The organism is Sphingobium xanthum (genome assembly GCF_019737615.1).
In the GTDB taxonomy this organism is placed as follows: domain Bacteria; phylum Pseudomonadota; class Alphaproteobacteria; order Sphingomonadales; family Sphingomonadaceae; genus Sphingobium; species Sphingobium xanthum.
Genome location: NZ_JAHKKS010000002.1, coordinates 111,804 through 167,620, shown reverse-complemented (window position 1 = coordinate 167,620; position 55,817 = coordinate 111,804). Strand labels below are relative to the sequence as shown.

General features: G+C 65.3%; 56 protein-coding genes, 1 tRNA gene and 1 other RNA gene (1 of these 58 only partly in view). 32 read left to right on the top strand and 26 right to left on the bottom strand.

Annotation, left to right across the window (positions count from 1 at the left end; genetic code table 11):
- Positions 1 to 12 precede the first annotated feature (12 nt).
- Together KM135_RS03940 and KM135_RS03935 are read left to right on the top strand one after the other, a co-directional pair.
- A complete protein-coding gene (locus KM135_RS03940) occupies positions 13 to 441 on the top strand; it encodes a MerR family transcriptional regulator (protein ID WP_221712677.1) in 429 nt (142 codons plus the stop codon).
- 78 nt (positions 442 to 519) lie between these two features.
- Positions 520 to 2,325 carry an acyl-CoA dehydrogenase C-terminal domain-containing protein gene (locus tag KM135_RS03935; RefSeq protein WP_221712676.1) on the top strand — a complete coding sequence of 602 codons (1,806 nt, stop codon included), beginning with the start codon at positions 520 to 522 and terminating at the stop codon, positions 2,323 to 2,325.
- A gap of 9 nt (positions 2,326 to 2,334) precedes the next feature.
- On the opposite strand, the gene KM135_RS03930 is transcribed toward KM135_RS03935, so the two are convergent.
- From KM135_RS03930 to KM135_RS03920, 3 genes are all read right to left on the bottom strand, one after another.
- Positions 2,335 to 3,741 (bottom strand): cell wall hydrolase, encoded by a 1,407-nt coding sequence (locus tag KM135_RS03930; RefSeq protein WP_221712675.1) that lies wholly within the window; start codon positions 3,739 to 3,741, stop codon positions 2,335 to 2,337.
- 174 nt (positions 3,742 to 3,915) lie between these two features.
- Positions 3,916 to 4,836 carry a cysteine synthase A gene (gene cysK / locus KM135_RS03925; RefSeq protein ID WP_221712674.1) on the bottom strand — a complete coding sequence of 307 codons (921 nt, stop codon included), beginning with the start codon at positions 4,834 to 4,836 and terminating at the stop codon, positions 3,916 to 3,918.
- Positions 4,837 to 4,905: 69 nt separating this feature from the next.
- Entirely contained in the window at positions 4,906 to 6,261 is a 1,356-nt protein-coding gene (locus KM135_RS03920; RefSeq protein ID WP_221712673.1) for an MFS transporter, read from the bottom strand.
- A 167-nt stretch (positions 6,262 to 6,428) separates the two neighbouring features.
- Between KM135_RS03920 and KM135_RS03915 the strand changes: the two genes are divergently transcribed.
- Entirely contained in the window at positions 6,429 to 8,177 is a 1,749-nt protein-coding gene (locus KM135_RS03915; protein WP_246605733.1) for a DUF885 domain-containing protein, read from the top strand.
- A gap of 215 nt (positions 8,178 to 8,392) precedes the next feature.
- Here KM135_RS03915 and KM135_RS03910 read toward each other — a convergent pair whose 3' ends face one another.
- On the bottom strand, positions 8,393 to 9,517 hold the full coding sequence (locus tag KM135_RS03910) for an aspartyl/asparaginyl beta-hydroxylase domain-containing protein (protein ID WP_221712672.1): 1,125 nt from the start codon (positions 9,515 to 9,517) through the stop codon (positions 8,393 to 8,395).
- A gap of 433 nt (positions 9,518 to 9,950) precedes the next feature.
- A complete protein-coding gene (locus KM135_RS03905; protein ID WP_221712671.1) occupies positions 9,951 to 10,304 on the bottom strand; it encodes a GNAT family N-acetyltransferase in 354 nt (117 codons plus the stop codon).
- 116 nt (positions 10,305 to 10,420) lie between these two features.
- On the opposite strand from KM135_RS03905, the gene KM135_RS03900 reads away from it, so the two are divergent.
- Positions 10,421 to 10,990 (top strand): P-loop NTPase family protein, encoded by a 570-nt coding sequence (locus KM135_RS03900; RefSeq protein WP_221712670.1) that lies wholly within the window; start codon positions 10,421 to 10,423, stop codon positions 10,988 to 10,990.
- Positions 10,991 to 11,061: 71 nt separating this feature from the next.
- On the opposite strand, the gene KM135_RS03895 is transcribed toward KM135_RS03900, so the two are convergent.
- Together KM135_RS03895 and KM135_RS03890 are read right to left on the bottom strand one after the other, a co-directional pair.
- Positions 11,062 to 11,895, bottom strand: a complete 834-nt coding sequence (locus tag KM135_RS03895) for a 23S rRNA (adenine(2030)-N(6))-methyltransferase RlmJ (protein ID WP_221712669.1) — start codon at positions 11,893 to 11,895, stop codon at positions 11,062 to 11,064.
- A gap of 141 nt (positions 11,896 to 12,036) precedes the next feature.
- Positions 12,037 to 14,316, bottom strand: a complete 2,280-nt coding sequence (locus KM135_RS03890; protein ID WP_221712668.1) for an ATP-dependent helicase — start codon at positions 14,314 to 14,316, stop codon at positions 12,037 to 12,039.
- A 162-nt stretch (positions 14,317 to 14,478) separates the two neighbouring features.
- Between KM135_RS03890 and KM135_RS03885 the strand changes: the two genes are divergently transcribed.
- Entirely contained in the window at positions 14,479 to 14,883 is a 405-nt protein-coding gene (locus KM135_RS03885; protein ID WP_221712667.1) for a hypothetical protein, read from the top strand.
- A gap of 138 nt (positions 14,884 to 15,021) precedes the next feature.
- On the opposite strand, the gene rsmD is transcribed toward KM135_RS03885, so the two are convergent.
- Both rsmD and KM135_RS03875 read right to left on the bottom strand, forming a co-directional pair.
- Positions 15,022 to 15,564, bottom strand: a complete 543-nt coding sequence (gene rsmD / locus KM135_RS03880) for a 16S rRNA (guanine(966)-N(2))-methyltransferase RsmD (RefSeq protein WP_221712666.1) — start codon at positions 15,562 to 15,564, stop codon at positions 15,022 to 15,024.
- On the bottom strand, positions 15,561 to 16,475 hold the full coding sequence (locus KM135_RS03875; protein ID WP_221712665.1) for a pseudouridine synthase: 915 nt from the start codon (positions 16,473 to 16,475) through the stop codon (positions 15,561 to 15,563). Before KM135_RS03875 ends, rsmD begins: the two co-directional genes overlap by 4 nt.
- 95 nt (positions 16,476 to 16,570) lie before the next feature.
- On the opposite strand from KM135_RS03875, the gene KM135_RS03870 reads away from it, so the two are divergent.
- From KM135_RS03870 to KM135_RS03855, 4 genes are all read left to right on the top strand, one after another.
- Positions 16,571 to 17,008 (top strand): response regulator, encoded by a 438-nt coding sequence (locus KM135_RS03870; protein WP_221712664.1) that lies wholly within the window; start codon positions 16,571 to 16,573, stop codon positions 17,006 to 17,008.
- Between the two features lie 39 nt (positions 17,009 to 17,047).
- Entirely contained in the window at positions 17,048 to 17,503 is a 456-nt protein-coding gene (locus KM135_RS03865; protein WP_221712663.1) for a hypothetical protein, read from the top strand.
- A gap of 76 nt (positions 17,504 to 17,579) precedes the next feature.
- Entirely contained in the window at positions 17,580 to 18,938 is a 1,359-nt protein-coding gene (locus tag KM135_RS03860; protein ID WP_221712662.1) for an AmpG family muropeptide MFS transporter, read from the top strand.
- A gap of 46 nt (positions 18,939 to 18,984) precedes the next feature.
- Positions 18,985 to 19,377 (top strand): endonuclease domain-containing protein, encoded by a 393-nt coding sequence (locus KM135_RS03855; protein ID WP_246605732.1) that lies wholly within the window; start codon positions 18,985 to 18,987, stop codon positions 19,375 to 19,377.
- Here the strand turns inward: KM135_RS03855 and KM135_RS03850 are convergent.
- From KM135_RS03850 to KM135_RS03805, 10 genes are all read right to left on the bottom strand, one after another.
- Positions 19,374 to 20,720 carry a bifunctional folylpolyglutamate synthase/dihydrofolate synthase gene (locus tag KM135_RS03850; RefSeq protein WP_221712660.1) on the bottom strand — a complete coding sequence of 449 codons (1,347 nt, stop codon included), beginning with the start codon at positions 20,718 to 20,720 and terminating at the stop codon, positions 19,374 to 19,376. The two genes, KM135_RS03855 and KM135_RS03850, sit on opposite strands and share 4 nt — an antisense overlap.
- A gap of 18 nt (positions 20,721 to 20,738) precedes the next feature.
- Positions 20,739 to 21,593 carry an acetyl-CoA carboxylase, carboxyltransferase subunit beta gene (gene accD / locus KM135_RS03845; RefSeq protein ID WP_221712659.1) on the bottom strand — a complete coding sequence of 285 codons (855 nt, stop codon included), beginning with the start codon at positions 21,591 to 21,593 and terminating at the stop codon, positions 20,739 to 20,741.
- Complete coding sequence (gene trpA / locus KM135_RS03840) at positions 21,590 to 22,405, bottom strand: tryptophan synthase subunit alpha (RefSeq protein ID WP_221712658.1); 816 nt, start codon at positions 22,403 to 22,405, stop codon at positions 21,590 to 21,592. Before trpA ends, accD begins: the two co-directional genes overlap by 4 nt.
- Positions 22,395 to 22,598 carry a hypothetical protein gene (locus KM135_RS03835; RefSeq protein ID WP_221712657.1) on the bottom strand — a complete coding sequence of 68 codons (204 nt, stop codon included), beginning with the start codon at positions 22,596 to 22,598 and terminating at the stop codon, positions 22,395 to 22,397. Before KM135_RS03835 ends, trpA begins: the two co-directional genes overlap by 11 nt.
- On the bottom strand, positions 22,595 to 23,839 hold the full coding sequence (gene trpB, locus KM135_RS03830; protein ID WP_221712656.1) for a tryptophan synthase subunit beta: 1,245 nt from the start codon (positions 23,837 to 23,839) through the stop codon (positions 22,595 to 22,597). Before trpB ends, KM135_RS03835 begins: the two co-directional genes overlap by 4 nt.
- A 102-nt stretch (positions 23,840 to 23,941) precedes the next feature.
- Positions 23,942 to 24,586, bottom strand: coding sequence for a phosphoribosylanthranilate isomerase (locus tag KM135_RS03825; RefSeq protein WP_221712655.1), 645 nt, complete (start codon positions 24,584 to 24,586; stop codon positions 23,942 to 23,944).
- 112 nt (positions 24,587 to 24,698) lie between these two features.
- Entirely contained in the window at positions 24,699 to 25,205 is a 507-nt protein-coding gene (locus KM135_RS03820; protein WP_221713041.1) for an NUDIX hydrolase, read from the bottom strand.
- A 44-nt stretch (positions 25,206 to 25,249) separates the two neighbouring features.
- Positions 25,250 to 25,933 (bottom strand): TPM domain-containing protein, encoded by a 684-nt coding sequence (locus KM135_RS03815; protein WP_221712654.1) that lies wholly within the window; start codon positions 25,931 to 25,933, stop codon positions 25,250 to 25,252.
- Positions 25,934 to 26,770, bottom strand: a complete 837-nt coding sequence (locus KM135_RS03810) for a TPM domain-containing protein (protein ID WP_221712653.1) — start codon at positions 26,768 to 26,770, stop codon at positions 25,934 to 25,936.
- Positions 26,771 to 26,794: 24 nt separating this feature from the next.
- A complete protein-coding gene (locus tag KM135_RS03805) occupies positions 26,795 to 27,481 on the bottom strand; it encodes a LemA family protein (RefSeq protein WP_221712652.1) in 687 nt (228 codons plus the stop codon).
- 143 nt (positions 27,482 to 27,624) lie between these two features.
- Here KM135_RS03805 and mscL point away from each other — a divergent pair, with 143 nt between their 5' ends.
- From mscL to KM135_RS03770, 7 genes are all read left to right on the top strand, one after another.
- Positions 27,625 to 28,041: a large conductance mechanosensitive channel protein MscL gene (gene mscL, locus KM135_RS03800; protein WP_221712651.1), complete on the top strand. Its 417-nt coding sequence runs from the start codon at positions 27,625 to 27,627 to the stop codon at positions 28,039 to 28,041.
- Positions 28,042 to 28,172: 131 nt separating this feature from the next.
- Entirely contained in the window at positions 28,173 to 28,430 is a 258-nt protein-coding gene (locus KM135_RS03795; protein WP_221712650.1) for a hypothetical protein, read from the top strand.
- 78 nt (positions 28,431 to 28,508) lie between these two features.
- Positions 28,509 to 28,859, top strand: a transfer-messenger RNA (tmRNA) gene (gene ssrA / locus KM135_RS03790).
- A gap of 298 nt (positions 28,860 to 29,157) precedes the next feature.
- Positions 29,158 to 29,514, top strand: a complete 357-nt coding sequence (locus KM135_RS03785) for a tetratricopeptide repeat protein (RefSeq protein WP_221712649.1) — start codon at positions 29,158 to 29,160, stop codon at positions 29,512 to 29,514.
- Positions 29,515 to 29,928: 414 nt separating this feature from the next.
- Positions 29,929 to 31,572 (top strand): hypothetical protein, encoded by a 1,644-nt coding sequence (locus KM135_RS03780; protein ID WP_221712648.1) that lies wholly within the window; start codon positions 29,929 to 29,931, stop codon positions 31,570 to 31,572.
- An 88-nt stretch (positions 31,573 to 31,660) separates the two neighbouring features.
- Positions 31,661 to 34,378: a TonB-dependent receptor domain-containing protein gene (locus KM135_RS03775; protein ID WP_221712647.1), complete on the top strand. Its 2,718-nt coding sequence runs from the start codon at positions 31,661 to 31,663 to the stop codon at positions 34,376 to 34,378.
- A gap of 188 nt (positions 34,379 to 34,566) precedes the next feature.
- On the top strand, positions 34,567 to 35,937 hold the full coding sequence (locus KM135_RS03770) for an MFS transporter (RefSeq protein ID WP_221712646.1): 1,371 nt from the start codon (positions 34,567 to 34,569) through the stop codon (positions 35,935 to 35,937).
- A 6-nt stretch (positions 35,938 to 35,943) separates the two neighbouring features.
- Here KM135_RS03770 and KM135_RS03765 read toward each other — a convergent pair whose 3' ends face one another.
- Entirely contained in the window at positions 35,944 to 36,570 is a 627-nt protein-coding gene (locus KM135_RS03765; RefSeq protein ID WP_221712645.1) for a prolyl hydroxylase family protein, read from the bottom strand.
- Positions 36,571 to 36,772: 202 nt separating this feature from the next.
- On the opposite strand from KM135_RS03765, the gene KM135_RS03760 reads away from it, so the two are divergent.
- From KM135_RS03760 to KM135_RS03685, 16 genes are all read left to right on the top strand, one after another.
- Positions 36,773 to 37,648 carry a type II secretion system protein N gene (locus tag KM135_RS03760; RefSeq protein ID WP_221712644.1) on the top strand — a complete coding sequence of 292 codons (876 nt, stop codon included), beginning with the start codon at positions 36,773 to 36,775 and terminating at the stop codon, positions 37,646 to 37,648.
- Positions 37,645 to 39,834 carry a type II secretion system secretin GspD gene (gene gspD / locus KM135_RS03755; protein ID WP_221712643.1) on the top strand — a complete coding sequence of 730 codons (2,190 nt, stop codon included), beginning with the start codon at positions 37,645 to 37,647 and terminating at the stop codon, positions 39,832 to 39,834. Before KM135_RS03760 ends, gspD begins: the two co-directional genes overlap by 4 nt.
- Positions 39,835 to 39,866: 32 nt before the next feature.
- Positions 39,867 to 41,399 (top strand): type II secretion system ATPase GspE, encoded by a 1,533-nt coding sequence (gspE, locus tag KM135_RS03750; RefSeq protein ID WP_221712642.1) that lies wholly within the window; start codon positions 39,867 to 39,869, stop codon positions 41,397 to 41,399.
- Positions 41,392 to 42,654: a type II secretion system inner membrane protein GspF gene (gene gspF, locus KM135_RS03745; RefSeq protein ID WP_221712641.1), complete on the top strand. Its 1,263-nt coding sequence runs from the start codon at positions 41,392 to 41,394 to the stop codon at positions 42,652 to 42,654. Before gspE ends, gspF begins: the two co-directional genes overlap by 8 nt.
- Before the next feature lie 2 nt (positions 42,655 to 42,656).
- On the top strand, positions 42,657 to 43,115 hold the full coding sequence (gene gspG, locus KM135_RS03740; RefSeq protein WP_221712640.1) for a type II secretion system major pseudopilin GspG: 459 nt from the start codon (positions 42,657 to 42,659) through the stop codon (positions 43,113 to 43,115).
- Positions 43,116 to 43,154: 39 nt separating this feature from the next.
- Positions 43,155 to 43,538, top strand: a complete 384-nt coding sequence (gspI, locus tag KM135_RS03735) for a type II secretion system minor pseudopilin GspI (RefSeq protein WP_221712639.1) — start codon at positions 43,155 to 43,157, stop codon at positions 43,536 to 43,538.
- Complete coding sequence (locus tag KM135_RS03730; RefSeq protein WP_221713040.1) at positions 43,535 to 44,005, top strand: GspH/FimT family pseudopilin; 471 nt, start codon at positions 43,535 to 43,537, stop codon at positions 44,003 to 44,005. The genes gspI and KM135_RS03730 overlap by 4 nt, the downstream gene beginning before the upstream one ends.
- A gap of 70 nt (positions 44,006 to 44,075) precedes the next feature.
- The gene (gspJ, locus tag KM135_RS03725) at positions 44,076 to 44,723 is read left to right on the top strand and encodes a type II secretion system minor pseudopilin GspJ (protein WP_221712638.1); all 648 of its coding nucleotides are present in this window, start codon (positions 44,076 to 44,078) and stop codon (positions 44,721 to 44,723) included.
- Positions 44,713 to 45,729, top strand: coding sequence for a type II secretion system minor pseudopilin GspK (gene gspK, locus KM135_RS03720; RefSeq protein WP_221712637.1), 1,017 nt, complete (start codon positions 44,713 to 44,715; stop codon positions 45,727 to 45,729). The genes gspJ and gspK overlap by 11 nt, the downstream gene beginning before the upstream one ends.
- A complete protein-coding gene (gspL, locus tag KM135_RS03715) occupies positions 45,726 to 46,841 on the top strand; it encodes a type II secretion system protein GspL (protein WP_221712636.1) in 1,116 nt (371 codons plus the stop codon). The genes gspK and gspL overlap by 4 nt, the downstream gene beginning before the upstream one ends.
- Entirely contained in the window at positions 46,841 to 47,323 is a 483-nt protein-coding gene (gspM, locus tag KM135_RS03710; protein ID WP_221712635.1) for a type II secretion system protein GspM, read from the top strand. Before gspL ends, gspM begins: the two co-directional genes overlap by 1 nt.
- On the top strand, positions 47,320 to 48,042 hold the full coding sequence (gene gspN / locus KM135_RS03705) for a type II secretion system protein N (RefSeq protein WP_221712634.1): 723 nt from the start codon (positions 47,320 to 47,322) through the stop codon (positions 48,040 to 48,042). Before gspM ends, gspN begins: the two co-directional genes overlap by 4 nt.
- Before the next feature lie 21 nt (positions 48,043 to 48,063).
- The gene (locus KM135_RS03700; RefSeq protein ID WP_221712633.1) at positions 48,064 to 48,816 is read left to right on the top strand and encodes a prepilin peptidase; all 753 of its coding nucleotides are present in this window, start codon (positions 48,064 to 48,066) and stop codon (positions 48,814 to 48,816) included.
- Between the two features lie 137 nt (positions 48,817 to 48,953).
- Positions 48,954 to 49,505, top strand: a complete 552-nt coding sequence (locus tag KM135_RS03695; RefSeq protein WP_221712632.1) for a PEPxxWA-CTERM sorting domain-containing protein — start codon at positions 48,954 to 48,956, stop codon at positions 49,503 to 49,505.
- Positions 49,506 to 49,636: 131 nt separating this feature from the next.
- Positions 49,637 to 49,711 (top strand) — tRNA-Thr (locus KM135_RS03690).
- A gap of 202 nt (positions 49,712 to 49,913) precedes the next feature.
- Positions 49,914 to 51,068, top strand: a complete 1,155-nt coding sequence (locus KM135_RS03685) for an aminotransferase (RefSeq protein WP_221712631.1) — start codon at positions 49,914 to 49,916, stop codon at positions 51,066 to 51,068.
- A 436-nt stretch (positions 51,069 to 51,504) separates the two neighbouring features.
- On the opposite strand, the gene KM135_RS03680 is transcribed toward KM135_RS03685, so the two are convergent.
- The 6 genes from KM135_RS03680 to KM135_RS03655 all read right to left on the bottom strand — a co-directional run.
- Positions 51,505 to 52,203 carry a glutamine amidotransferase gene (locus KM135_RS03680; RefSeq protein WP_221713039.1) on the bottom strand — a complete coding sequence of 233 codons (699 nt, stop codon included), beginning with the start codon at positions 52,201 to 52,203 and terminating at the stop codon, positions 51,505 to 51,507.
- A gap of 456 nt (positions 52,204 to 52,659) precedes the next feature.
- Positions 52,660 to 52,971, bottom strand: a complete 312-nt coding sequence (locus KM135_RS03675; RefSeq protein ID WP_221712630.1) for a GIY-YIG nuclease family protein — start codon at positions 52,969 to 52,971, stop codon at positions 52,660 to 52,662.
- A gap of 63 nt (positions 52,972 to 53,034) precedes the next feature.
- Positions 53,035 to 53,901, bottom strand: coding sequence for a hypothetical protein (locus KM135_RS03670; RefSeq protein ID WP_221712629.1), 867 nt, complete (start codon positions 53,899 to 53,901; stop codon positions 53,035 to 53,037).
- A gap of 11 nt (positions 53,902 to 53,912) precedes the next feature.
- Complete coding sequence (locus KM135_RS03665) at positions 53,913 to 54,263, bottom strand: hypothetical protein (protein ID WP_221712628.1); 351 nt, start codon at positions 54,261 to 54,263, stop codon at positions 53,913 to 53,915.
- Positions 54,260 to 55,693 carry a serine hydrolase domain-containing protein gene (locus KM135_RS03660; RefSeq protein ID WP_221713038.1) on the bottom strand — a complete coding sequence of 478 codons (1,434 nt, stop codon included), beginning with the start codon at positions 55,691 to 55,693 and terminating at the stop codon, positions 54,260 to 54,262. The genes KM135_RS03665 and KM135_RS03660 overlap by 4 nt, the downstream gene beginning before the upstream one ends.
- Positions 55,694 to 55,742: 49 nt before the next feature.
- On the bottom strand, positions 55,743 to 55,817 hold the final stretch of the coding sequence (locus KM135_RS03655; RefSeq protein WP_221712627.1) for a replication-associated recombination protein A. It continues 1,245 nt past the right edge of the window; the window shows 75 of its 1,320 coding nt (coding positions 1,246-1,320); the start codon falls outside the window, past its right edge; it ends in the stop codon at positions 55,743 to 55,745.

Here is a 55,817-nt window from a genome sequence, read left to right as displayed (position 1 = left end):
TAGGTGCGCTTCATGTCTAAGCCCCAGATGATCGCTGGCATTCCCCAGCCCGAGCGCGATGGCCGGGAAGAGTTCAGCATTTCCGACCTGTGCGAGGAATTCGGCGTTACGCCGCGCGCGCTGCGCTTCTACGAAGACGAGCAGCTCATCGCGCCGCGCCGCCAGGGCCTTGCCCGCATCTACAGTCACCGCGACCGTGCCCGGCTCGCCTGGATCCTGCGCGGCAAGCGCGTGGGATTCAGCCTTGCAGACATTCGCGACATGATCGACCTCTACGATGCCGGCGATGGACGGCGCACCCAGCGCGAGTTCACGATTGCCAAATGCAACGAGCGGATCGCACTTTTGAAGAGTCAGCGGCAGGATATCGACGAGGCGATCGATGAGCTCAACAGCTTCATCACGCTCGTCGAAGAGAATCAGCGCGAAAAGGTCAGCTGATTCCGGCGCCGTTCGGCGTCCATGATCGATCAGGCCAGGCGCTGGTGATCCCGGCGCCGGGCACCAAAGGAGAGGCCAATGCCCAGCTATACCGCCCCCGTCGCAGACACGTTGTTCGTCCTCAACGAGATTGTCGGTCTCGATCGCCTGGCGAACATACCGGGCTTCACATCGGCTTCGGGCGATATCGTGGCGGCAGTGCTGGAAGAAGGGGGCAAGTTCGCGCGCGAAGTGCTGCACCCGCTGAACGCCGTGGGCGACCAGATCGGCTGCAAGCGCAATGACGATGGCACCGTGACCGTGCCGCCGGGCTTCAAGGAAGCCTTCGATCAATATGTGGCGGGCGGCTGGACCACGCTGCATGCGCCGGAGGAATTTGGCGGGCAGGGCCTGCCAATGGTGCTGGCGCTGTCGGTCGAGGAATATTTCACCTCGGCCAATCACGCCTTCAACATGTATCACGGGCTGACTGGCGCGGCCGTCTCTGCGATCCTCGCCAAGGGCGACGATGCGCTGAAGCAGAAATATGTGCCCAAGATGGTCTCGGGCGAGTGGACCGGCACGATGAACCTGACCGAGCCGCACAGCGGCACGGACCTCGGCCTCATCAAGAGCAAGGCCGAGCCGCAGGCGGACGGCAGCTACAAGATCAGCGGCACGAAGATCTTCATCTCGGCCGGCGAGCATTCGATGTCCGAGAACATCATCCACCTCGTGCTGGCCAAGACGCCGGGCGCTCCGGCGGGCTCGCGCGGCATCTCGCTGTTCCTCGTGCCCAAATATTTCGTCGGCGACGACGGGTCGATCGGCGCACACAACGCGGTTTCCTGCGGCTCGATCGAGCACAAGATGGGCATTCACGGCAACGCGACCTGCGTCATGAACTATGACGGCGCGACCGGCTGGATGGTCGGCGAGGAGCATAAGGGCCTCGCCGCGATGTTCATCATGATGAACCATGCGCGCCTAGGCGTCGGCCTGCAGGGCCTTGCGCAGGCGGAGCTCGCCTATCAGCAGGCAGTGCATTACGCGATGGAGCGCCGCCAGGGCCGCGCGCTGACCGGCCCGGCCGAGCCGGATGCGGCGGCCGACACGCTGTTCGTCCACCCGGACATTCGCCGCATGCTGATGGAAGGCAAGGCGATCACCGAAGGGCTGCGCGCGCTCTGCATCTGGGGCGCCTTGCAGGTCGATCTGGTGACCCTGGCGCCGACCGAGGAAGAGCGGCAGGCGGCGGACGATCTCATCTCGCTGCTCACGCCCGTCATAAAGGGCTATGGCACGGATCGCGGCTTCGACGTGACCGTGATGGCGCAGCAAGTGTTCGGCGGCCATGGCTATATCTGGGAGACCGGCGTGGAGCAGGCGGTGCGCGATGCGCGCATTGCGATGATCTATGAAGGCGCGAACGGCGTGCAGGCGATGGACCTGGTCGGCCGCAAGTTGCCGGCCAATGGCGGCCGCGCGATCCAGGCCTTCTTCAAGCTGATCGCCGAGGAAGTGGCGCTGGGCAAGGCCGAGCCGGCCACCGCGAGCGTGGCCGAAGCGCTGGAGAAGGCCAATCAGCAGCTCCAGGCCGCGACGATGTGGCTGATGCAGAACGCGATGACCAATCCGAACAACGCCGGTGCGGCGTCCTATGCCTATATGCACATCATGGGCATCGTCGCGGTCGGCATGATGTGGCTGCGCATGGCGCGTGCGGCGCAGGTCCAGCTCAATGCGGGCGTGGGCAACAAGGCCTATCTGGAAGCCAAGCTGGTGACCGCGCGCTTCTTCGCAGAGCGGATGATGCCGGATGCGGGCGCGCTGCGCCGCAAGATCGAGGGCGGCGCCGAAGTGCTGATGGCGCTGCCGCCCGAGGCGTTTCTGACGGCGGCTTGATCCGGCGGATCAGGGTGCCCCGGGCGCTGCCGTTCCGGTGGCCGGCGCTGCAGGCTTCTGAAGTCTGATCACTTCGATCTGACGCGGCGCCGGAAGTTGCAGGCCGGGACGCGAGTCCGCGGCCGGCTTGTTGCCTTCGGGCAGGCGCGCGGCTGCCCTCTCGTCAGCAGCGAGGCGCGGGGCGGCTTCGACCGGAATGCGCCGCGCCATGCACTGAACACGCGGCGCGGTCGGGAATTCCTCGCAATTGTAGAGCATGCGCTCGAAGCCGCTCTCCTTCACCCGCATATAGGAGAAGGACATGGACGAGAGGCTGGCATCCGCGACCGGGAAGGCCCTCGGCGCCGCGCCGGGGTTCGTCCAGGCGAGCAGGCGGCATTGCGTGCGACCGGCGCAGATGCGCGCGGCCGCCTCGGCATAGCGTGCCGGATCGCCGCCCTTGTCGAGCTTCATGATGAACCCGTTGCCGCCCGGCTCGATCGCCGCCAGCGTGCCGGGGCCGATGCGCTTGCCGATGAGATCGGGACCGATGGTGAGCATTGGCATCTTGCTGTCGTCCAGCAGACCGGGAAGACCGCCGAGGCCGGCGAGCAGGGCATCGGTCTCGAGATTCTTGTGCGCCGGAGAGATGAGCGCGAGCTTGGCGATGGCCGGCTCCTCCGTGATGGCGAAGCCGCGCGAGAAGGCGGGCGGGGTGCCCCACCAGCCCTGCCAGCGGAAGAACAGATGGGTGTCGACGGCCGCGACCTTGTCGAGCGACTTGCTCCAGTAAGGCATGACCCAGTCGGTGTGATAATGGGTGCTGTAGCCGACCGGCGCATAGACATCGCCCACGAGCATGCGACTGGCGAGGAAGCGCGCACGCTCCCAGGCGGCGGCGGAAGGCTGGCGCGCCATCGCGCCATCGCAGGTGAAGGTGAACTGGCAGCCGGTCGAGCGCTCCTGGCCCTGGAAGACGACGCCGCAGACGGTCTTGGGGAAAGCCGGGTGACGCAGGCGATTGAGCACGACCTGGCCGACGGCGCGCTCACCGGTCGGATCGTCGCCCGCCTCGTAGATCATGGCCGCGGCGAGACAATCGGTCGCGCGGTCACGGGCGACGGCATCGCCACTGAACACGAAGGGACGCGCGGCCGGGTTCGGTGCGGTCGAGAACGGAATATCGGCATTGAGCTTGCGCGCCTCGTCGGGCTTGGACGCATCGAGCACGAGCGGTTCGACGACGGGAACCGGGGTTTCCGGCCTGACACCGCCGTTCGCGGCAATCTCCGCCTGGAGGCGAGCGTTTTCCTCCGACTTGCGGATAAAGCCGATCGACGAAAAGCTCAGCGCCGCGACGGCACCCAGCACGACGACGGCCGCAATCCACAGCCTGGCCCGTGTCGGCCGTTCCGCAATCATGCCTTGGCTCGCCATGCTCTTTCCCGGTCAGAGGGGCGCTATGTGTGCGCAAGGGCCATAACACAAGATGAACGCGGCGAATTGGGCCTATTGCGCGCGGGAAAGTCTCGTTTCGAGAAACATCGGACGGTTTTGTGGCGGGCGGGCATGCGCGCCGCGGTTCATGCCCGCCCCGTGATGCGCGATCCGCTAGGCTTCGGGCAGGAAGTCCGGCACCGAGAGATAGCGCTCGCCGGTGTCGTAGTTGAAGCCGAGCACGCGGCTGCCGGCGGGAAGCTCGGCCAGCTTCTGGGCGATGGCGGCAAGCGTGGCGCCCGAGGAAATGCCGATCAGCAGGCCCTCTTCGCGCGCGGCGCGGCGGGCATATTCCTTGGCGTCGTTGGGATCGACCTGGATCACGCCATCAAGCAGCGCGGTGTGCAGGTTGGCCGGAATGAAGCCGGCGCCGATGCCCTGGATCGGGTGCGGGCCGGGGGCGCCGCCGCTGATGACCGGCGAAAGCGTCGGCTCGACGGCGAAGACCTTGAGGCCCGGCCACTTGGCCTTGAGCACCTGCGCGCAGCCGGTGATGTGACCGCCCGTGCCGACGCCGGTGATGAGCGCATCGAGCGGCGCGTCGGCGAAATCGGCGGCGATTTCCTCGGCCGTGGTCCTGACGTGAACGTCGATATTGGCCGGGTTCTCGAACTGCTGCGGCATCCAGGCGCCGGGCGTGGAGGCGACGATCTCGAGACCGCGCTCGATGGCGCCCTTCATGCCCTTCTCGCGCGGGGTGAGGTCGAAGGTGGCGCCATAGGCCAGCATCAGGCGGCGACGCTCCAGACTCATGCTCTCCGGCATGACCAGCACCAGCTTGTAGCCCTTCACCGCGGCGACCATGGCGAGGCCGATACCGGTGTTGCCCGACGTCGGCTCGACGATCGTGCCGCCGGGCTTGAGGCTGCCGTCCTTCTCCGCCGCCTCGATCATGGCGAGGGCGATGCGGTCCTTGATCGAGCCGCCGGGATTGGCGCGTTCGGACTTCACCCAGACCTCGGCATCGCCGAACAGGCGCCCGAGGCGGATGTGCGGCGTGCCGCCGATTGTGTCGAGAATGGAAGAGACTTTCATGACAGGCCTCCGTCTTTTGATCCGGGTTCAATGAAAATTGAATCGATAGAGATTGCAAGCGCGCCCGCGTCAGCTTGGTTCCGCTTTTGGCCGTTCTCCGCCCTGAAGGGAAGGGACGATCGCGAGATTCGGCGGATCGAAGGTGCGGGCATTGCGCAGTTCCGGGAACAGGCGCGACCACCAGAGCGTGATGACGATCGCGCCGACCCCGCCGAAGATGACGGCGGCAACAGGGCCGATCAGCGCGGCGAGGAAACCCGATTCCGCTTCGCCCAGTTCGTTGGAGGCGGAGACTGTCATCATCGCGACGCTGGAAACGCGGCCGCGCATCTCGTCCGGCGTGTGAATCTGGATCAGCGACTGGCGGACGAACACGGAGAACATGTCGGCGCTGCCCCAGACTGCCATGGAGAAGAGCGCGACGAGGATTGCCGTTTGCTGCGGCATGAAGGCGGTGAGGCCGAACAGGATCGTCGCGCCGCCGAAGATGCCGACCGAGACCAGCATCTTGACGCCGACATTGTGTCGCAGCGGCTTGAACGAGAACCAGAGCGCGGTTAGCCCCGCGCCGACGCCGGGGGCGGCGGCGAGATGGCCGAGGCCCGCCGATCCGACATGCAGCACGTCGCGGGCGTAGACAGGTAGGAGCGCGGTGGTACCGGCAAGCAACACGGCGAACAGATCGAGCGTGATCGTACTCAGCACCAGACGATTGGTCCGCACATAGCTGAAGCCATCGATCACCTGACGGATCGGGTGGCGGTCTCGTTGCGGGGGCGACTGCGGCACCTTGCCGATGAGGATCATACCGATGACCGCAGCCAGAAAGAGAACTGCGCTGACGGCATAGGCGTAATGCGACTGGACCGCATAGGCATAGCCCGCGATCGCCGGACCAACGATGCCCCCGGTCTGCCAGAACATGCTGCTGAGCGCGATGGCGCGGGGCAGGAGATGCCTGGGCACGATATTGGGCGCGAGCGAGCTCAGAGCGGCGCCCTGAAAGGCGCGGCACAGGCCGAGGACAGCCGCGATGCAGAAGATCAGCGGGATATTGATCCAGCCCTCATAGCTCGACACGGCCAGCACTAGCGCGCAGCCGAGCAAGAGGATGAGCGTCACGGTCGCGATGCGGGTTCGTTGGAAATTGTCGGCGGCAAGGCCCGAGAAAGGCGTCATGACGAACAGGACGACGAACTGGATAAGGCCGATCAGGCCGAGTTGCGCCGCCGATTGCGCAGGCCCCATGGTGAGGCGCGCGATATTGTAGGTCTGCCAGGCGATGATCAACGTCATGCCGGTGGAGCCGACGATCGTGAACAGCCGAACCAGGAGATAGGCCCGGAAGGCGCCGACCTGCAGCGGATGCGTGAGGGCCTGTTCCGCGGCTGCGCTCTCGGACTCGCGGGGCGGATGGCTGGCCATGGCACGCTCCCTAGGCCCAGCGAACATACCCGCGCAACGGCGCAAAGCTTGATGGGACTAAAGTTTTTCCGATCCGACTATACCATTCCGGTTGGCTGAGATGGCGGCTGGACAAGCCCAGCCCGTCCGGTCAGTCTGCCCGCCATTCGCAAGATCAGGAGTCCCTCATGACCCGCAATCGACTGTTCGCCACGGCGCTCTCCCCGCTGCTGGCGCTCGCCATGCTGGGCGGCTGCGCGCAGACCGCCATCGAGCGGGAGGCCGCTGCGGCTGACGCGGCCGAACCGAAGCGCTCCGACTGGGCCGCGTTTCGCGACAGCTTTCTGGAAGCCTATTTCCAGCATGATCCCGCCTTCGCGATCTATCAGGGGCGGCATGATTTCGACGGGCAGATGCCGGACTGGAGCGAGGCCGGGCTGAAGGCGTTTGCGACATTCCTGTCGGAATCGGTCGCCAAGGCGCAGGGCATGAGCGGGCTCAGCAAGCAGGAGGCGTTCGAGCGCGACTATCTGCTCGCGGTCGCGCGGGGCAAGCTGTTCTGGCTGACCGACGCGGATCAGCCGCATCGCAACCCGGCTTATTATGTCGGCGGCGGGCTCGATCCCAATGTCTATGTCGCGCGCAACTATGCCGATGCGCCGACGCGGATGAAGGCACTGATCGCCTTCCTCAAGAAGGTGCCCGGTCGGGCCGCGCAGATCCGCGCCAATCTGCGCATGCCGATGCCGCTCAGCTTCATCAATTACGGCAAGGCTGGGTTCCAGGGCTTTGCGGACTATTATGTCGGCGATGCCAAGGCAGCGTTTGCGTCGGTCAACGACCCTGTGCTCCAGGCCGAGTTCGACACGGCGGCCGGTGCTGCCTTGCGATCGATGAAGGAACTGGCCGACTGGCTGGAGGCCAATCGCGCGACGGCGACGCAGGATTATGCGCTGGGCGCCGAGCGCTTTTCGCGCATGCTGGCGGCGACCGAGATGGTCGACACGCCGCTCGCGCAGTTGGAAGCGATCGGCGAGGCGGACCTCAAGCGCAATCAGGAGGCTCTGAAGGCCGCCTGCGCGACCTTCGCGCCCGGCAAAAGCATCCCCGACTGCATGGCCAAGATGGAAAGCGACAAGTCGCCGGACGGGCCGGTCGCCGAAGCGCGGCGGCAAATCCCGGTGCTGCGGGCCTTCGTCGTGCAGCAGGATCTCGTGACCATACCGGGGACGGAGGAAGCGCTGGTCGAGGAAAGTCCGCCCTATAACCGGCAGAACAGCGCCTATATCGACCCGCCGGGGCCGTATGAGAAGGGCATCCCCTCGGTCTATTACATTTCGCCGCCCGATCCGTCCTGGTCCAAGGAGGTGCAGGACGGGTTCGTGCCGGCGAAGAAGGATCTGCTCTTCACCTCGGTGCATGAGGTGATGCCGGGGCATTTCCTCCAGTTCCTGCATGCCAACCGGTCGCCGTCGATCTTCGGGCGGGTCTATGTCGGCTATGCCTTCGCGGAGGGCTGGGCGCATTATACCGAGGAGATGATGTGGGAAGCGGGCCTGAACGCGGGCGACGCCGAGACGCATATCGGGCAGATCTCCAACGCGCTGCTGCGCGATTGCCGCTTCCTCTCGGCGATCCGCCTGCACAGCGGGCGGATGACGCAGGCGCAGTCCGAAGAGCTGTTCCGCACGCAATGCTATCAGGGCGAGGGTACGGCCAGGCAGCAGGCGGCGCGCGGCACCTATGACCCGGCCTATCTCAACTACACGCTCGGCAAGCTGATGATCCGCAAGCTGCGCGCGGACTGGACGGCGAGCCGGGGCGGGCGAACCGCGTGGAAGCCGTTCCACGATCAGTTCCTGAGCTTCGGCGGGCCGCCGATCCCGCTGGTGCGTCAGCAGATGATGGGAAGCGCGAAGGCGGAGTCCGCTTTCTGAAGACAAAAAATGGCCCGGCAGGAACCCACGCTCCGCCGGGCCAAGTTATGATGAGCACTGGTAAGGCCAGCGCCCTTCGGGTCGCACGGCCTGACTAGTGCGGGAAGGTTAACAAAGGCTGAAAGTTCCCGCGCTTTTGCGACTTAGTATACAATACTCATGATAATTTGTTCGGCGCGGCGTTTCCCGCGCTCGCTGAGCGGAGTCCAATGTTTTCAGGCTGCTGAGAGGTCGAGGTCTTCTATGGAGGACAGGATGGCCGCGATCGCTTCGCGCTCCTCGACGGCCAGTTCGGGGCGCCAGATCTCGAACAGCAGGACCACGCGGAGCGCCTCGCCGCGGTTCCAGGCTTCATGCTCCACGCTGTCGTCGAAGATGATGAGCTTGCCGGGCTCCCAGTCGCGTTGCGCAGAGCCGCAGCGGAAGCCGCAGCCCGGCGGGACCAGCAGCGGCAGGTGGCAGATCAGCCGGGTGTTGAGCATGCCGTTGTGCGGCTGAATGTGCGTGCCGGGGCGCAGGATCGACCAGATCGCGGTCGGCCCGCGGCCGGGGATACGGCACAGATCGGGCAGGGTCAGCGCCTGCATCGTTGCCGGACAGCGCGCGGCATGATCGGCGACCGGCTCCCCGGACTGGAGGAAATAATAGGAGCTCCAGCTTGGGTCGTCGCGCAGTGGATTGTTAGGCGGCGGGCGATCGGCGCGGGTCGTCACATAAGGCGCGAACTCGACATGATCGGCGAGCGCCGCGTCCAGTTCTTCCTGAAGGGCGGGTGTTGTGGCCTCCAGCGCGGGCACCCAGTCGAATTCTTCGCGCTCGTAGAAGTAGCGCTGGGGCAGGCCGGGGAAATAGAACATGCTCGGCTGCTGGAGATAGAGGCTGGTACGGCCGAACAGCAGATCGAGCGCGAGCGCGACGCGGGGCGAGGAGCGGGCGATATCGGCGGGGATGCGCTGCGCGAGCTGGGCCGTGAAGGCGTCGCTATTGTCCGCGATATGCTTCTGCGCGCGTTCCAGCACGGGGCGCAGATTGTCCGGCGCACCGGTGACGCCGGCTTGCGCGATCGCGGCCCGGAAATAGCTGGTGGCGGCGCGCCGATCGCCCAGCTTCTGCTGCGCCTCGCCCATGGCGAGCAGGGCCTGGAGATGGCGCGGCTCGCGCGCGAGCAGGGTGGCCAAGGCTGCGATCTCGCCATCCGTATCACCGCTGCGGGCGCAGGCATGGGCCAGGAGTAGCGGCGGCGGATCGGGCATGGCGGCCAGCATTGCCCGCGCATCGGCGAGTCTGCCGGCACGCAGCGCTTCCACGATCGTGCGCTCATCGGGTTGGATCGAAGCCATTGCCCGATGCTTATGCTGCACTGCGCGGCGGGATCAAGCCGTGTGGAGTCGGTTGCGCGGTTTTGAGGGGTTTGGAGTGGTCGGGTGGCGGTTCGGTGCCCAATTCACCTCTTATGGCCATTTCGGTGCCGTTTTGTCAGCACCGGGTGCATCGCGTTATGGCAGTTTTCCGGGCTTTCCGTCCGCAAACTTCTCCATCTTCCCGCATATCGCGCATGGTGAAACGCGAAAGTCCTGCTCCGGGTCAGCAGAACTGGCGGATTTTCGTGGTTTTTCACGGGGTCAAAGAGAGGCGTGCTAGGTAAGCGCCTCATAAGTTATCTTCGCATGGGGGAGTGGCTGTAGGACAGGGGCAAGTTGCAGAGCTACAGAAGCGGAATGTCCGAACACGAGGACATTGAAGACATCGGTTGAGGTGTAGGTCCGGCCGAAGTCACGGCTGCCATTCATAGTGATTATCGAATTCTTCTTCGCCAACCAGCGCGAAGTCGCAGCGGCGATAGAACTGGTTCGCCGGGCTTCCTTTGAGTGCCGTTAGCCGAACGGGGAGTGGAAGGCGGCGCGCATCCTGCTGAACAGCCGAGATGATGCCCCTACCGAAGCCGCGCCCTTGATAAGAGTCGGCAACGTAGAGGTGATCTAGGAAGAGCGCTTCAGCCTCGCAACGAACTACGTAGAAGCCCACCAGATCGCTCCCAAAATGGAGAACGATCGTGTTCTTCGGCACGAAGCCTACGAGAAAGCGCGCTCTGGCGCGGCGAGGATCAAACCTTCCGATAGCTTCCAAGCTTGGACGCATCGTTGCGACGCGGAGATCCGCAAGTCTGTCGGCGTCCTCGATTGTGGCCAATGAAATGATTAATCCATGCATGGTGTTTCAGTGCTTTCCCAACATCATCTTTCATGGCCATTTCCCGCAAAATCCACGATACGGCCGAGCAAACTTGGGAGGAGGCCATGGAACGGATCGTCATATTTGGAAATACGTCGGGCGGTAAGTCAACCTTGGCACGACGGCTGGCCAAGACCAGAAATCTGCCGCATATCGAGATTGACCGGCTCTACTGGCAGCCGGGTTGGACGATCACTCCCAAAGAAATCTATGAGCGCAAACATGCCGAGATCATCGCAGGATCGCATTGGGTTATCGATGGCGGCGGCGACTTAACCACGACGCGCGCACGCGCCGAGCGGGCAACTCAAATCGTTCTAATCGACATGCCCGTCTGGGTTCATTTCTGGTTGGCGGCGGAACGCCAGATAGCCTGGGCTCAGGGCACGTTGGAGCATCCACCTGCGGGCATCGGTGACGTGCCGCCGACCAAGCGGCTATTCGAGATTATCTGGGAAGTAAGCGAAAACTGGATGCCGGTCCTTCGCTCCATATGTGACGAGTGCGATGCTCAAGGAAAGGCCGTCATCCGCCTCCACTCGCTGGAGGCAATCGATGCATTTGCCGGTCACACGTCGTGACCGCACCCCACCCCATCGTTGCCATTCTGGTCCGTCCGCCCCCCAAAAAAAATTGCCGCCATTCGATTTCATCAGCGCTCGCCCAGCCAATCGGTTGTGATCTCGCCCTTATGCCCCTCCGGCGCCAGCGCGGCGCGCAGGGCTTCCAGCAGAGGCGGTAGCGCCTGCGTGAAGGCGTAGGGCGGGTTGACGATATAGAGGCCCGCGCCGTTGTAGATGCCGGGCTGATCGCGATCGTACAGCCAATGCTCGACCGTCAGAAATTTCGGGATGCCGAGCTTGCGCAACTGCGCCTTCCACCGCGAATGCGTGGCGCGCTCCTTCAGCGGATACCAGATCACCGTCACGCCATGCGCCCATTTGCGGTGCGCAGCGGCGAGGGTGGCGGTGATGCGCGCGCGTTCGTCCGGCTGCTCGTAGGGCGGATCGACCACCACCACGCCGCGCGCGGTGCGGGTCGCCAGCATTGCCAGCCAAAACTCATAGGCGTCGCGCTCATGCACGGCGGCGGATGTGCCGCGCATGGCGCCGCGCAGGGCATGGGCGTCTTCGGGATGCTTTTCGTTCAGGATCAGCAAATCCTGCGGACGCAGAAGCTGCGCCAGAATCTGCGGCGAGCCGGGGTAGAGGCGAGGCTCCTCCCCGACGTTCACTGCTTGCACGGCGGCGCGGTAGTCGTCCAGCAAGGGGGCCGGGTCGGCAAAGACCCGCAGCACGCCTTGCGCGGCCTCGCCGGTGCGTTGGGCCTCCTCGCCGCCAAGGTCGTACAGCCCGCAGCCAGCATGGGTGTCGATCAGGGTCAGCGCGCCCTCTTTGTGCTGCAAGGCCCGCACGAGGGCGATCAGCAGGCTGTGCTTCACGACATCGGCGCTATTGCCGGCATGGAAGGAATGGCGATAATTCATTGTTATTTAAAATCCTGACGATCTGTCTTCACACGAACTGCTCGACGCGGAAGCCGAGCACGAGGCGATAGAAGCAACCAATCCGGTGCTCGTATAGAGTGGCGCGGAAACCTTCAAAGCACTTCGGCGCGCGGCCTCAAGCTAAGGCGCAATCGTCACGAAGCTGTCGAGTACACGCTTGGTACCGGCTTGCTCGAAATCGATCTCCAGCTTGTTGCCTTCGATTTCGGTGACGAGGCCGTAGCCGAACTTCTGGTGGAAGACGCGCATGCCGATGGCGAGGTCGTCGCGGCCCTTGTTGCCGAGGCTGACGGCGCTTTGGCGGGCTTCGACGATGCGGGTCGGCTCGCGCACGAACCCGCCGCTGCTCTGGGCGCGCTGCCAGCCGGGGCCGCGGCCGGAACCGCGCGCGACATTGGCGAAGGGGTCGTCCCGTTCCGACCAGTTGGCGCGCCAGAGGCTGGCGCCGCCGGTCATGGTGGTTTCTTCCTCGATCGTTTCCTTGGGGATTTCGCCGACGAAGCGCGAGGGGATGGAACTGGTCCACTGGCCGTAGACGCGGCGATTGGCGGCGTGGAAGATGTAGCAGCGGCGGCGCGCGCGGGTGATCGCGACATAAGCGAGGCGGCGCTCTTCCTCCAATGACGCCAGCCCGCCTTCGTCCAGTGCGCGCTGCGAGGGGAAGAGGCCATCTTCCCAGCCGGCGAGGAACACGGTGTCGAACTCCAGTCCTTTTGCAGCGTGGATGGTCATGATCGTGACCTTGGCCTCGTCGGCCTGCGCGTCATTGTCCATGACGAGGCTGACATGCTCCAGGAAGGCGCCGAGCGTCTCATACTCCTCCATGGCGCGAGTGAGCTCCTGGAGGTTTTCGAGGCGCCCGGAGGCTTCGGCCGTCCGCTCGGCCTGAAGCGCGGTGGTGTAGCCGCTTTCGTCGAGGATCTGCCGGGCCAGCTCGGCATGCGACATGGTCGTGGCGAGATCGCGCCAGCGCTTGAGATCGCTCACGAAGCGGCCGAGCGCCTTGCGCGCGGCGCCGGTCAGCTCGTCGGTCTCGATCAGCCCGGCGGCGGCGAGCATCAGCGGCACGCCTTCCGCGCGGGCGAGGCGGTGGATCTTCTCGACCGCCTTGTCGCCAAGGCCGCGCTTGGGGACATTGACGATGCGCTCGAAGGCGAGATCGTCCGAGGGCTGGTTGACGAGGCGCAGATAGGCCAGCGCATCGCGGATTTCGGCGCGCTCATAGAAGCGGAAGCCGCCGACGATGCGATAGGGCATGCCGATCTGGATGAAGCGGTCTTCGAACTCGCGGGTCTGGAAGGAGGCGCGCACGAGGATGGCCACCTGATCGGCGCGGATGCCTTGGCGCTCCAGTCCCTCGATTTCCTCGCCGACGCGGCGGGCTTCCTCCGGCCCGTCCCAGACGCCGATGATGCGGACCTTCTCGCCCTCGGCTTCCTCGGTCCACAGCGTCTTGCCGAGGCGGCCTCCATTTTGCGCGATCACGCCGGAGGCAGCGGCGAGAATCTGCGGGGTCGAGCGGTAATTCTGCTCCAGCCGGATGATCGTCGCGCCAGGGAAATCCCGCTCGAAGCGCAGGATGTTCGCCACTTCAGCGCCGCGCCAGCTGTAGATGCTCTGATCGTCGTCGCCCACACAGCAGATGTTCTTGCGCGCCTGCGCGAGCAGCCGCAGCCAGAGATATTGGCTGGTGTTGGTGTCCTGATACTCGTCCACCATGATGTAGCGGAAGCGCTGCTGATATTGCTCCAGCACCTCACGCTCGGTCTTGAGCAAAGTGAGGTTGTGCATGAGCAGGTCGCCGAAATCGCAGGCGTTGAGATCGCGCAGGCGCTGCTGATATTGCGCGTAGATCTCGGCGCCCTTGCCATGGGCGAAGGCTTCGCTCTCGCCGGCGTCGATCTCGGCGGGCGTCAGGCCCTTGTTCTTCCACTTGTCGATGAGGGCGGCGAGGGTGCGGCTGGTCCAGCGCTTCTCGTCGATGCCGGCGGCCTGGATGATCTGCTTCATCAGGCGGAGCTGATCGTCGGTATCGAGGATCGTGAAATTGCTCTGCAGGCCGACGAGTTCGGCATGGCGGCGGAGCATGCGCGCGCCGATGCTGTGGAAGGTGCCGAGCCAGGGCATGCCCTCGACCGCGTCGCCGATCATCCGCCCGACGCGCTCGCGCATTTCGCGCGCCGCCTTGTTGGTGAAGGTGACCGAGAGGATCTCGGACGGATAGGCGCGGCGGGTCGCCACGAGATGGGCGAGGCGCGCGGTGAGGGCGGCGGTCTTGCCCGTGCCGGCGCCCGCCAGCACCAGCACGGGGCCTTCCGTGGTCAGCACGGCCTCGCGCTGCGGAGGATTGAGGCCCTTCAGATAGGGTGGATCGTTCGGTGAAGGCGCGGGGAGTGTCATCTTACGTGAACAGCTAGGGAACAGAATGAGTCGGGGCAAGAGGCGCGCCATATGCCGTTACGCAGGCAGGGCGCCGCGCGGGCGAGCCGGATCGTGGAACTGTGATCATGAGTGGACGTTTCCATGGCCGGGGGTTGAGACCGAATAGGAAGGATGACCGACATGCGTATCCCCATTTTGCTGAGCTGCCTTGGCGCATCGGCGCTGGCTCTGGCCGCGCATGCGCAGGAAACGCAGGCCCCACCGCCCGCGGATCAGCCGATGACCCAGACGCCGCCAGCGCCGAGCGACATGCCAGCGCCGGTCGATAACGGCACGGCCGTTCCACCCGCGACCAGCCCGGCGCCCGACGCCAGCACGCCGCCGCCCCCGCCTCCGCCGCCCTCGGCCTATAATGCCGCGCCGACCGCGGCGCCGCCGGCTGCCGGGCCGCCGCAGGTCGTGATGGGGCCGCCGCAGCCAATGGTACAGGCGACGCCCGCGCCGCCGGCGGAATATCCCGTCTGCTCGCGCGAGGTGAAGGATGCGTGCCGCAATCCGGGCGAGGGCGGCAAGTCGCCGAGCTGATTTAGCTTGAGAGAGGAGAGGGCGACCGGTCGTCCTCTCCGTCTTCGCGTCACCCCAGCGAACGCTGGGGTCTCAAGCGAGCGCAGCCACATCTCCAATTCAGGAGATCCCAACTTCCGCTGGGATGACGAAAATGGGTTAGCCAGCTGGCCGCAGCAGCCACAGCTTGGCCTTGCCCACAACACGCTCGGCGTCGAGCTCGAAGCCCTTGATGTCGAGCGTTTCGGCGCGGCCGGTCTCGACGCTGATCCAGCCTCCGGGGGCGACCCAGCCGAGGCGCCCGAGCTTGTCGAGTGCGACGGCTCCGGCGCCCGTGCCATAGGGCGGGTCCATGAACAGCACGTCGAGCGGGGCGGGCGCAGGGCCGAGTGCGAGGACATCGGTCTGGCGAATGTCGGGCCGTTCGATGCCGAGCTTTGCCGCATTGGCACGGATTGCGTCCAGCGCCTTGCGATCGCGCTCGACGAACAGGCAGGATTCCGCCCCGCGCGAGAGCGCTTCCAGCCCGAGCGCGCCGGAGCCGGCGAAGAAATCGCCGACACGCAAACCCTCGAACGAGCCGAGGCGGCTGGTGAGCATCGAGAACAGCGTTTCGCGCGTGCGGTCTCCGGTGGGCCGTGTCGCGTCGCCTGCGGGGGCCGTTAATGGCCGGCCGCGCCATGTGCCGGCGATGATCCTCATTTCAGCGTCTTGCGGAACTTGATGAGATCGACCTGACGAACTTCCGCTACTTCGCCCGGCTGGGAATCGCCGAGCTTGAAGGGGCCGTAGCGCGTGCGGATGAGGCGGCTGACCTTGAGGCCGAGAAATTCGAGGACGCGGCGAACCTCGCGATTCTTGCCCTCGGTGATGGTCATCTCGACCCACTGGTTGCGGCCGGTGCGGCGCTCCAGATTGGCATCGATGCGGCCGTAGCGCATGCCGTCGATCTCGACGCCTTCGATCAGTTCCTCGAGCTGCGCCTGACTGACCTCGCCGAACGCACGGGCGCGATAGGTGCGCTCGACGCCGGTGGAGGGCAGCTCCAGCTGGCGCTTGAGCTCGCCGTCCGTGGTGAGGAGCAGCAAGCCCTCGGTATTCAGATCGAGCCGGCCGACGGGCATGACGCGCGGCAGATCCGTGGGCAGCTTGTCATAGATGGTCGGGCGGCCGGCTGGGTCTTTCGTCGTCGTCAGCAGGCCGGACGGCTTGTGATAGAGGAAGAGGCGGGCTGCGGCCGGTTCCTTGACCGGATTGCCATCGACCGTGATGCCGCGCAGCGACTTCAGCAAAGTGGCGGGCGTCGTGACGGGCTCGCCGTTCAGCGCGATGCGGCCGTCGGCGATCATCCGCTCGATATCGCGGCGGCTGGCGACGCCGGCGCGGGCGAGCAGCTTGGCGATGCGATCGCCTTCGCGCGGCGTGTCGTCGGCGGCGCGAGGGCCGGTCGGGAAGCGCGGCTTGTCCGGCTTGCCGATGCGCGGCCGGGGCCGGGCGCGTCGTCCGGCGGGCGCTGGGGCTTCGCCTGATCGGGTCGGCCGGCGGGGGCCTCTGGGTCCATTGGCGCTGGGCAAGTCGTTCCGTCCGTTTTTTGCTCTGGTTGTGTCGCGCATGCACTGGCGAATCGCCGATTGGGTCCGTAGCCGGAACAGTGCGTCATCGATCCTGTGCGATCGCCGGCTAGTGGCGCAAGTGGGGTTTGGCGGCAATGTTTTTCTCGAAGAGGACGCAACTGATCCGGCGCATCCTGATCGTCGAGGATGAGCCATTGCTGGCGTTCGACAACGAGCATGCGCTCAAGCAGGCGGGCTATGACGTGGTCGCGACGGTGGATCGCTTCCGCGATGCCGGCGCGATCATCCTGGGGCAGGGCAGTGTGGACCTGGTCATCACCGACATTCGCCTAACAGGCGTGCGCTCCGGCGTGGAGCTGGCCCGGCATGCCCGCGAGCTGGGCATTGCCGTGCTGTTCGCGACCGCCGATTGCCCCGCCGAGGCGCGCGAGAAGGGGATCGCCATCGGCTGCCTCGCCAAGCCCTATCAGCCGCGCGATCTGGTGCGCGCGCTTGCCGTGTGCGAGCGGCTGATTGGCGGGCAGCCGGCGCGGCGCCTGCCGCCGGGGTTGACGCTTTTTCCGCGCGACTGAGGCTTGTTCGCGCCCGGCGGTTCGGGCAGTCATCGCGGGATGCGGGACGAGCGTATCTATGTGATCGAGACGATCAGGGCCTTTCTGAACGGGACCGGTGGCCCGTGGGACTGGCGCGCATTCATCACATCGTCCCTGCGCGATGCCGAACTGGACCGGATCCGGCGCTGTGCCGGGGCCGTCAGGCTGCCTCTGGACGGCGAGGGTGTGACCATCCTCCAGGACCTGATCGTGCAGGCGGAACTGCTGGGTGGTGATGGCTCTTCGCGGGTGAAGCCGTGGCGCATCGAGGCAGGCGCGCTCGCGGGGCTGCTGGTCGGCGGGTTCTTCTACTGGTGGAGCTATCTTCCGGGCGCGGGGTTCTTCCATAACGTGCATCTGCTCGTCGTGCCGCCGGCGCTGGGCGCGTGGGCGGTTACGCTCCGCAACAGCCGGATGAAAGTCGGCGCTTATGATCCGCGGATCGTGGCGCAGAACCGGAAGGGGCGCGTCTAGGGCGCAACAAAAGCGGTTCCATTCTCCGTATGCGCCTCTAGTCTCGCGCGACGAGGGATAAGTCGGGGAGCCGGTATTGGAGCAGACACTTATTTTCGCCCTGATCGTGGGCGTGGTCATCGGCATCGGCTTCATCGTGCCGAGCTTCCGGCCGTATCTGAAGCCCATGCCGTTCGTGGCCTTCCTCCTCGGCATTTCGAGCGGCTTTCCGCTGACTCTACTGCTTGCGACGATGACTTTCTGGCTCTCGAAGGTCGGCATCGAGAAGTCGACCATCGGCTTCGCGATCGGCCTTACGACGCCTTACACGCTCAAATTCCTGTGGGCGCCGCTGGTGGATAAGCTGCCGCTGCCGATCCTGACGAAGCTGTTCGGTCAGCGCCGGGCATGGCTGTTCCTCATTCAGGCGTTTCTGTTCGTAGCGATCTGGCAGCTCGGGTCGAGCGATCCCGCCAGCGATCTTGGCCGGTTCGCGCTCTGGGCGATCGTCGTTGCCTTCCTCTCGGCCACGCAGGATATCGTGATCGACGCCTATCGCATCGAAATACTGAGCGAAGCGGAGCTGCCGCACGGCACGGCGATGAACCAGTTCGGCTATCGCACCGGCAATCTGCTGGCGGGCGCGGGCACGATCTTCCTCGCCTCGACCGAAGGCGCAGGGCTGGGCTGGGCAACGGCCTATGGCATCACGGCCTTCTGTGTGCTGCCCGGCGCGATCGGCGCGTTGTTTGCGGGGCAGGGCCGCTATGTGCCGCACAAGGCGCTGCAACAGGGCGCCTCGATCGGTGCGTGGCTTGGCGATACGATTGTCAATCCGTTCCGCGAGTTCCTGACGCGGCACGGTGCCTTCCTGATCCTCGGCTTCGTGCTGATCTACAAGATCGGCGATGCGATGGGTCAGACGATGCTGGCGCCGATGATCGTGGAGCTGGGTTTTTCCGACACCGAATATGTCGCGGTGAACAAGTTTGTGGGCTTTGCCGCGCTGATCGCCGGGTCGGCGCTCGGCGCGCCGTTCATTGCCTGGCTCGGCATGGGGCGGGCGTTGTTCGTCTCGGGCCTGATGATGATGCTCTCGAACTTCCTGTTCTCGATGCTGGCGCTGGCGGGCCATTCGACGCCGATGCTGGCGCTGGCGGTCGGCACGGAGAATTTCACCAGCGGCATCGGTCTGACCGTGTTCGTGACCTATCTCTCCGGGCTGTCGAGCCTCGCCTATACGGCGACGCAGTTTGCGCTGCTTTCGTCCTTCGCGGCGGTCGGGCGGACATGGCTCTCGGCGCCGTCCGGCTATCTGGCCGAGGGGCTGGGCTGGGTGGCCTTCTGGGCGTTCACGGTGGTGGTCGCGATTCCCGGCATGGTGCTGCTCTGGATCATGTGGCGGAAGGGGTTTGTCGTGGAGACGGTGCGACAGCCGAGCACGACGGATGACTGATAGCCCTCTCCCCTCGGGGAGAGGGTTGGGAGAGGGGGGATCAAGCTTGCGTCTCGACGCAGTGTTGAAGGAGCGCGCTCGTGCGATGCGGGCAAATCCGACGCCGGCTGAGCAGTGCATGTGGCTTGCGCTTCGTGCCAACCGGTTCGCAGGGATGCAGTTTACGCGGCAGAGCGTCATTGCGCCTTACATCGTCGACTTTGTGTCAAAGTCGCTGAAGCTCGTCATCGAGATCGATGGCGACACGCATGGCGATCGGGAGGTCTATGATGCCGCTCGGACGGATTTTCTGGGATCGCTTGGCTATCGCTTGCTTCGGTTTTCGAACGCAGAGGTGATGGGGAATATTGAGGGGGTCTTGTTGGTGATTGGGGAGGCGTTGGCGCTTCCCCCTCTCCCCAACCCTCCCCCCGAGGGGGGAGGGAGTAGGGTGGTCTAGACTGGAGGCTGGTCGTTTGCGGTGAGGACCTGTCCTGCCAAGTAGAGCGTGCCGGCGATCAGGACCGTGCGATCCGGTACTTCCGTCTCTGCCGCGAGGTCGGCAAGGGCATCGCGGATCGTGTCGAAGGCTTTGTGCGGCAGGCCCCATTCCTCGGCGAGGGTCGCGAAGACCTCGGGGCCGTGATGCTCGTGGCCGGGGACGGGGAGCGAGCGGATTGAGCGGATCAGGGGGCGGAGCGGCTCCAGGAAGCCGCGCACATCCTTGTTGGCGAGCATGCCGGTGACGAGATCGATGCCGTCTTCCGCGAGGCCGCCATCGGCCAGGGCCTTGGCGAGCGCTTGCCCGGCGTCGGGATTATGGCCGCCGTCGAGCATCAGCACGCGCTGGGGAAGCATGTCGTTGAGCGGGCCGCCCTCGAGGCGCTGCATGCGGGCGGGCCATTGTGCCCAGAGCGGCGCAGCGCGCAGGGCGGCATCGCTGACGGGAAGTACTTCCTGTGACCGCAGCATGGCGATGGCCAAGCCGAGATTGCCGATCTGATGCGCACCGGCGAGGCGGGGCAAAGGCAGCTCCAGCTTGCCATGGGCATCGCGATAATGGAGCGTGCCCTGATATTCGACGATGTCCCAGCTCTCGCCGCGCGGCTGGAACGGCGCTTTCGCCTTGCCCGCGACGCGCGCGATCGTGGCCATCATCGGACCGGGATAGCGCTGGGTGACGAGGGCGGCGCCCGGCTTGGCGATGCCGGCCTTCTCGAAGGCGATGCGGTTCAGCGGCTCGGTCGGGACATTGTCCTCGGGCGCGAGCAGGAAGCCTTCATGATCGATGGCGAGCGAGGCGATGCCGCAGGCGGCCGGGCTGGTCAGCACATTGGTCGCGTCGAGCCGCCCGCCGAGCCCTACCTCGATCACGCAGGCATCGGCCGGGACGGTCGAGAACAGCATGAAGGCGGCGGCGGTCGTGATCTCGAAGAAGCTGGCGTTGAGATCGCCGCCGATATCCAGCACTTCTTCCAGCGCGCGGGCCAGCATGTCGTCGCTGATCAGGGTTCCCGCGATGCGGATCCGCTCGTTGAAGCGCACCAGATGCGGCGAAGTGAAGACATGGACGGTGCGGCCATCCGCTTCCAGCGCCGCGCGCAGATAGGCGCAGGTCGATCCCTTGCCGTTGGTGCCGGCGACGTGGAAGACCGGCGGCAGGGAGAGATGCGGATTGCCGAGGCGCACCATCAGCTCGGAAATGCGCTCCAGCCCGAGCACGTCGCGGCCGGGCGAGAGCGCCATCAGCCGGTCGAGCTGGGCCTGCACGGCGGGATGATCGGAAACGGCGTGGTCGGCCATGTCAGGGCGCGCGGTGGATCAGGCGGCCTTGGCGCCGGAGAGATAACCGATGGTCTTGGCGAGCATCGGCTTCAGCTCCTTGCGATGCACGACCATGTCGATCATGCCATGCTCCAGCAGATATTCGGCGCGCTGGAAGCCTTCGGGCAGCTTCTCGCGGATCGTGTTCTCGATGACGCGGGCGCCGGCGAAGGCGATCAGCGCATTGGGCTCGGCGATCTGGATGTCGCCCAGCATCGCATAGCTCGCCGTGACGCCGCCGGTCGTGGGATCGGTCAGAACGACGATATAGGGCTGGCCGGCCGCGCGCAGCTGCTGGATGGCAACGGTCGCGCGGGGCATCTGCATGAGCGAGAGGATACCCTCCTGCATGCGCGCGCCGCCCGCGGCGGTGAACACGATATAGGGGCAGCGCCGCTTGATCGCTTCCTTGACGCCCGCGACGAAGGCCGCGCCGACCGCCGTGCCCATCGAGCCGCCCATGAAGGCGAAATCCTGTACGCCGACGACGGCCTGCTGGCCCTCGATCTTGCCGATGCCATTGAGCAGCGCATCCTGCTCGGTGGTGGCGGCGCGGGCCGCTTTCAGGCGATCCGTATAGCGCTTGGAGTCCCGGAATTTCAGCGGATCTTCCTTGACGACGGGCGTCGGTAGGAGCTTCAGCGTGCCTTCGTCGAAGATGTGCGAGAAGCGCGCCTTCGGGCCGATGCGGCCATGATGCTCGCAGCGCGGGCAGACGCTCAGATTCTCGTCCCATTCCTTCTGGAAGATCATCTGCCCGCAGCTCGGGCATTTCTGCCAGAGATTGTCGGGCGTGTCGGCCTTCTTGGCGATGAAGGGGATCGCGTTGCGGACGCGGTTCAGCCAGCTCATGCGGCTTTCTCCTTTGCGTTCAGGGCGGCGCGCAGGGACGCGACATAGTCGCGCACCGGGCCTGCGGCCTGCGTGCCGTGCTTGCCGACCAGCTCGACGATGGCCGAGCCGACGACGACGCCATGCGCGACGCTGCCGATGGCGGCGGCCTGCTCGGGCGTGCGCACGCCGAAGCCGACGACGACCGGCAGATCGGTCGCGGCCTTCAGCTTGGCGACGGCGGCGTCGATGCTGTCCTGCGCCGCCTGCTGCAGACCCGTGATGCCGGCGACGGACACATAATAGAGGAAGCCGGAAGCGCCTTCGAGCACGGCGGGTAGCCGGGCAGCGTCCGTGGTCGGCGTGGCGAGGCGGATGAGGCTCACCTCGGCCTTGCGCAGCGCCGGGCCGAGCTGGTCATCCTCCTCGGGCGGGATATCGACGCAGATGACGCCATCGACTCCGGCGCTCTTGCACTCTTCCGCAAACCAGTCCGCACCGCGGATGGTCATGGGATTGGCATAGCCCATGAGGACCAGCGGCACGTGCGGATGGCGCTTACGGAAGGCAGAAGCGATGCCGAAAATGCCGGCCGTGCTGATCCCCGCGTCGAGCGCGCGCAGGTTCGCGGCCTGGATGGCGGGGCCATCGGCTATCGGATCGGTGAACGGCATGCCAAGCTCGATCACGTCGGCGCCGCCCTCGACGAGGGCGTCTAGGACCGCATCGGTGTCCGCGGGCGAGGGGTCACCGCCGGTGACGAAGGTGACGAGCGCGGCGCGGCCTTCCTCGGCGGCGCGGGCGAAAGCGGAGGGGAGGCGGTTAAGAGTCACCAAAGTCGCCTCCCACTTTGTCCGTCAAGGCGCGAACCAATCCAAAGACGAAGAAAACGAAAATGGAGCCAAGCAGAACGGTGCTCCAATTGGTCTCTTCGTGGCGTATGAGGTTGTTGATTGGCACCACCGCCGCAAAGCATACGGCGCTACCAGCGCCGAATTTCGCGCCGCGAATGGGATTAAGCGTCATATCGTCGCTCCCATCGCCGAAGCCACGGTGTAGATGTCCTTGTCGCCGCGGCCGGAGACATTGACGACGATGATCTGATCCTCGCGCAGTTGCTGTGCCTTGGTCTCCAGAGCGGCGAGCGCGTGCGCGCTTTCCAGCGCGGGGATGATACCTTCCTGGAGCGAGCAGAGCTGGAAGGCATCGAGCGCTTCGCGGTCCGTCACCGGCAGATACTCGACGCGGCCGCTCTCGTGCAGCCAGCTATGCTCCGGGCCGATGCCGGGATAATCGAGGCCCGCCGAGATCGAGTGCGCCTCGGTGATCTGGCCGTCCTCGTCCTGCAGCAAATAGGTCTTGTTGCCGTGGAGGATGCCGGGCTTGCCGCCGGTGAGGCTGGCGGCGTGCTTGTCCGTATCGATGCCGTGGCCGGCCGCCTCGGTGCCGATCATGGCGACATCGGTATCGTCGAGGAAGGGATGGAACAGGCCGATGGCGTTGGAGCCGCCGCCGACCGCCGCGATCAGCAGATCGGGCAGGCGGCCTTCCGCTTTCAGGATCTGCTCGCGGGTTTCCGTGCCGATGACGCTCTGGAAATCGCGGACCAGCTCCGGATAGGGATGCGGGCCGGCAGCGGTGCCGATGATGTAGAAGGTGTCGTGAACGGTCGCGACCCAGTCGCGCAGGGCCTCGTTCATTGCGTCCTTGAGGCTTTGCGAGCCGCTGGTGACGGGGCGGACTTCCGCGCCGAGCAGTTTCATGCGGAACACGTTCGGCTGCTGCCGCTCGATATCCTTGGCGCCCATGAAGATGGTGCAGGGCAGACCGAAGCGCGCGCAGACCGTCGCGGTGGCGACGCCATGCTGGCCGGCGCCGGTCTCGGCGATGATCCGCGTCTTGCCCATGCGGATGGCGAGCAGGATCTGGCCGATGCAATTGTTGATCTTGTGCGCGCCGGTGTGATTGAGCTCTTCGCGCTTGAAGTAGATCTTCGCGCCCATGCCGGCGGGGGCTTTTGCGCGATAATAGGCCGTCAGCCGCTCGGCATAATAAAGCGGGGAGGGGCGGCCGACATAATGGGTCATGAGCCCGTCGAACTCGGCCTTGAATGCCGGGTCCTGCTTCGCCGCGCGATATTCCCGCTCGAGATCGAGGATCAGCGGCATGAGCGTCTCGGCGACGTAGCGTCCGCCGAACTGGCCGAAATGGCCGCGCTCGTCGGGCAGGGAACGCAAGCTGTTGGGTAAAATGGTCGCAGCAGTCATGATCGTGTCTTTCCGGGATGTATGGGTCCGTTCGCCTGGAGCCAAGCTCCTGAAGCGATCAGCGCCATCGTCCTTCGATGCGCTCGACATGGCCGTTCATGGTCAACATTGCGAAACCGCTTTGCAGAAGGCCGCGATCTTGTCCACATCCTTGACGCCCGGCGCGCTTTCGACACCGGAGGAAACGTCGACCAGCGGGGCGCCGGTGATGCGGATCGCCTCGGCGACATTTTCAGGATCGAGACCGCCGGACAGGCCCCATGGCCCGGAAGCGCGATGGCCGGCGAGCAGGCTCCAGTCGAACCGCATGCCCATGCCGCCCGGCAGCGCGGCGCCGTCCGGTGTCTTGGCATCGTAGAGCAGCAGGTCGGCCGCGCCGGCATAAGCGCCGCCGGCCGCTAGATCGGCGGCGGTCTTGACCGAAATCGCTTTCCAGACTTCCAGACCTGTGCGTTGGCGGATCGCCGCGACCCGGCCCGGCGCTTCCTGGCCGTGGAGCTGGACGACCTGCAGGCCACCGGCCACGATGAGCGCGTCGAGGAGGTTGTCGTCGGGATCGACCAGAACGCCGACCCGCTTCACATGCGCCGGTATGCGCGGCGCGATGATCCCGACCCGATCGGGGCTGAGATAACGAGGGCTCTTCGGGAAATAGTTGAGGCCCACATGGCTCGCGCCCGCGCGCACGGCCGCGTCGATCGTCTCGATCGTGGTCAGTCCGCAAATCTTGATGGCGACTCGGGTCATGCTCTGCCTGTGATCGTTGACTTTGCCGGCCTTCGGCTTCGGGGATCCGTTAGGAGAGGACGGCAAGGAGCGCAACGGATCTGACGGCGCAGGTCCGGCGAGGGACAGACTGTCAGGCGATGAGCGCCGGTCCCAGCAAGGTCAGCAGCTTGACGTCCACGGCATAGCCCTCATCCCGCCGCGCCGCGATCCAGTCGGCGAGGCCATCGAGCGGCACGCGGTGGACGCGGATGTCCTCGCCAGGCACGCCGCCGCCGTCCGCGACTTTCACGAGGTTGAGGGCGCGAAACAGGGTGAAGCTTTCCGAGACCATGCCCGGCGAGCTCCAATAGTGGCCGAGATTGACCATCTGCCCGGCATGATAGCCGGTCTCTTCCTCCAGTTCGCGCGCGGCGGCGAGGGCGGGGTCTTCGCCGGCCGTGTCGTCGCCCACAAGACCGGCCGGCAGCTCGATGCAGCGGCGCTCCAGCGGCACGCGGTACTGATCGACCAGAATGACATGGCGCCCGTCCGGCGCTTCCTCGATGGCGAGGATGACTGCCGCGCTGATGCCGCGTGCACGGCCCACATATTCCCAGCGGCCGCGCCGTTTGGCGGTGATGAAGCGGCCTTCCCACATCACTTCCTCGGGGAAGCGGAGTTCGTCTTCCGGGCTTGCGTCGCTCACAATTCGATCAATCGGTCGGGCAGCTCATTCGGATTGGTGCTGCTGCGCGGGCAATGCTCGGCAAGGACGATGCCGGCCTTTTCGATGGCCAGCGCCATGCCTTGCGCGATGCGGCCTTCGCGCACTTCGCCGATCAGGGCGGCCATCGCTTCGCCCCAGACTTCCGGCGGCACTTTCGAGGCGATCGCTTCGTCCGCGACGATCTCGGCGCGATGCTCGTCGAGCGAGAGATAGAGCAGCATGCCGGTGAGACGGGCTGTGCGGGACTCGGCGGCGGTGCGGAAGAGCTGAAGTGCCTTGCGGCGCACGCGGCGCGACTTGGTCGATCCCGGTGTGAACCACATCCGCAACGCCGTTATGGCCAGCAGATACCGCACCGCCAGAAACTTGAGCAACATGTTGCCCAGCAGGAAGAGGAGCAGGGTCTGCACCGGCAACTCGTGGCTCCACCCGCCCGTCAGCCAGATGATCGCTTCCTGATAATAGTCGGGGAAGGCGGCCGCGATGCCGAGGACGAGGAAAGCGCTCAGGATCGCCCAGTGCAGGCCGACGTCATGATAGGCATCGGATCGGCGCGCGACGATCGTGACGATTTCGGCATCGGTATGCTCCTCCGCCCTCGCCACGGCCTGCGTAACGATCAGGTGATCTTCCTCGGACATCGAGAAACGCTGCGCCATCTACCAGCCTCCGCTCGCGCCGCCACCACCAGAGCCGCCGCCGCCGAAACCGCCAAAGCCGCCGCCTCCACCGCCGCCGCCCCAGTCGCCTCCGCCCCAGCCGCCGCCACCGCGACGACCGTCGCGCAGCGCTTCGCTCAGTATCTCGCTGGCGGCCCAGATGACGATCGGGCCGACGCCGCCGTCACCATCCCGGAAGCGGCGACCGCCGCGCATCGCCGCGCGGCCGGCCGAAAGGAAGATGAACAGGAGGATCGCAACGACAATGACGATCCCTTTGATGGCATCGCCTGGTTTCGTGGCATTGCCCTGTCGGCTCGCCGCATCGGCCGCCTCGGCCACTGCCTTGGCGTCCTGCGGCGTGCGGCTCAGTTGATCGAGCAGGGCATTGGCGCCCGCCTCGATGCCGCCGGCCATGTCGCCGGCCTTGAAGCGTGGCGTGATCTCGTTGCGGATGATCCGGCCGGAGAGGCCGTCCGTCACATAGCCGTGCAGGCCATAGCCGACCTCGATCCGGACCTTTCGTTCATTTGGCGCGACGAGAAGGAGCAGGCCCTGATCGCTCTCCTTGCCGCCGATGCCCCAGGCCTCGAACAGCTTGACCGCGTAGATCTCGATCGTCTCGTCCTGCAGCGTCGGCACGGTGACGACGACGAAGGATTTGCCGGTCTGGGTGGTGAGGGTGCGCAGCCGGGCGTCGAGCGCGGCCTCGCGATCAGGCGGCAACAGATCCGCCTGATCGAGGATCGGCCCATTGGGAGGCGGTGGATACTCGACAGCCAGAGCCGGTGCGCCGACGAACACCAGCAATGCCAGCAACCAGGAAAGAAGGCGCACGGGTCGAGCTCCAACCGTCTCCGGTCAGTTCGTTCCGGTCGCCGGCGTCGGTGCCGCTGCCGGCGCATTGTCATTGGCGCTCGGCTGGGCGGCAGGCGCGGCCGGCGCGCCGAAATCGACCTTGGGCGCCGTTGCGGCGCCAGATTCGGCCTTGAAAGGCACCATCGGCTTGGCGCCGTGGACGAGCTTGGCGCCGATCATGTCCGGGAAGGTGCGGATCGTCGTGTTATAGGCCTGCACCGCCTCATTGTAGCGCATGCGTGCCACGTTGATCTGGTTTTCGGTGCCTTCGAGCTGGTCCATCAGCGTCGTGAAATTGGCCTGGCTCTTGAGGTCGGGATAATTCTCGACGACCGTGCGGAGCTGGCCCAGCGCCTGGGTCAGCTGGTTCTGCGCGGCCTGGTATTTCTCGAACGTTGCGGGGTCCGACAGGTCGTCGGTCGTGATGTTGATCGAGGTTGCGGCGGCGCGCGCATTGGTGACGGCGGTCAGGATCTGGCTCTCGGACGCGGCGGCGGCCTTCACCGTCGCGACCAGATTGGGCACGAGATCGGCGCGGCGCTGATAATTGCTCTCGACATCCGCCCACTTCGCCTTGGCATTCTCCTCGGCGGTCGGGACGCTGTTGATGCCGCATGCGGCGAGGGCGAGCGGCAGGATCAGGACGAAGAAGGCGCGGAACAGATTGGTGGGCGAGTGGCGGCGGGCCATTGCGGTTCATCCTCTGGTGATGCGGCGGTGTATCGCCGAAGTAACACGCTAAATAGGCGGTTGCCTGTGCCCCTGCAAGGGGATTAGCTCCGCGCACGATGCGAGCGGCATGGGGACCGGCTCGCCATGAGGGAGATCGGGCCATGTTTTCGGAGTTCAAGGCTTTCATCGCACGAGGGAATGTTCTGGACCTCGCGGTCGGTGTCATCATCGGTGCTGCGTTCGGTGCTATCGTGAAGTCGCTGACGGACGACGTGATCATGCCGTTCATCGGCGCGATCTTCGGCGGGCTGGACTTCTCCAACCATTTCCTGCCGCTGGGCGCGGTTCCCGAGGGCACGGCGCCGACGCTGGCGGCGATGAAGGCGGCGAACGTGCCGGTCTTCGCTTATGGCAGCTTCCTCACCGCGGTGATCAATTTCATCATCCTTGCCTTCATCATCTTCCTGATCGTGCGCGAGGCCAATCGTTTCCTCGCCAAAAAGCCCCAAGAAGCGACGCCGGAAGGCCCGACCGAGGTCGAACTCCTGACCGAAATTCGCGACGCGCTGAAGAAATAGGTCGGTCCGTCCGACCTGTGCGACAACTCGGCTCGTCGTGAATTCGGGAACCTTCGGAACCGCGCTGCTTTTGTTTTCAGTCTCGTGACACGGTTCGGGACATAACAGGAGACAAAAGCGTGAAAACCACAATGATCGCCGCCGCGCTGGCCTCGGCCCTGGCGCTCGCCGCCTGCGATTCCCAGCAAGCTCAGAATGTCGAGAATGCCGCTGACAATCAGGCCGATGCTATCGACAATCAGGCTGATGCCCTTGAGCAGGCCGCCGACAACATGACCGGGGCGGCCGCCGCAAACGCCGAGAACCAGGTCGATGTTCTGGAAGATCGCGCCGATGCGGTGCGCAATGCGGGCGACGAGAAGGCCGACGCGATCGACGCGAACAAGTAAGCGCGTCGTTACAGTTCATCTGGCTCCCAGCCGGTGAGACAGGGGCGTTCCGTCATGGGGCGCCCTTGTTCATTTGCGGGCCTTTTATTCGGTGACGGAATGCCTATATCGGTCTCGCCGGTTTCACCGGCTATGGCGATAAACTGCGGCGTATAATAGGCGCAGCGGACCCGGGGGCGGTACCCGGCGGCTCCACCAGAAACGGCTTCCAACCCATAGCGGGGGCCGATCCTGACGGGGCCGAACTAGGATCGACGTGTGCTGAAAAGCGTTGTTTTCGCCCGGGCTGAGTAACCCGTTCAAGGCTCAAAACCCATAAGTGCCAACGATAACGAAGCACTTGCTCTTGCAGCGTAATTGAGGGCCTCACGGCCTGACATTACCCTAACAGAACGCGGCTGGGCCAGCCGGGCAACAGAATGGATTCCAGCGGTACGGGGAGCACCGGGCAACAGAAGCTCCCCACTTCCATCACCATTGTCCAGCAAGGCTGCCAGAAGGGCGGGGCGCTGTACGCTGCTGCGTCTTCAACGAATCGGGAATTTCCGACGAATCAGTTTTGTTACATGAATATGACAAAAGCTATGCAGGCTCATGATTATGAGCATTAAAATGAATAATAACAATAAGATAAGTCTGAATGAAAATTTTTTTCAGATGATTGTCACTTCGTCATAAAACTGAAATACTCCTCTTCACGATGTTCGCAGTTTGGAGAGGGTTTTCGATGGTTATCAAAGTCTTAATCGCAGGAGGCGCCGCACTTGCGGTACTCGGATCGGCGGGCGCGCTGGCCCAGACCGGTGGCGCCACCGGCAGCTATGCGGCGAGCGCGATCAACAGTGGTCAGTTCACCCAGGCCGAGCGCATCCTGAAGCCCGAGAGCCAGGAAGACGCCAACGATCCGGCCCGCCTCATCAACATCGCCACCGTCTATTCGCGCACGCAGCGTTATGCCGAAGCGCGCGCCGCGCTCCGGCGCGTGCAGGCGCTGCCCGCCGAGCATCTCGAACTGGCCGATGGCGCGAGCTATTCGAGCCACGTTCTCGCCAAGGCCATGTTGGGCCGGCTCGACGGCCGCTGAGCAATAGCCGCGTGGGCGCGCGCAAGCTGGGGGACAGGCCCTCGGCTTGCAGGGGGCGGCCCGGCGATTGAACACCATCAGACTCCCGGCCAAGTGTCGAGAGAGTCATTCGGCAAGGCGAGGAGCGCTTCGGGTCGCACGCTCCTCGCCTCGTCATTTTCAGCGATCGAGAATTTATACGCGGCGCCAACCGGCCCCGCATGCCGCGCGGTTGCGCGCCGATCCGATCCCAATCTGGCACTGCAACAAATCTGACATCGATTCGTAACCGATCGGACACGAGAATCGCATCTCGCTGTCATACTCATCCCCTAGCTGCCCCGCCGAGGGCGCAAGGGGGCGACAAGAGAGTCGCTGATCCAGCAAGCCGTCCTGCACTCGAAAATCCGGATCAACCCGGCAGCGGAGACGACGATGAAAGCTACTTCTCGGACCACGAACATCTTGATGGCGGGCGTCGTTCTGCCGCTTCTCGCAGGCTGCGGCGCAAGCGAGATCGCCTCGCCGGGCACCGGCGGCAACGTGAACATCAATTTCCCGGCGCCGACGCCCACCCCGACACCCACGGCGACGCCGACGCCATCGGTCGTGGCCGCAACCGGCTGCCCGACGATTGCCGACGCGCAGGGCCTCAAGGACGACGGCACGATCAGCGGCCCGACCGGTTCGTGGCGCGTCTGCACGCTGCCCGCGATCATCGCCAAGAGCATCACGCTGCCGAAGATTGCCGGCCTCGTCTATCAGATCAACGGCCGCGTCGACGTCGGCTGCGACGGCGGTCGCGTCGCCCCGACGTCGGGCGCACCCTTCACCAGCACGACGGTTGGTTGCACGACGGCCAAGGGCTTCACGCTCAATGGTTCCGGCCAGCTTACGGCCGACACGAACGTCGTCCTGACGATCGAACCGGGCGTGATCCTGTTCGGCGCGTCCGGCCCGTCGTGGCTGGCCGTCAATCGCGGCAATCGTATCAACGCGACCGGCACGGCGACGAAGCCGATCATCTTCACCAGCCGCGACAATATTCTCGGTCTGAACAGCGACAGTTCCATCGGTCAGTGGGGCGGTGTCGTGCTGCTCGGCCGCGGCATCACCACGGACTGCACCTTCGGTTCGACAGGCGCGGGCACCTGCGAGCGCCAGACCGAAGGTTCGGTCGATCCGGCTGTCTTCGGAGGGCAGGACAATGCCTATAATGCCGGCACCATGCAGTATGTGCAGATCCGCTATTCGGGCTACGTGCTGAGCTCGACTTTCGAGCTGCAGGCGCTCACGACCGAGGCAATCGGCACGGGCACAACGCTCCGCTACATCCAGAGCCACAACAGCTCGGACGACGGCGCCGAATTCTTCGGCGGCGCGGTCAATTTCAAGAACTACGTCGTGACTGGCGCGGACGACGACAGCCTCGATCTCGACACCGGCGCGAAGGGGCGTTTCCAGCATGTGCTGCTGGTCCAGCGTGACGGACAGGGCGACGCGCTGATGGAAATCGACAGCAATGGCAACGAGACGGACACGCCGCGCAGCGACCTGATGGTTGCCAATTTCACGGCGATCCAGACCCAGGCGAGCTCGAATAACACGGCGAATGACCAGGCTTCGATGCTCTTCCGCGGCAACCTCGATGTCAGGCTGATCAACGGCATCGTCGTCTCACCGAACAATGAATGCCTCCGCCTGAACGGATCGGGCGCGGCGCCCGTGTCGTTCCAGGCCAGTTCGGTGGTGATGCAGTGCAACGCCACCAAGTATCTCGGAACCGGCTCGATCACCGCCGCACAGGTGGCGACGGCGTTCGGCTCGGGCGCGAACGGCAATAACGACGCCTATACGCCGACGCTCGCGACGGTGTTCGTCAACGGCGCGACGGAGACGCTGGTTGCCGCGACCGATCCGAAGACGTTCGACGCCTTCTTCGACACCACCACCTACATCGGTGCGGTCAAGGACGCGAACGAGACCTGGTACAAGGGCTGGACCTGCAACGCGGGCTATATCGGCTTCGACGACACGACGAACGCCAACCGCAACTGCACATCGCTGCCGATCACCTGACGGCCGCACCTGACCGACATGGGGCGGGATGCGGCAGGTCGCGCTGCTCCCGCCCCTTTCAATGCTTGTAAGCCCAAGGGGATTTTCGATGGCAACGCCGCTCAGGTTCGCGAGCCTGCTGCTCCTTTCGACCGCGCTGACGGCTCCCGCCGCTTTCGCGCAGACCAACGGCGCCGAGAGCGAAGCTCCCGATGCCGCAGCCCCCGGTGATGCCACGGCCGGCGACGCGCCGACCGACGAAGAGCAGGCGCCGGAAATCTCCGTTCCCGGCGGCGACATCGTGGTTGTCGGCCGGCGCGGCGCGAACGTTCAGCGTGCCTCCGCCGCCGTCGTCTCGGTCCTGTCCACTGCGGACATCGCGCGCACGGGCGAAGGCAATATCGCCGGCGCGCTGGGCCGTGTCACGGGTCTCAGCGTGGTGGGCAACGGCTTCGTCTATGTGCGCGGCCTGGGCGATCGCTACTCGCTGGCGCTGCTCAACGGATCGCCGCTGCCGAGCCCCGAGCCGCTCAAGCGCGTCGTTCCGCTCGATCTGTTTCCGACCAACATCGTGTCCTCCTCGCTTGTCCAGAAGAGCTATTCACCGAACTTCCCCGGCGAATTCGGCGGCGGCGTCATCAACCTGACGACCAGTGCCGTGCCGAAGGACGACTTCCTCACGATCAGCACCGGCGGCGGCTATCACAGCGAGACGACCGGCATTCAGGGCTACAGCTATTTCGGCAGCTCGACGGACTGGACGGGCTTCGACAACGGATCGCGCAATACGCCTTCGCCACTGGCATCCTTCCTGTCGAGCGGCAAGCGCGTGCTGGAACTGACCAACGCGGAAAATCGGGCACTTGCCGGCAGTCTCGTCACCTCGCGCAACGGCCTCGTGCAGCGCCTGAGCATGGTGCAGCCGAACTTCTCCGCCTCGGTCTCGGGCGGCGCGTCGATCGACGTGGGCGACGCCGTGCTCGGCCTCATCGCGACGGCCGGCTACACCAACCGGTGGACCAATCGCGATGCCATCCAGCAGCGCTCGGTCAACTCGGACCTGTCGCAGCTCGACTCCGATTTCGAGCGCGTGACGACCGACAACCGCATCGTCGTGAACGGTCTCGTTGGCGTCGGTCTCGAATGGGGCGACAACAAGATCCGCTGGACCAGCCTCTACATTCGCGACACGCTCAAGAACACGCGCCTCGGCATCGGCCAGAAGCGCGAGGAACAATCCGACTACAACCAGCAGGATACGGCCTGGTACGAGCGCCAGCTCATCGATACGCAACTGGTCGGCGAATATAAGCTGACCCCGGACCTCAGCCTCGACCTGCGCGCATCCTACGCCAATTCACAGCGCGAGGCGCCGGCGGAGTTCAGCGCCGAATATATTCGCAGCAACGAGACCACAGGCTACGGCCCCCATTTCATCAACCGGCTGGACGGCGGCACGACCAGCGATGCGCGCATCCGCTATTCCGATCTGGAAGAGACTTTGTGGTCGGGCGGTGCGGACGTCACATACAAGCTGATGCCCGATCTCGGGGTCTCCGTCGGCTATGCCTATACCCGCACGACGCGCCTCAGCTCGCGCCGCGAGTTCCGCTTCCGTTTCCAGGTCAATCCGGCGACGCCGGGTCTCGGCCAGGCATCACCGTCGCAATATGAAGGGATCGGCCTGCTGCGGCCGGACCTGCTGCTGGCGCCGAACATCGTCGAGGATTTCATCATCCTCGAGGATCTCGACCCGAACCCGACCTTCCGCGCCAAGCTGCGCACGCATGCCGGCTACGGCAAGTTCAACTGGCAGGTGACGCCGGAAGTGATGATCGACGCCGGTGTCCGCTACGAGAAGGCCACACAGTCGGTCGTGCCGGTGCAGGTCTTCAATACAGGCAACACGTCGACCGCGATCACGAGCCTCAAGAATTCCTACTGGCTCCCGGCTGCGACGATCACCTGGCAGGTGCAACCGGAGATGCAATTGCGCGTCAACGCATCGAAGACGATCGCACGACCGCAGTTCCGCGAACTGATCTTCCAGCAATATTTCGACCCGGACACCAACCGCCTGTATCGCGGCAACTCGCTGCTGACCGACAGCGAGCTGATCAACGGCGAAATCCGCTACGAATGGTATTTCGCCCGCGATCAGCGCCTCTCGGTGGCAGGCTTCTACAAGAAGATCGACCGGCCGATCGAATCCTACATCACGGTGTTCGGCAGCGACATCGTGACCAGCTTCGCCAATGCGCCCTCGGCCGATCTCTATGGCGCCGAGTTCGAGGTGCAGAAATATTTCGACATGGCCAACTGGTCGGACGCGGCCCTGTTCTCGACCAGGCGTCTGGTGACGATCGCCAACTACACCTACACCAAATCCAAGCTGAAGGTGGGCGCGAGCGACACGACGGGCGTGTTCGGGGCCTCCGGCGCGGCGCTGGCGAGCGATTATTTCAAGGACGGCGCCTCGCTTACCGGCCAGTCGGACCATCTCATCAACTTCCAGCTCGGCATGGAGGACACGGACAAGCTCTCCCAGCAGACCCTGATCCTCTCTTATGCCAGCAAGCGCGTGACCAGCCGTGGCCTCAACAATTCGGGCCAGCCGGACATCTTCGAATATCCAGGCTTCAACCTGGACTTCGTCTGGCGGCAGGGCGTGACGGTGGCGGGCCGCGATCTCGATCTCAAATTCGAGGCGCGCAACATCACCTACAACAAGTACAAGGAAACCCAGTCGAACGGCACGAACACGATCATCTACAACCAGTATGATCGCGGCACGACGTTCAACATCTCGGTATCGACGACCTTCTGAGGGTGGGCCAGGCGTTCGCCGCTCCCATGGTGCTGAAAGGAAGAGCGGTCCGCCTGGGCCGCTCTTTCCCTTTGCGTGCGGCCTGTTCCGCATCGGGCCGGTATTTTTGCCGTAGCGCCGATAGGCAACATGATAAGCATGTCGTCCGCCGGGCGTTTGGGCGCGTTCGGGTTGGGAGGAAGGCAGGAATGGCGGCAATCGACGTGGAGCAGGCGAGCGAACCGGCGGCGACAGCGTTGCCCGACCGGAACAGCCCGCGCGGCTGGTATACGGTCAGCGTCCTCTCGGTCGTGGCGATGCTGTCCTATATCGATCGCGGCGTGCTGGCGCTGTTCGTCCAGCCGCTCAAGCGCGATTTCGGGCTGTCGGACACGGAAGTCAGCTTGTTGCTGGGTCTGGCGTTCACCTTGCCCGCAGTGGTGGTCGGCATTCCGGCATCGCGACTTATCGACAGCGGTGTACGCAGGACCTTGATCGCGGGCTGTCTCGCGCTCTGGAGCGTGGCGACGGCGATCTGTGGGCTTGCGCAGAATTTCTGGACCCTGTTCGTCTGCCGCGCCGTGATCGGCGGTAGCGAGTCCGTAAACACCTCGGCGTCGCTGTCCGTCATCACCGATAGCGTGCGGCGCGAGCGGCTGCCGCGCGCCTTCGCGATCCAGTCGGCCGGCGTGATGATTGGCAGCGCGCTCTCGCTGCTGCTCGGCGGGCTGCTCTACGGCCTGCTGGATCATCTCGAGCCGATCGTGCTGCCGGGCTTCGGCACGATCCATAACTGGCAACTGGTCTTCATGATCCTCGGCCTGCCGGGCATCTTCGTCGCCGTCTTGATGATGGTCTCGGTGCCTGAGCCGCCGCGTAAAGGCGGGACACGGCCCGAAGGCTATCCGATCCGCGAAGTGATCGGCTATCTGATCGACCAGCGCGGCATGCATCTGCGGCTGTTCTTCGCGATGGTACTGTTCGCGATCATCAATGTCGGGCTGAGCGCCTGGCTGCCGGCATTCTACCAGCGCACCTATGGCTGGGGACCGGAGAAGGCCGGCCCGATCATGGGCGCGGTGTCGCTCGTCTGCTCGCTTCTGGGGCTGTTCGCCGGCGCGCATCTCGCCGAGCGGTTCGGCAAGCGCAATGACGACGCGAACCTGCGTGTCATCCTGATCGCCCAGGGCCTGTCGCTGCCCCTGCACCTGATCGCCCCGCTGATGCCGAACCCGTGGCTGGCGCTGGGGTTCAATGCGGTTGCGGGAGTTGTCGCGGTGATGGGCGGCCCGGCTTATTATGCCGCGATCCAGCTCACGACACCGAACGAGATGCGCGGGCAGATCGCGATGCTCTATGCGGCCGGAATGACGACGATCGGCGGGACGGTCGGGCCGATGCTGGTCGCCGTGCTGACCGACAATGTTGCGCGCTCGGAAGCGGACCTCCGCTACGTGCTGGTGGGCGTGAACCTGCTCGTGGTGCCGCCGGCGCTCTATCTCATCTGGCGAGCGCTGGGGCCGTATGCGCGGCTCTATCGCGAGCGTGTCGATGCGATGGCAGCCAGCTCGCCGCCGTGATCGCGTTCAACCTGCCCAGACCTGCTCGCGATACCATTTGGTGATGATATACTTCGTCCCCGCTCGCACCTTCATGCCATGGTGGATCGTGGCGGGATTGAGTGCGCCGTCGGGCAGGCGATTATTCCAGGCAAGCAGCTTGCCGGTTTCCGGCTGGATCATCTTGTCCACCTTGGTGAACCGCGTTGCCCCTCCGGCGCGTGGCTCGTTGAGATAGACCATGAGCGTCCAGGTGCGATTGCCCGAGCGGCCGCAATAGCGCTCGAAATCCAGGCCCTTGGGCTCGAAATAGTCGGTGTGCGCCTTGAATTCCTGGCCGACATCGTAGCGCTGGCCCTGAAGGGGTTCGCCGTGCGCGAAATCGAGGCCGCTGAACGCGGCGAGCTTTTCATCGATCGCGGCGACGAAGGGATCGCCATCGTGCAGATCGCAGGTCTCGCTGGTCCGGAAGGCCTCGTATCCCTGATCGTCCGCGATGGTGGACGGCCGTCGACCGGCGTCGATGCGTTCAATCAGGCCCGCGCATTCCCCGGCATCGAGAAAGCGCTTCTTCATGAACAGGACGAGTTCGGGGCGCGGAAAGCGCTGGATGCCGGGCTGGCTGGCGAGGAGGGGAGCGTCTAGCATCGACATGGGCCACGCGAAGGTCTAGCAACTCTCCTGCGCAGCAATCAACCGGCCTCTTGTTAATAAAGGTTAACGGTCGGCAAGGTCTGGGCGCAGGGAACAAAGTCGAGATGATTTGGCTGTCATTTTTTAGTAACCATATTGTAGCGGTTCGGTCATAGAGCGCGCATAGGCAACGCGAGCTTTGCTGGAGGTCGTCAACTCTCAGATGCGGTGGACCGACTTCATTCGGCGCGCGCCACAGGCTCGTACGCCTCGTTCTTCGGACATCGGGCAGTGGATCGAGGCTGCGCTCCTCGTTTTGCTGATGATCCAGATCGCGCGCCTGCTCTGGGCGCTGGTGACGCCGGTCGGGCTGTTCGGCGACTGGCGCGCCCGCGAGCCGGTCGTGGTGAGCGCGGATGCACGCAGCGCGCTGTTCGCGGGGTTCGATCCCTTCTACCGCACCGGCGTGGCCGTCACCCCCGGCGAGACGCCGGCGCAGCAGGTCACCTCGCTGCCGCTCAAGCTCTTCGGCACTCGGGTGAACGAAGCGTCTGGCTCGGGATCGGCAATCATCGCCAATGAAGGCGGCGAGCAGCAGAGCTATGCCGTGGGCGGCGAGATTGCGCCGGGCGTGAAGCTCAAGGCCGTGCAGTTCGATCATGTGGTGATCGAGCGGGGCGGCGTGACCGAACAACTTTACATCGATCAATCGGGTGGTGGCGCCGCGGGCGGACCAACCGGGCCAGGCGCGCCGGAAGCTGGCGGGGGCGCGCCGTCGCCGGGCATTGGAGCGCCTCCCGCGCCGCCGGGGCGTTTGACCCCGGAAAGCCTCATGAGTTCGATCAGTTTCGCCCCGCGCACCGAGCGCAGCGGTGTTACCGGCATCGTCGTCAATTCGCAGGGCGGCGGCGAAGTGTTTTCGCAAGCCGGGTTCCGGCCCGGCGACATCATCGTGCAGGTGAACGGCCAGCCCGTGCGATCCCCGGCCGACGTCACGTCGCTGCAAGGATCGATCAGGCCCGGCGCCCGCATATCCCTCATGGTGGAGCGCGGCGCCGCGACCGTTCCCATCGCTCTCATAATTCCGGACATTCGATGACTTTCCTGCCTAGAATCCGCAAGTTTGCCGGTAGCGCCGCGCTTGCACTGTTGCTCGCCGTGCCCGCCATCGGTCAGCTCACGCTGAATGTCCGCGATGCCGATATTCGTGCCTTCATCCAGGATGCCGCGCGCGTGACCGGGCGGACCTTCATCATCGACAATCGCGTGCAGGGCAAAGTCTCGGTCGTGACCGACCGGCCGCTGACGCGCTCGGAATATTTCGAGATATTCCTCTCGACCTTGCGCGCCAATGGCCTCGTCGCCGTGCCGGCAGCGGGCGGCGCGTTCCGTATCCAGCCGGTCGAGGGCGCGGCGGGGCAGCCAGGCCAGGTCGGCGGGGCGGCCAATCGCAACCAGTTCGTGACCGAGGTCATCCGCCTGCGCTCGATCGATGCGCAGTCCGCGCTCGATACGCTGCGGCCGCTGGTCAGCAAGGACGGCTCGATCACCGCGAACCGATCGGGACGCTCGATCGTAGTGGCGGACTATGCCGACAATATCTTCCGCATTCGCCGCGTGCTGGCACAGGTCGATACGGACGGCTCTTCGACGGCGCTCGTTCCGCTCAAGAATGCCGGCGCGCGCGAGATCGCGCAGTCGCTTCAGGCGCTAGTCGCCGGCGGGGGCGAGGGCCAGCCGGCCACGGCGACCGTGGTCGCGATCGACAGTTCCAACAGCGTCGCGCTGCGCGGCGATGCGGCGACGGTCCAGCGCCTCTCGGCCATGGCCCGCGAACTCGATACGCGCGCGGCGTCCGGCACGGAAATCCGGGTCTACTGGCTGCAGCATGCCGATGCCGACAAGCTCCTGCCTGTCCTCGAGAAATTGCTGGGGCAGGGCGGCGGCTCGGCCATTTCCTCGGCCAATGCGACAGTGACTACAGGCGGTCCGAGCGCGGTGCCCGCAGCTGCACCTGCTCCCGCGCAGGCAGCGGCTTCTTCAGCGGGCGACACCAGCGGCATCGGCGGGCGCGGGCCGGCGGTCGTGACGCGCTACGAAGGCGCCAATGCCGTCATCGTCGCTGCCAATGGCGACACGCAGCGCATGCTCGGCGAAGTCATCCGGCAGCTCGACACGCGGCGCGAACAGGTTCTGGTCGAGGCGATCATCGTCGAGATTGGCGACAATGCGGCGCGCCAGCTCGGCGTGCAGTTCCTGATCGGTTCGACCAAGACCGGCTTTGCTGCTACCAACTATTCCAACGCGCAGCCCAACATCCTGACGCTTGCGGGTGCGATCGCCGCCAATCAGCTCGGCACGACGGAAACCGTCGTCGTTGCGCCGGACGGCACGCGCACGACTACCACCACGACCGAGAATGGATCGCTGGCGACCGAACTCCAGGGCGCCGCCGTCGATGCGCTGCGCTCGGCGCGCGGGGGCTTTGGCGGGGTTGCCACGGAGCTGGGTCGCAACGGCGTTCTCGGCGCGATCATCAATGCGGTGCAGGCGGACACGGAGAGCAACGTCCTCTCGACGCCGTCCGTGCTGACGCTCGACAATCAGGAAGCCAAGATCCTCGTCGGCCAGGAAGTGCCGGTCTCGACCGGGCAGGCGCTCAGCCCCAATTTCGACAACCAGTTCCGCACCGTCCAGCGCCAGAATGTCGGCATCATGCTGGAGGTGAAGCCGCAGATCAATTCGGGCGGCGCGATCAAGCTGTTCCTCAAGCAGGAAGTCAGCAGCGTGGCCGGGCCGGTCTCGAACGACAGCAGCGATCTCATTATCAACAAACGCCAGATCGAAACGACGGTGACGGTCGATGACGGCGACATTCTCGCGCTTGGCGGCCTGCTCGACGACAATGAGCGCCGCACGATCGAGAAGATCCCCGTGCTGGGCGACATTCCGCTGGTCGGCGAACTCTTCAAGTCACGCAGCCGCGCGCGCAGCAAGACCAATCTCATGGTCTTCATTCGCCCCACCATCCTCTCCGATCGCAAGGATGCGCAAGATGTGACGGCACGGCGATACGGCTACATCCGGAACCAGCAGCTTGCGAACAATCCCAAGGTCGAGCCAACGATCGACGAGCTGGTGCGCGATTATATGGGCGCGGCCCTGCCGGTCAGCGATGGCTCGCGCGCGGGGGATGAGGTGGTCGATGGCCGGGTGGTTCCGGTCGAGGCGACCAGCTCCCAGCAAGTGGTGCGCCCTGCCGCCGCTGAGAAGCGCAAGAAATGACCGGGCCGGCGGACGATCTTCCCCCAGAAGGCATGGGCGCTCCGGCGCCCGCGCCCGCCGCGCATGCGGCCGGGGAAGGTGGCCTGCTGCCGATCGATATTCCCTATGGTTTTGCGCGCAAACATGGCGTGGTGATCACCAGCGGCCGGGCGGACGGGCGCATTGCGGTTGCGCTGCGGGACGGTGCCGATCCGCGCGTGCTGGTCGAGGTGCGGCGGCATCTGGCGCGCAGCTTCGACGTGACGATCGTCGATGTGCCGAGCTTCGAGAAGCATCTGTCCGATCATTATGCGATGGAGGGCTCGGCGGCCGCCATGGCCGGATCGTTGGCCATGGGCGGCGACGATCTCGATTTCATCGCGGGCGATCTGCCGACCGCAGAGGATCTGCTCGACAGCGGCGACGATGCGCCGGCCATCCGTCTCATCAATGGCATCATCGCCGAGGCGGCGCGCCAGGGCGTCAGCGACATCCATATCGAGCCCTATGAGACCGGCCTCGTCGTGCGCATGCGCATGGACGGCGTATTGACCGAGACGTTGCGCATGCCCGCGCATGTCGCCCCGGTCGTGGTCAGCCGCGTGAAGGTCATGGCGCGGCTCGACATCGCCGAGCGCCGCGTGCCGCAGGATGGGCGCATCGGCCTGACGCTGGGCGGCAAGATGCTCGACGTGCGCGTCTCCACCCTGCCGAGCCGCGCCGGCGAGCGCGTCGTCATGCGTATTCTCGACAAGGAGAATGCCGGCATTTCGATGGATATTCTCGGCCTCACCGGAATGACCGATCAGGTGCTGCGCAGCGCCCTGCGCGAACCGAACGGCATCATCCTCGTCACCGGCCCGACCGGCAGCGGCAAGACGACGACGCTTTATGCGGGCCTGCGCCAGCTGAATGACGGCAGCCGCAATATCCTGACCGTCGAGGATCCGGTCGAATATGCGATCGAGGGCGTGGGGCAGACGCAGGTCAATGCCAAGGTCGGGCTGACCTTCGCGGCCGGGCTGCGCGCCATCCTGCGCCAGGATCCGGATGTTGTGATGGTCGGCGAAATCCGTGACCGGGAGACTGCGGAGATTGCGGTACAGGCCTCGCTGACCGGTCATCTCGTGCTTTCGACCGTCCACACCAACGATGCCGTGGGCGCGATCACCCGCATGCGTGACATGAAGGTCGAGCCGTTCCTGCTTGCCTCGACCCTGCGCGCGGTGATTGCGCAGCGCCTCGTGCGGCGGCTGTGCCCCGATTGCCGGGAGCAGATTCCGGCCGACAAGTCGGTGAGCGCGCTGCTCGGCATCGACGAGGGGACGCTGATCTACCGGCCGCATGGCTGCGAGACCTGCAACAGCAGCGGATACAAGGGCCGCGTCGGCGTGTTCGAGGCAATCCGCATCGACGACACGATCCGGCGGATGATCAACGAAGGCGGCGATGAATCCCTCATTGCGCGCCATGCCTTCCTCAACGCGCCGAACCTCATCGCGGCGGCGCGCGGACTGGTATTGGGCGGCGAGACCAGTGCCGAGGAAGCGATCCGCATCTCGCGGCGCGAAACGATCGATGCCTGACTTCGACTATCTGGTGATCGACGGATCAGGGCGGGAAAAGCGCGGTCTGGTCCGGGCGGATTCGGTGAGCGATGCCCGCGAGGCGCTGGCCGCCAAGAAGCTGTTCGTCGTGCGCATCGCCGAGGGACGCGGCGCGGCCGCCGGCGCAAGCGCGGCGGGCGGAGGCAAAGCACCGCGGCTGGCGGGGCGCGGCCTGCTGAGCTTCGATCGCAAGCGTCTCTCTTCCAAGGAACTGACCCTGTTCACCCGCCAGCTCTCGACGCTCGCGCAGGTGTCGCCGCTCGAAGAAGCGCTGCGCACGATCACCCGGCAGAGCGAGAAGCAGCATGTGCGCGACATCGTGGCGCGCGTGCATGGCGGCGTGGTTGAAGGACGCAGCCTCGGCGAGGCGATGAGCGCGGAACCCAAGAGCTTTCCCGGTCTCTACCGCGCGATGATCGCGGCGGGCGAGCGATCGGGCAGCCTGCCGGCGCTGACCGACCGGCTCGCCATCCTGCTCGAGCGGCAGGCGACGATGCGTTCCAAGATGCTGACCGCGCTGGCCTATCCGGCGGTGCTCTCGGTGTTCGCGATCGTCGTCGTCATGTCGCTGATGATCTTCGTGGTGCCGCTGGTGGTCGAGCAGTTCGATACGCTCGGGCAGCAGCTGCCCCTGCTCACGCGCATCGTCATGGGCCTTTCCAATTTCCTCGCCAGCTGGTGGTGGGCGCTCCTGATCCTGCTGGGAGCGTTCGGCTTTCTTGGATGGCGCGCGCTTCGCAACGAAGCCGTCAGGATGAGCGTTGACGGCCTGTTGCTGCGCACGCCTTTTGTCGGCCGCCTGCTGCGTGACCTTCACGCCGCGCGCATGGCCCGCACGCTCTCGACGATGGTCGAGAGCCGCCTGCCGGTGATGGAAGGGCTCTCGCTCACCGTTCCGACCATTCACAATCGCGTGCTGCGCGCGGCGACTACGGATATCGTCGAGGCCGTGCGCGGCGGTGGCAGCCTTTCCGCGGCGATGCGCCGGACCGACGTCTTTCCGCCCTTGCTTGTCTATCTCGCCGCCTCGGGCGAAAGCGCCGGCCAGCTCGACCTGATGCTGGAGCGCGCGGCCGACTATCTCGAGCGCGAGTTCGACGGTTTCACGGCTGCTGCGCTCGCCATGCTGGAGCCGCTGATCATCGTCGTCATGGGCGGGATCGTGGCGGTCATCATCCTTTCGATCCTGCTGCCCATCATGCAGCTGCAAAATCTTACCGGTGCCGGAGTTTGACCATGAGCCTCGCAAAATCCCCCCTCCTGTCCGCGCGGCGTCAGAGCGAAGACGGTTTTACACTCATAGAGCTGCTGGTCGTGATCGTGATCATCGGCCTGCTCGGCACGATCGTCGCGATCAACGTGTTCGGTGCGCTGGGTACCAGCAACGTCGCCAAAGCGAAGGCCGATATCGCGACGCTGGAATCCGCGCTCGAACAGTATCGCCTCGATAATCTGACCTATCCGAGCACGAGCGACGGTCTCAACAGCCTGATGTCGCCGCCGGCCGGTCTCGCTCAGCCCGAGCGCTATCGTCAGGGCGGCTACATCAAGAAGCTGCCGAACGATCCCTGGGGCCAGGCCTATCAATATGCCGCGCCGGGCCGCAAAGGCGCGTTCGATATCTATTCGCTGGGGGCCGACAAGCAGACGGGCGGCGAGGGCGAGAATGCCGACATTTATTCGAGCGATCTCTGACGCCACGGGCCTGGACCTGACGTCGCGGGAGGCGCGGGGATGAACGCGCGCACGCGCTGCGGAAGACGAGGCACGGGCGAGGGGTTCACCCTGCTCGAGATGCTGGTGGCGCTGACGATCTTCAGCATTGCCGGGCTTGCGCTGGTGCGGTTGCAGGCGGTCTCGGCGCGCACCTCGGTCGACCTGCGCATGCGGACGATGACGCAGATCGTCGCGCGCAATCTCATGATCGAGCGGCTGACCGATCCCGCTGCGCCGGTCCGTGGGGCCAGCGAGGGAACGATCGAAAATGCCGGGCGGCAATGGCACTGGGCGCAGCAAGTCGAGGAAGCGGACAGCGGCCGGATGATGGTCATCACGCTGCGCATCGACGGCGGACAGGGGCAGTCGCCTGCGGTGCTGACATTCGGGCGGATGAAATGAGAGCGCCGTCCATTCCTTTAAAGCGCGCCGGGGAAGGCGGCTTCACGCTCATCGAGCTGATGGTCGTGCTGGTGATCATCGGGCTGCTGTCGGGGACGGTGATGCTGACCATGGCCGATCCGCGCGGTCGCATTGCTGGCGATATCGATCGGTTCGCGGGCCGGGCACGCGCCGCGCGTGACAGTGCGATCATCGCCGGAAAGCCCGTCGCGCTCTGGGTGTCGCCAAGGGCCTTCGGTTTCGAACGCCGCGAGCAGGGGCAATGGCAGGCCGTGACGGATGGTCCGCTCGCATCCAGCGACTGGTCCGGCAGCACGCAGGCGCAGCTTGGCGCGACAACGCAATTGCGCATCGTGTTTGACAGCGTCGGCCGCGCAGATCAGCCGCTCAGCTTCACCCTGCTGCGCGACGGACGCGAGATCGCCGTGCGCATGGACCTGAACGGCAAGGTGACGAGCAGTGAGTAGAGTCACTCGCCGTTCCGCCGAACACGGCTTCGCATCTTTGGAGCGTTCCGCCGAACACGGCTTCACATCTTTGGAACGTTCCGCCGAACACGGCTTCACGCTGATCGAGCTGCTGGTCGCGGTCATGATCTTCGCGATGCTGGCCACCGGCGGAGTTCTGTTGCTGCGCTCGACGGTCGATGGGCAGGCGGCGGTGCGGGTCCATCTCGACGCGCTGGCGGACGTTCAGCGCGGGCTCTCGACGCTGGACGCCGATCTGTCGCAGGCGACCGTCCGCATCAGCCGGACGCAGGATGGCGCGCTCGCGCCCGCTTTCTTCGGCCGGGTGGCGCAGGACGATGAACCACTGATGCAGTTCGTGCGCGATGGCTGGAGCAATCCCGGCATGTTGCGTCATCCAAGCCTTCAGAAGATCGAATATTGGTGGCGCGACGGTCGTCTGGAGCGGATCGGCTATGATGCGCTGGATGGCGCCGAGCCGACCGAGCCGGCCGTGCTGTTCGACGGCGTGACGGCGCTGACCTTGCGCTATCGCGCGAAGAACGGGTCCTGGCTGGAGCGCTGGGCACCCGAAAAGCCGGCCGACATGCCGACGGCGGTCGAGATGGTACTCAGCCGAGGCAAGGAGCCGCCGCTGACGCTCCGGTTTATCGTGGGGACGGCCATCAACCAGCCCGAGGACGAGGCGGCACCGGGAGGCGCATCCAATGCGGTCTGACCGGGTATCCGAGGAGGGCGCTGCCTTGCTGACGGTGCTGCTGCTGGTCGCGATCCTGTCAGTCGTGACGGCGGTGGCGCTGGAGCGGCTGACCCTCGCGAGCAGGATGACGCGCAACATCGTCTCGGCGGATCAGGGCCGCGCGTATCTGCTCACCGCCGAGCAGATGGCGGCGACGCGCATCGGCGATCTCGTGAAGCTGCGCCCGGATCGCACGACGCTGGAAGGCGGCTGGCTCGGGCGCGATCAGGCGATCCAGGTGCCGGGTGGCAGGGTTACGGCGCGGATCATCGATCGCGGCAATTGCTTCAACCTCAACAGCCTCGTCAAAGGCCCGAACGACGAGTTCGGGTCCAGCGTGGCCGGCAATGAGGACACTCTGACCGGGCGGCCCGAAGGCATCGAGCAATTCGCGGGTTTGATGCGGTTGCTCGGCGTCGATCACGTGATTGCGCTGCAGGTCGCGACCTCCGCTGCCGACTGGATCGACACCGATGCAACCCCCGGCAATGGCGGCGCCGAGGATCAATATTATTCGGGCCTCACGCCGAGCTATCGCACGGCCAACGGCCTGATGGCGGACCCCAGCGAGCTGCTGATGGTGAGTTCGGTCACGCCGGAAGTCTATCAGCGCATCCGGCCGTGGATCTGCACGCTGCCGACGACCGATCTTTCGCCGATCAACATCAATACCTTGCTGCCCGATCAGGCTGTGTTGCTCGCGATGCTGGCGCCGGAAGCATTGGGGCTCGAACGGGCGCGTCAGGTGCTGGCGCAGCGCCCGCTTGAGGGCTATGGCAGCGTCGTGACCTTCTGGGGGCAGCCGGCGATGGCAAGGCTGACCGCGCCGCAATCCGTCAAGGAGCAGACGGTGCAGAAGACACGCTGGTTCGAGGTGGCCCTTCGGGCCGATCTCGGGGGAGATGTTGTGGATGAAAGCGTGCTGATGGATGCGGAGAAGGACCGGGTGCGCCTGGTCCGCCGCCAATGGGGCGAAGGCAGTTGAAGCACGACTATATCATCCTTCTTCCGTCCGATCGCGAGGCGCCGCCGACCTGGTATCGGGTCGCGGACGAGCGCATCGTGCGGCGCGGGCGCGGCACGGAATGGCTGCCGCCTGAGCAGCAGGACGAACCGGACAGTGCCGTCGGCGCGGCGATGCTCGTGCTGCCGCCGCACGCCACGACGCTGCACTGGATCGTGTGCCCGGGCATGACCACCCGTCAGGGCGCGGCCGCCGCGCGCCTGATGGCGCTCGAAGCGAGCATTGGCGAAGCGGGCGAACTGCATGCGGCCGTCGCCGACAATGACGATCCCGAAGCGCCGCACGTCGTCGCCGTCGCCAGCCAGAGCGCGATGGCGCACTGGATCGAATGGGCGAAGGAGCATGGCATCGCGCAGGCGAGTATCGTTCCCTCCGCGCTTCTGCTGCCGACGCCCGAGACCGGCTTCGTGCGCGCGCCAGTGGGCAATGCCGATGTCGTGCGTGGGCCCGATACCGCTTTCGATGGCGAGGAAGCCGGTGCCGCGCTGATCATCGGCGATGCGCCGGTCACGCGCCTGCCAGCCGACACGATCGACGATGCGCTGCTGTTTGCACTCGAAGAGCCGCCGCTCGATCTGCGCCAGGGTGCTTTTGCGCGCCGGTCGCCCGCTTTGTTCGACAGTGCGCGCCTGCGGCGTATCGCAATCATGATCGGCCTCATGATCCTCTGCAGCCTGCTCGTCTCCTTGATCACGATCATCCGCTTGAATGCGGAGTCTTCGCGGCTCGACAATCAAACGGTCACGCTGGCGCAAACAATCGATCCCTCCGTTAGCGATCCGCAAATGGCGGAGACCCGCATGACGGCACTGCTGGCCGCGCGCGGCGGGCGAGGTGGGTTCACGGGCACGATGGCCGGTCTGATGACCGCGATGCAGGCGAACCCCAATGTCGTCATCACCAACGTCAATCAGGGCGCCGATGGTGCCCTGCGTGTGCAACTCGCCGGGTCGCGCGCGGAGGACATCAACGACGTCCTCATCGCCATACAGGAAGCCGGGTGGCGGATCAGCGCCAATGCGGTGCAGCAGCGCGGCGGCAGGCTGATGGCCGATATCATGGTGGTGCAGTGATGATGCAGGGCATGCGCATCTGGTGGGACAATCATAGCCTGAGCGAGCGGCGGCTGATGGCAGCGCTCGGCATCATCGCCGTGCTCATCTTCATGTGGCTCGGCGTCTGGCGGCCGATTAACGGCGCGCTGGCGGAAGGCTGGGAGCGGCAGGGTGCCGCGCTCGATCGCTATGCCTCGGTGCGCGACAAGGTCGCCGAACTGCGCAAGCGGCCCGCGACGCGCAGTCGGGCCAATCGCGTGCCGCTCGATCAGCTTATCGGGCAGAGCGCGGCCGAGGCCGGCTTCACGCTGGATCGCGCGGCGCTGCAGGGCGAGGGGCGCATGTCGGTCAATATCGGGTCGGCGCGCGTCGGTCCGTTGCTGCGTTGGCTCTCGACGCTGGAGCGCGCGAGCATCAGCGTGCAGACGATCAGCATTGTACCGGGCGCAGCCGAAGGCACCGTCGCCGTGCAAGCCGTGTTCCAGGAGGTGACGCCATGATCGGCTGGATGCGCACGACCCGCGCGAAGCTCATGCTGGCGATCATTCTCGGTGTTGCGATGCTGGTCACATGGCCGCTGCGCGCTGCCTTCAGCATTTTTGGCCTGACCGATATGGGGGTCGCGGCGCGATCGCTGCGCGGGCCGATCTGGTGGGGCGGGGCGGAGGAACTGCAGATCCGCGGCGTTCAGCTCGGCACGGTCGATGTCTTTCTCAATCCCATCCAGCTACTGATCGGGCGTGTCCGCATCGACGTCTCGCGACGTTTGGGCGCGCCGGAAGACATATCCGGGGCGATCACGGTCGGGTTCAACCGGCGCGGGATCGATGACGTCACCGGCGCGCTGGCACTTGCTGCGCCGCTTGCGCCGCTGCCGGTCAGCCGGGTCGAGTTCGAGGATCTGACCGTCCACTTTTCCGGCCGCGCCTGCACCTTTGCCGAGGGGCGCGTGCGCGCCCGCGTGCCGGCGCTCATTTCTGGCCTCAGCCTGTCCAACGGTCTGTCGGGCGAAGCGCGGTGCGCCGGCGATGCCGTCGAGCTGCCGATGGTCAGCCAGTCCGGCCAGGAGCAGCTCACGATCCGGATCACGGAGAATGGCAGCTATCAGGCGACGATGCGTGTGCGCAGCACCGATCCGCTCCTGGGCGCGGCGCTCGGCGCAAACGGCTTCCGCCAGATCGGTTCCGAGCAGGTGCTGCGGACTGTCGGGCGCCTGTGACGCCCCAGTGACGCGCGCGCAGTGACATGGCTCGCCAGCGATGCCGCCCGCTTCCTCATCGGATGTGGGCTGGGCGCGATCATCGGCAGTTTCCTCGGCGCGATCGTCACGCGCTGGCCGCGCGGCGAGGGCGTGGTTCGGGGGCGATCGAGATGCGACGGCTGTGATCGCACGCTCGGGCCGCTCGAGCTTGTGCCGCTGATCGGAGCGCTTGTCGCGCGGGGGCGATGCCGGACATGCGGTACGCGAATCGATCCGGTCCACAGCTTCATGGAAGCGGGAGCGGCGCTGATCGGCGGGTTAGCGCTCTGGCTCCTGCCATTACCCGCCGCAGGACTCTTCATGACCGGTGGCTGGATACTGCTCACGCTCGCCGTGCTGGATGCGCGGCATTTCTGGCTGCCCGATGCGTTGACCTTGCCGTTGGCGGCGATCGGCCTGACGGTCGGTGACTGGGTGCTGCCGGCGCCGTTTCTCGACCGGGCGATTGGCGCGGGGATTGGCTATGCAGGGCTGTTCCTGCTGGCCCTGGGTTATCGGCGCTTGCGTGGGCGGGAGGGACTGGGACTCGGTGACGCCAAACTGCTCGGTGCGATCGGCGCCTGGATGGGCTGGCAGGCGCTGCCGATCGTGCTGCTGACGGCGAGTGCGGCAGGGCTTCTATGGGTGTTGTTTCTGTATCTGCGCGGCCGTTCAGTCGATGCCACGATGCGTCTGCCACTCGGGACTTTCCTGTGTATGGCAGTGATTCCGACGTGGAACATCTTTATATAACAAGGAGCTGTGTCGGGCGAGATTGTCTCCTCTCGGGACAGGGGCTGGGTGCAATATCATTAATCGTCTTGAAACCTTTCGCGAATTCATCCATCGCTCACTCACCTCAATCGAGGTCTCGTGTGGGAGATATTTAAATGATCAAGAAGCTTGTTGCCGCGGCTCTCGTTGCCGCCGCTCTGCCGGCCACTGCCGGCGCCGTTACCTATGCCGACAGCGAACCGCAGGTCTCGGACGGTCAGGATTTCGTGTTCTCGTTCGCCGGCGTTGCTGCGCCGACCACGGGCGGCACGTTCACCGTCACGGCTCGCGGCGATTATACGCTCGGCTTCCCGGGCATCGAGTATCTGTCCTATAACCTCGAAGGTCTGACCGGCGACGTCGCTCCCGAGACCCCGGGTGCAACCTTTACGTCGTTCAGCTTCGACGACACGGAGTTCAGCTTCACGGTTGCCCTGACGCTCGCTCAGCTGCTCGCCATCACGGCGGACAATGCGATCAACATCGGCATCAACCTGCCGGGTGACATCAATGCGTTCGACCCGTCGGCCTATGTCGCCGTCGATGTGACGTACAACGGCACGAGCGGTGCGGTTCCGGAGCCGGCCACGTGGGCGATGATGATCGGCGGCATGGCACTGGTCGGTGCCTCGATGCGTCGTCGTCGCACGGCGGTTTCTTTCGCCTGATCGACTGCTTCGGCAAAAGATTGAAGGGGCGTCGGGAAACCGGCGCCCTTTTTCTTTGTTCCGGTGGGCGCGGTGAATCGGGCTGGCGGAGGTTGCCCGCGCGAGCGCGATCCACTAGGAGCAGCGGCGTCGCCGGATTAGCACAGTGGTAGTGCAGCGGTTTTGTAAACCGAAGGTCGCGGGTTCAAATCCTGCATCCGGCACCAGTTCTTGTTTGCCTCGGGCGCCGGCGCGGACATCCGTCCACCTGGCTTTTCCTCGCATAAGCTCGGGCGGTCGTTCGGCCTTGCGAACCCTGCGGGTTCGAGGCTCCTGCGGCGTCCTTTGCAAGCCACAGTTCCGGTCTCGCTATGGCGCGATTGCGGCAATCCCCTTATGCCGGGTGCGGGACAGGAAGGGTGTGACCAGATGAACCGATCCATCGCGAAGCTGGGGACGACCATCTTCGAGGTCATGTCGGGACTTGCGCGCGAGACGGGGGCGATCAATCTGGGGCAGGGTTTCCCGGACGCGCAGGGGCCTACGGAACTGCTCGATGCGGCCGCGCGGGCGCTGACGGAACGGTCCAACCAATATCCGCCGATGCGTGGCTTGCCGGAACTGCGCGCGGCCATCGCGCACTATTACAAGGCGCATCAGGATCTCGATCTGGCCGATGACGAGATCGTCGTGACGTCCGGCGCGACCGAGGGGCTGGCGGCCTGCATCACCGGCCTGCTCAATCCCGGCGATGAAGTGATCCTCGTCCAGCCGCTTTACGATGCCTATGCGCCGCTCGCCGAGCTGATCGGCGCGGTGCCGCGCTTCATCAGCCTCGCGCCACCCGACTGGAAACTGCCGATGGACGCGCTGTGCGCCGCGGTGACACCCAGGACACGCATGATCCTGCTCAACACGCCGCATAATCCGACGGGCAGCATGATCAGCCGGGCCGAGTTCGAGGAACTGGCGGTGATCTGCGAGACGCATGACATCGTGCTGGTCTGCGACGAGGTGTGGGAAGCGATGATCTTCGACGGGTCGCGCCATGTCTCGCCGCTTGCGGTCGAAGGGTTGCGCCAGCGCAGCGTGAAGATCGGCTCGGCGGGCAAGATCTTCTCGCTCACCGGCTGGAAAGTCGGCTGGCTGTGCGCCGCGCCGCCTCTCGCCAGCGTGCTTGCCAAGGCGCACCAGTTCCTGACCTTCACTACGCCGCCTTCGCTGCAGTGGGCCGTGACCGAGGGACTGATGCTGCCGGTCGAATGGCACAAGGCGCATGTGCGCAGCCATGCCGACGGGCGGGCGCGGTTGGAGGCGGGCCTGAAGGATGCCGGCTTTGCGGTCCTGCCGAGCTCGGCGACCTGGTTCCTGCATGCCGATCTCAAGGCGTCGGGCATCGAATTGCCGGACACGGAGTTTTGCGATCGGTCGGTTCGGGAAGCCAAGGTGGTCACGATCCCGTTCTCGGCCTTCTATGCGCAGGCGCCGGAGACCGGATTCGTGCGCTTCTGCTTCACCAAGCCGGAAGCGACGCTGGACGAGGCGCTGGGGCGGTTGGCGCAGTTCAGGCAGAGCTTGCTTTGAGACTCGGTTGGATTGGCGCTTTGAGGGGCTTTGAGAGGCGATAACCTGACTGAAGTGCGCGGGATTGCCGCTTTGTTGCGCTTTGTCGGTTTGGCTGAGTTAAGACTTTTCAACAAGTTACGGCGCTAACTTCTCTAACATCCCTCATATGCGCCATGGTGATTGCGTAAAAGTCCGCTCGCGGGCGAGGTAACCCACGAGAATCTCTGTGATTTTTACGGGGAGAAGGAGCGGTGGCTTGGTGCGAATTGCGCACGGCCATGAAGAGACGCTGCCATTTTATCCGCTTGTAGGACAGCAGGTTCGCGCTTCGTCGAGAGATACGTCACCTCGGACTTGATCCGGGGTCCCGCTTCTTGGTGCGGATTGACTGATGCGAAAAGGCAGCGGGACCCCGGGTCAAGCCCGGGGTGACGCGAAGGGCGCTCCCGCGCCCTCAATGCAATGTCGTCAGCCAGTCCCCGATCATCGCGCGGCCGGCGGCGACGGCACGGGAGCCGTGCTCCTCGTGCGCAGCGCGGAGGCGCTCGACGTCGCCGCAGCTCTCACACACCGCTTCGGGCCATTGCTCGACCCAGCTGTGGAAGCGCTCGTCCTCGCCCATTTCGGCATGGAACTGGAGCGCCAGCAGATTTGGTCCCCGCCGGAAGGCCTGATGCGCGTAAAGATCGCTCGATGCGAGCAACTCGACGCCTTCCGGCAGGGTGAACGTGTCGCCGTGCCAATGCAGGATGGGCACGTCGACAAGATGGCTGAGCGGCCCGGTGCGGCCGTTGTCGTGAACCTTGATGGGGTGAAAGCCGACTTCCCTGACCGGCCCGGGATAGACCTCTCCACCCAGCGCGGCGGCGACCATCTGCGCCCCAAAGCAGACCCCGAGGGTCGGGCGGTCCGCCCCCAGACGCAGCGCGAGCCGATGCATCTGGCAGCGGATCCACGGATAGCGTTCCTGCTCGTAGACGCCCATGGGGGCGCCCATCATGACCAGCAGATCTGGCTCGCGCAGGTCGAGCGAACCAAAGGCCGGATCGGTCACGTCGACCCGATCGATCCCATAGCCCGCCGCCTCGATAGGCTGCCGATAGCCGGCGACCCCTTCGTGCGGAACGTGGCGAATGATGAGCGCTCTCTTCACCATGAGGATGAGGACGACTTTCTGCCCGACATTTTAAATGCCGAGCCGATCCCAGAAGTCCCGCGCGGTGCCGATCCGCGGCTGTGCGCTGTCAGAAACGCCAGCGGTAGCGAGGCGCCACGAGGAATGCGGGAGCGGGGGGACATGGCCGCGCTGGTGATGCGTGGCAGGACGACTGAACCTGTTTTTCCTGAGAGCCATTTCGTTTCTCCAAAGTGGAGCACGAGTCCGGCGTTGTCGCGTAGGAGCCGTGCGCTTTAGCGGTTGGTGACGCGGAGCAAGCTGACTGACATCAAAAGCCGCGTTTCAGACGGGTCTCCCGACTGAACGAGTTAACTCTGCCAAATCGATTGAGAATTGGCAACCAAGGGATGATTGGCGGGGGGATAATTTTTGTTGGGGGGTGGCGAGGCGGTGCCCAAGCTCAACGTCATTCCCGCGAATGCGGGCATCCAGTCAACCGAGCGGCTCAAAACCTAGGCTGATTGCAAGATCGTCCCACTCGGGATTGGACTGCTCGATGAGATCGAGTTTCCATGATCTCCGCCACTTCTTGATCTGCTTTTCGCGCACGATTGCGCTTTCCATGATCGCATGCTGCTCGAACCAGACCAGCATTTTGACGTCGTGGTCGGCGGTGAAGCCTCTGAAGCTTCCATCTCGATGCTGAGCAAGTCGCTGCATCAGGTTGGACGTGACGCCGACGTAGAGCGTTCCGTTTCGGCGCGAGGCCAGCAGATACACTATCGGATCAAGCTCGCGCGGCATCGATAGGTCGATACTGGATTCCCGCGTTCGCGGGAATGACGGGTTTGAGTGGGGAGAGGGGCCTCAGGTGACCCCGAAGGTCCAGCCCTCGGTCAGCGCGATATCGCTTGTGAGCTCCGCTGGCGCCCAAAGCTCCGGGCGATCGTGCGCGTGGCGGAGCCAGGAGGCGGTGAGGAGGGCGTCGGTTGCGTGATCGGTGTAGCGGCCGCGCAGGGGCGCGTGCGGATCGCAGGCGAAGGCGGCGAGGCGGGTGTCGAGTTCTTCCGCGCCGATCTTGGTCTGGCCCTTGCGCTTGCCGGCGGCCAGCGCGGCGAGGCTGGTGTAGATCTCGACGATCAGGCTGCCGTGGCCGGGATCGGGATCGAAGGGCCAGACGGGCAAGCGGGGACTGGCGCGGTGGAGCAGGCGCATGCCGGTGAGGCTCGACTTGCCGACTTGCGCGGCGCCGACGAGATTGAGGTTGCTGTAGGGGTTGAGGCCCTGCGCCTGCTGCGCCAGTTCGGTGACGCGCAGACGGCCGCGTCCGCCGCCGAACAGATCGCCTTCGCGTCCGCCATGGCGGCGGAAATAGCGTGAGGCTTGCGGGTGATCGACGAAGCTGCCGGCGGCGAGATGCGGATCGTCGGCGCAGATGCGCTCGATCAGTGCCCAGAGCGATCGGGCATCGGCGGGGCTTTCCGGCCACTCGGGAAAATAGGCGTCGCGATCGATGAAGGGGAGTGATGGGCCGAGATCGAGGCCGACCAATGTGCCCGATGGCATCTCGTCCAGCATCCAGTCGAGGACGTCCTGCCGGGACCAGATATGGCCCTCGCGCACCAGCATGGGCGCTTCGCGGCCGAGGGCGCAGAGCGCGACGGCGATGCCGGGCTGGCGCGGACCGACGGCGCCGGACCAGTCGATCGCGGCGAAATGGGTGAAGCGGCTCAAGGGACGTCCCCTCAGCTCTTCTTCTTGCGGGCGGCCGCCGGCTTCTTCGCTGCGGCCTGATCGCGGGCGAGGGCAATCATGGCGCGGACGCGGGCGGGATCGCTGCTGTCATAGCGGACGAGCAAGGATGGCCAGCCGACATAATGGGGCAGCTGATAATAGGTGTCCGGGTCGGTTTCCTTGAGCATCTCGACGGTATCGAGATCGATCATCAGGCAGAAGGAGACGTCTGCCTCGCGGCCCGGTGCGATGAAGGGGCGGCCGTTGCTCGCGACCTTGACGGCCGGACCGCCATAATAGGTGCTGCGCTCGGTATCCGGCAGGGTGAGCGCGAAGGCGACGGTTTCGTCCCAGTCGCTCATTTGGCCGCGGCGAGTATGTCAGCGGTGAAGCGGGCGATGTCGAACGGGGAGCCGGCGGGATCCTCGGCGCGGCGGACGATGACGATCTGGCGGCTCGGCACGATGACGACATATTGCCCGCGGTTGCCGAAGGCGGCGTAGGTGTCTGCGGGCACGCCGGGGGATTTGTTGAGCAGCCAGAAGGTTGCGCCATAGCCGAAATCGTCGGCCGGCTGTGGGGATTTGGGCGTGGTGACGTAGTTGATCCAGCTTTCCGGCAAGAGGCGCTGGCCGTTCCAGACGCCGCCGTTGAGATAGAGCAGGCCGAAACGGGCGAGGTCGCGGGCGGTGGTCCACATCTGGCTGGAGGAGACATAATTGTCGCGCCAGTCGGTCTCGGCGACTGTGTGCTTCATGCCGAGCGGCTCGAACAGGGCCTTGGAGGGATAGTCCTTGTAGCGCTCCTCGCCGAGGGTGGCGCGAAGGGAGCGCATGGCGAGCATGATGTCGTTGTTCGAATAACGGAAGCGCGTGCCGGGGCGCACCTCGAGCGGGAGGGCGATCGTTTCCTCGGTGACGGCGGTGCCGCCGAAATAGACGCCGTCTGTCCGGTTGCCGGCATAGGGGCTGTAGAGGCCCGAGGCCATGCGCAGGAGTTGATCGAGCGTGATGGTGCGGCGGAGGTCTCCCGGTGCGCCGTCCTGCCATTCGGGGATGCGCGCGGGGGCGGCGGGATCGACAGCGGCGTCATTCGCGACGAGGCCCACGAGGGTGCCGGTGATGCTCTTGGCGACGGACCAGGTGCGCTGTGCCGTGAAGGGGCCGAAGCCGTCGGCATAGCGCTCCGTGAGCATGCGATTGCCGCGCAGGACGATGACGCCGGTGGTGACGCTGCCCTTGCCATAGGTCGTGCCGTCGAACGCGGCGAGGACCGGCGGCGGCGCGGTCATGGCGATGCGCGGGAGGGCGTCGCCGAGCGGCCAGGGGCGTGGGTCGGCCGGGGTAGGGGCGGGCGGCGTGGCGTAGGTCGGGAGCGGTTGCGCGGGGGAGAAGCCGATCGGCATGTTGGTGCAGCCCGTGACCGGCTTCCAGATAGCGAGGCGGGGCGGCAGCGCGGGATCGAAGGGGACGCTGACGCTGGCGGTGCGGGTGTCGACCGTCGCGGGGAGGCTGGGGAGGAGGGCGGTGTATTGCGGATAGATGCCTTTGAGCTCGGTCGCTTCCACATCGGCCTGCTTGCGGCCGCCGGTGAAGATGGCGCTGCAGAGGACGGCCGCCTTGTAGCCGGCGGCGATGGCGCGGTCATAGGCGGTGGGGGTGGTTTGTGCGGCGGCGGGGAGGGGGAGGAGGGCGAGGGCGAGAGCTAACGTTAAGCCCCTCCTCTTCAGAGGAGGGGTTGGGGTGGTGTTTCGACGATGCTGCTGATCGCCTTGCGAGCGATGCTGGCGCATCGCCACCACCCCCAACCCCTCCTCTGAAGAGGAGGGGCTATATGTCGTCCTATTTCCCACGCTCATTCCGTAGCCCCTCCCAATAAGCGATGCGTTCCCTGATCTTGCGCTCGAAGCCGCGATC

Bases quoted from the DNA above. Each gene is read 5' to 3' on its own strand.
- gspE (WP_221712642.1), top strand. From the start codon at position 39,867: ATGGGCGCTCCGGCGCCCGCGCCCGCCGCGCATGCGGCCGGGGAAGGT.
- KM135_RS03875 (WP_221712665.1), bottom strand. From the start codon at position 16,475: ATGCGCGACACAACCAGAGCAAAAAACGGACGGAACGACTTGCCCAGC.
- trpB (WP_221712656.1), bottom strand. From the start codon at position 23,839: ATGACTGCTGCGACCATTTTACCCAACAGCTTGCGTTCCCTGCCCGAC.
- gspD (WP_221712643.1), top strand. From the start codon at position 37,645: ATGACTTTCCTGCCTAGAATCCGCAAGTTTGCCGGTAGCGCCGCGCTT.
- KM135_RS03665 (WP_221712628.1), bottom strand. From the start codon at position 54,263: ATGAGCGACTGGGACGAAACCGTCGCCTTCGCGCTCACCCTGCCGGAT.
- gspG (WP_221712640.1), top strand. From the start codon at position 42,657: ATGAGCCTCGCAAAATCCCCCCTCCTGTCCGCGCGGCGTCAGAGCGAA.
- KM135_RS03850 (WP_221712660.1), bottom strand. From the start codon at position 20,720: ATGGCCGACCACGCCGTTTCCGATCATCCCGCCGTGCAGGCCCAGCTC.
- KM135_RS03885 (WP_221712667.1), top strand. From the start codon at position 14,479: ATGCGTATCCCCATTTTGCTGAGCTGCCTTGGCGCATCGGCGCTGGCT.
- rsmD (WP_221712666.1), bottom strand. From the start codon at position 15,564: ATGAGGATCATCGCCGGCACATGGCGCGGCCGGCCATTAACGGCCCCC.
- KM135_RS03870 (WP_221712664.1), top strand. From the start codon at position 16,571: ATGTTTTTCTCGAAGAGGACGCAACTGATCCGGCGCATCCTGATCGTC.
- KM135_RS03940 (WP_221712677.1), top strand. From the start codon at position 13: ATGTCTAAGCCCCAGATGATCGCTGGCATTCCCCAGCCCGAGCGCGAT.
- KM135_RS03795 (WP_221712650.1), top strand. From the start codon at position 28,173: ATGATCGCCGCCGCGCTGGCCTCGGCCCTGGCGCTCGCCGCCTGCGAT.
- gspM (WP_221712635.1), top strand. From the start codon at position 46,841: ATGATGCAGGGCATGCGCATCTGGTGGGACAATCATAGCCTGAGCGAG.
- KM135_RS03890 (WP_221712668.1), bottom strand. From the start codon at position 14,316: ATGACACTCCCCGCGCCTTCACCGAACGATCCACCCTATCTGAAGGGC.
- accD (WP_221712659.1), bottom strand. From the start codon at position 21,593: ATGAGCTGGCTGAACCGCGTCCGCAACGCGATCCCCTTCATCGCCAAG.
- KM135_RS03775 (WP_221712647.1), top strand. From the start codon at position 31,661: ATGGCAACGCCGCTCAGGTTCGCGAGCCTGCTGCTCCTTTCGACCGCG.
- KM135_RS03920 (WP_221712673.1), bottom strand. From the start codon at position 6,261: ATGGCCAGCCATCCGCCCCGCGAGTCCGAGAGCGCAGCCGCGGAACAG.
- KM135_RS03785 (WP_221712649.1), top strand. From the start codon at position 29,158: ATGGTTATCAAAGTCTTAATCGCAGGAGGCGCCGCACTTGCGGTACTC.
- KM135_RS03660 (WP_221713038.1), bottom strand. From the start codon at position 55,693: ATGCGCCAGCATCGCTCGCAAGGCGATCAGCAGCATCGTCGAAACACC.
- KM135_RS03805 (WP_221712652.1), bottom strand. From the start codon at position 27,481: ATGGCCCGCCGCCACTCGCCCACCAATCTGTTCCGCGCCTTCTTCGTC.
- KM135_RS03760 (WP_221712644.1), top strand. From the start codon at position 36,773: ATGCGGTGGACCGACTTCATTCGGCGCGCGCCACAGGCTCGTACGCCT.
- KM135_RS03770 (WP_221712646.1), top strand. From the start codon at position 34,567: ATGGCGGCAATCGACGTGGAGCAGGCGAGCGAACCGGCGGCGACAGCG.
- gspK (WP_221712637.1), top strand. From the start codon at position 44,713: ATGCGGTCTGACCGGGTATCCGAGGAGGGCGCTGCCTTGCTGACGGTG.
- KM135_RS03835 (WP_221712657.1), bottom strand. From the start codon at position 22,598: ATGACGCTTAATCCCATTCGCGGCGCGAAATTCGGCGCTGGTAGCGCC.
- KM135_RS03675 (WP_221712630.1), bottom strand. From the start codon at position 52,971: ATGCCGCGCGAGCTTGATCCGATAGTGTATCTGCTGGCCTCGCGCCGA.
- KM135_RS03695 (WP_221712632.1), top strand. From the start codon at position 48,954: ATGATCAAGAAGCTTGTTGCCGCGGCTCTCGTTGCCGCCGCTCTGCCG.
- KM135_RS03815 (WP_221712654.1), bottom strand. From the start codon at position 25,933: ATGGCGCAGCGTTTCTCGATGTCCGAGGAAGATCACCTGATCGTTACG.
- KM135_RS03900 (WP_221712670.1), top strand. From the start codon at position 10,421: ATGGCCATTTCCCGCAAAATCCACGATACGGCCGAGCAAACTTGGGAG.
- KM135_RS03780 (WP_221712648.1), top strand. From the start codon at position 29,929: ATGAAAGCTACTTCTCGGACCACGAACATCTTGATGGCGGGCGTCGTT.
- KM135_RS03930 (WP_221712675.1), bottom strand. From the start codon at position 3,741: ATGGCGAGCCAAGGCATGATTGCGGAACGGCCGACACGGGCCAGGCTG.
- KM135_RS03935 (WP_221712676.1), top strand. From the start codon at position 520: ATGCCCAGCTATACCGCCCCCGTCGCAGACACGTTGTTCGTCCTCAAC.
- KM135_RS03765 (WP_221712645.1), bottom strand. From the start codon at position 36,570: ATGTCGATGCTAGACGCTCCCCTCCTCGCCAGCCAGCCCGGCATCCAG.
- cysK (WP_221712674.1), bottom strand. From the start codon at position 4,836: ATGAAAGTCTCTTCCATTCTCGACACAATCGGCGGCACGCCGCACATC.
- KM135_RS03820 (WP_221713041.1), bottom strand. From the start codon at position 25,205: ATGTGGGAAGGCCGCTTCATCACCGCCAAACGGCGCGGCCGCTGGGAA.
- KM135_RS03825 (WP_221712655.1), bottom strand. From the start codon at position 24,586: ATGACCCGAGTCGCCATCAAGATTTGCGGACTGACCACGATCGAGACG.
- KM135_RS03895 (WP_221712669.1), bottom strand. From the start codon at position 11,895: ATGAATTATCGCCATTCCTTCCATGCCGGCAATAGCGCCGATGTCGTG.
- KM135_RS03730 (WP_221713040.1), top strand. From the start codon at position 43,535: ATGAGAGCGCCGTCCATTCCTTTAAAGCGCGCCGGGGAAGGCGGCTTC.
- KM135_RS03685 (WP_221712631.1), top strand. From the start codon at position 49,914: ATGAACCGATCCATCGCGAAGCTGGGGACGACCATCTTCGAGGTCATG.
- gspF (WP_221712641.1), top strand. From the start codon at position 41,392: ATGCCTGACTTCGACTATCTGGTGATCGACGGATCAGGGCGGGAAAAG.
- KM135_RS03910 (WP_221712672.1), bottom strand. From the start codon at position 9,517: ATGGCTTCGATCCAACCCGATGAGCGCACGATCGTGGAAGCGCTGCGT.
- KM135_RS03865 (WP_221712663.1), top strand. From the start codon at position 17,048: ATGCGGGACGAGCGTATCTATGTGATCGAGACGATCAGGGCCTTTCTG.
- mscL (WP_221712651.1), top strand. From the start codon at position 27,625: ATGTTTTCGGAGTTCAAGGCTTTCATCGCACGAGGGAATGTTCTGGAC.
- KM135_RS03915 (WP_246605733.1), top strand. From the start codon at position 6,429: ATGACCCGCAATCGACTGTTCGCCACGGCGCTCTCCCCGCTGCTGGCG.
- gspN (WP_221712634.1), top strand. From the start codon at position 47,320: ATGATCGGCTGGATGCGCACGACCCGCGCGAAGCTCATGCTGGCGATC.
- gspI (WP_221712639.1), top strand. From the start codon at position 43,155: ATGAACGCGCGCACGCGCTGCGGAAGACGAGGCACGGGCGAGGGGTTC.